The sequence below is a fragment of the Embleya sp. NPDC055664 genome, from assembly GCF_053618075.1.
The window spans coordinates 55479-113149 of the sequence record NZ_JBSHGZ010000009.1; the positions used below are offsets into that span (position 1 = coordinate 55479).

Sequence of the window (57671 nt, forward strand, 5' to 3'; positions counted from 1 at the left end):
CCGCCGTCGCGGAGCGGCTCCGGACCAGCGCGGAGTGTGGCGCCGGCAACCAGTCGGCACCCATCGGGCGGGCCATGGTGCCCAGCATCTCGAGGACCTGCGCCGGGGTGGGCCGCTCGGCCGGATCCCGACGCAGACAGGCGGCCACCACCGGCCGCAATTCCTCGGGGACGGGGTCGAGATCGGGGTCCTGGTACACGACCCGGAACATCATCTGCGCCGCGTCGCCGAACCCGAACGGGGAGCGTCCGGTCGTCGCGTGGGCGACCACGAGGCCGACCCCGAACACGTCGCTCGCCGGCCCGACCTCGTCGCCCCTGGCCTGCTCGGGCGACAGGAACCCGGGGGTGCCGACCAGGTGTCCCGTCCGGGTCGGCCCGTTCGCCTCGCGCACCATCCGGGCGATGCCGAAGTCGATCACCCGGGGGCCGTCGGAGGCCAACAGCACGTTGGAGGGCTTGAGATCGCGGTGCACCAGCCCCACGGCGTGGATCGCGGCCAGCGATTCGGCCAGTCCGGCGGCGAGCAGTCGCGCGCTCGACGCGGGCAGCGTGCCGTGCGCGGCGATCGTCTCGGTCAGCGAGGGGCCGGCGATGTACTCGGTCGCCAACCACGGCGCCTCGGCGTCGGCGTCCGCGTCGACGAACGCGGCGGTCCAGAAGCCGCCGATACGGCGCATCGCGGCGATCTCCGAGGCGAACCGGCGGCGATAGTGCGGATCCTCGGCCAGGTCGCCCAGGACCACCTTGATCGCGACGAGCCGCCCGCCGGGCGAACGGCCCAGGTACACCTGCCCCATGCCCCCGGCGCCCAGCCGGCCGAGCACCGCGAAGGACCCGATCCGGGACGGGTCCCCGACGCCGATCGATTCCACGCCGTACCCCCGTAGTCGAGCCGCCGATCCGTACGAGGGCTCACCGTACGCGATGGGTCGTCTCCCCCGGTCGGGGGAGGCGTTTCCCCCGTTCCGGGGATCCGGCGACGTGGGCGCCCGGGCTTTCCTGGGGACATGACAAACGCAAGGCTTGATCGAGACCGGGCACCACGCGACCCGGGCGGGGCGCGGCGGGCCCCGGGTGGCGGCACGACGCTGCGGGGCCGGCGCAGGCTCGCGGCGTTGGCGGTGAGCGCCGCGGTGCTGGTGCCGGCGGGGTCCGGCACGGCCGTGGCGGCCCCTGCGCCGGTCGCGGCCGGCGTCGCGGCGGCGGAGAGCAGTGGGGTCGACATCCGGGACCGGATCGCCGCGATACCGGGCATGCGGGTGGTGGCCGAGAAGCCCGCCGCGCCGGGCATCCGCTACTTCGAGCTGACCTATCGCCAGCCCGACGACCACCGACACCCCGAGCGGGGATCCTTCGAGCAACGCCTGAGTCTGCAACACCGCTCGACCGCGCGGCCGATGGTCCTGTACACCAGCGGCTACGACCTGGGCGCCGGCGCGAGCTTCCGCTCCGAGCCGGCGACCCTGCTCGACGGCAACCAGATCTACACCGAACAGCGCTACTTCGGCACCTCCCGACCCGTCGACCCCACCGACCCCACCGATATGTCCGACCTGAACATCCGCCAGGCGGCCGACGATCACCATCGGCTGATCCAGGCCCTGAAGGCGATCTATCAGGGCTCCTGGATTTCCACCGGCGGCAGCAAGGGTGGCATGGCCACCGTCTACCACCGGCGATTCCACCCCGACGACGTCGACGGCAGCGTGGTCTACTCCGCGCCGAACAACGTCGACGACCGCGACGACAGCGCGTACGACACGTTCCTGGCCCGGGTGGGCACACCCGAGTGCCGGGCCGCGCTGCAATCGGTGCAGCGCGAGGCGCTCCTGCGGCGCGACGAGATGACGACCCGCTACGCGCAGTGGGCGGCGGCGAACGCGCAGACCTTCGAGACGCTCGGCAGCGTCGACCGGGCCTTCGAACTCGCGGTGCTCCGCCTGCCGATGATGTTCTGGATGTACGCGGGCGAGCCGAAGTGCGCCGGGATACCCGCGCCGGGTGCGTCCGCCGACGAGCTTTACGCATGGGTCGACGGTGTCACCCGGCTTGCGGTCTACGCCGACGAGAGCGTCACGTTCTTCCGGCCGTACTTCCACCAACTCGGCACCCAGCTGGGCTACATGCAGCTCGCCACGCCCCATCTGGACGGCCTGCTGCGCTACCCCGGCATCCAGGAGGTGCGCAACTACCTGCCTGCGGGCACCCCGCTGCGCTTCGACTCCGGCGCGATGCCCGACATCGACCGCTGGGTCCGCCACCGCGGCGATCGCATCCTGTTCGTCTACGGCGAGAACGACCCGGTACGCGCCGAGCCGTTCCGACCGGGACCGGGCAGTCGGGACACCCGGGTCCTGATCGCGCCGCACACGGGCCACGGCGCGCGCCTGGGCACCCTCACCCCGGACGACGCCGCGCAGGCGACCACCACGCTGCGCCGATGGGCCGGAGTCTGAGCCGGACCGGGGCCCGAGTCCGGCCGCGCGTGGGGCGAGCCCGGGCGGGAGGACGGCCCGGGCCCGGCTCGGCCCCGGCGGGTGCCCGGGCGGGGGTCAGGCGCGGTCGCGGTGCGGGAGCTTCCAGCCCGGGCGCGGGAAGTGGCAGGTGTACCCGTTCGGGTAGCGCTCCAGGTAGTCCTGGTGCTCGGGCTCGGCCTGCCAGAAGTCGCCCAGCGGCTCCAGCTCGGTGACCACCTTGCCCGGCCACAGGCCGCTGGCCTCGACGTCCGCGATCGTCTCCAGCGCCGTCGCCTGCTGCTGCTCGTCGGCGTAGAAGATCGCCGAGCGGTAGCTGCGGCCGATGTCGTTGCCCTGACGATCGCGGGTCGTCGGGTCGTGGATCTGGAAGAAGAACTGCAGGATGTCGCGATAGCTCGTCACCGAGGGATCGAACAGGATCTCGATCGCCTCGGCATGGTCACCGTGGTTGCGGTAGGTGGCGTTCGGGACGTCCCCGCCCGAGTAGCCCACGCGGGTGGCCGTCACCCCGGGCTGCTTGCGGACGAGGTCCTGCATCCCCCAGAAGCAACCTCCGGCCAGAACCGCCTTCTCCACTCCAGCACTCATCTCGCAACTCCTGACCGACGCCGGTAATCACTCCTTCAATCGTATCGACCCCGACCCGAATGGCGGCGGGTGCGACGGATGCGGTGAACGTGGGCCGGGCCACACGGGGTCAGCCGCCGATGCGATCGAAGCCTTCGTCGACGCCCGGGAGGCCGGCGGGCCCCGGAAGGCCCTGCACACCGGGCATCCCCGGCAGTCCGGCCGCACCCGGGCCGCCCGCCACCGGGGGCGCCTGCGCGGTCGTCGAGACCGGATCCGGCTCGTCGGCGCAGACCGTACCGCGTGGTGGGAGGGTCAGGTCCGTCAGGTAGCGGACGGTCGCCGCCTGCGCACAGGCGCTGCGCCCGAAGGCGGTGTGCCCCTCGGCACGGAACGTGAGCAGCCACGCATTGTCCAGGCGCTCCGACAGCGCGACCGCGTCCTGATACGGGGTGTCGGGGTCGCCCGTCGTCCCGAGCACGAGGATGGGCGCGGAGCCCCACGCCCGATACGAGCCCCGGTGCCGGCTGACCCGTTCGCCGTTCCACTGCGCACACGCCGGCGCGTGGTTGTGGTCGTAGGTGGGCGGTCCGAACCCGATCGGCGGGCCGAGCAGCGGCGCGTCGCGCACATTGGCCCGCACGTTCCGCTCCAGCCGGCCCGGGTCACGCGGGTAGGCCCGGTCGATGCACTCGACCACGACGTTCGCGGTGAGGAAGTCGAAGCCGGCCGCCGACGGCGGTCGCAGCAGGAAGGCGGTGCCGTCCCGCGACTCCGCCTGCCGCAGGGCTGCGCCGAACCCGGGCCACACGGCCTTGCCTCCGTTGATGTTGAACATCAGCCGGTATGCGAGCGTGTACCCGTTCGCCGCCACGCCCGACGGGGTGGGCACCGGGTGCGCGTCCAACTCCCGCATCAGGCGCTCGAACGCGCCGCGCGCGTCCCCTTGGCCGAACCCGCAGCGCACCGGTTCGGCGCTGCACCAGTCGAGAAAGCGCCCCATCGCCGCGTCCAGCGCGAGGTATTGCGGCCGGTCGTACTCGTACGGGCGCTCCGCGTAGTGCACCGGATCGTAGGCGCCGTCCAGCGCCATGGCCCGCACCCGGCCGGGATACCGGTCGGCGTAGACGGTGCCGATGTAGGACCCGAACGAGCGTCCGTAGAAGGACAATCGCCGCTCACCCAGCGCCCGGCGCAGCAGTTCCAGATCGCGCGCCACGTAGTCGGTGCCCATGAACGGCAGTACGTCACCGGCCTTGGCCGCGCAGGCCGCGTCGAAGTCCCGCGCGGTCGACACCGCCCGGTCGAACCCCTCGGGCCCGGGCCGCCCCGGCGATTGTGTGACCTCGCGGGAGTAGGTGGCGTCGTCCCAACACTCGTACGGCGCGCTGCGCCCGATGCCGCGCGCGTCGAAGCCGAACACATCGAAACGTTCCCGCAGCTCGGCCGGCAGGGAGGCGTGGTTCCCGCGCACGAAGTCCACTCCGGAGTTGCCCGGCCCACCGGGTTGGAGGACCAACGTCCCCAGCCGCCGCGTCGGGTCCGCGGCCCGGTGGCGAATCACCGCCAAGGTGAGACGACGCCCGTTCGGTTCGCGATAGTCCAATGGGACGGAGGCGTTCGCACATTCGAAGCCGGCGTCCTCGACGCAGGGACTCCAGGCCAGGGTCGGGGCCGCCGCCTCCTCCCCCGGTTCCGGTTCCGCTTTCGCCGAGGCGTCGACCACGCCGCCCCCGACCATCGCGAGGGCGACGGCCGCGACGGCGGCGGTTCGCCGGTACAGCGCCCGCCACCTCGCGCGCGCCGAACGGCGGGTCGGCTCGTGTACCGATTCGTGGGCCGGATCGAACACACGGTGGTGGCGGCGTGTCATGTTCGTCGATTCCCTTCGCCGGACGGATTCGCACTCGTGTTCTTCCCCCGGGGCACCACCGACCGCACCACCTTCGCCGATCGGAACTCCCGCTACCTCAACGCGAGAACCCCGAAGCGGACACGCGGCGATCACCCACCCGTGCGCGGACCCACCGGGGTCAGTGTGCCCAGCCGGTCCTCGACGGCCTGGGCCGCGTCCAGGCAGAGGTCCTCCCGGAACGCGCGTCCGACGATCTGCGCCCCGGTGGGGAGGCCGTCGACCACCCCGGTGGGCATCGCCACCGCCGGCAGGCCGACGAAGCTGGTCACCGTACACAACCGCATCGCCGACGCCACCCGATCCCGACCGGCCCGGTCCCGCGATTCCAGACCGGGTTCGACCGGGGGCTCGGTGAAGGAGGGGCCGAGCAACAGGGGGTATTCGTCAAGGAATTCGGCCCACGAGCGACGGATGTTCAGCCAGGTGCCCATCAGCTTCACCAACTCGTCCGCGGTCGCCGGCGGGGTGCGCTCCATCGCCATCGCGATATAGCGGTCCCCGCCCGGGCCCAGCAGCGTGCGCACCACCGGCCAGGTCGGCGCGAACTCGGTCAGGGTGATCCGGTCGTACGCCTCCAGGGCCTCGTCCAGGCGTGGTACGTCCGGCACTTCGCGGACGTCGTAGCCGGCGTCCCGCAGCGCGTCGGCCGCCGCCTCGACCGCTCCGCGCACGGCCGGGTGTACGCCGCGTCCGCCGGGGTCCGCCACCACCGCGACCCGCACCGGCCCGGCGATGGGCGGGCCGTACGGCGCCACCGGCACGGCACGCGGATCACGGGGGTCCGCGCTGGCCAACACCTCGTACACCGCGCGCAAATCGCCCACCCCACGCGCCAACGGCCCGTCGGTGATCAGCATTTGCGTCGCCGGGCCCGGATCGTCCGGCCCCAGCACCCGATGGTCCGCCGGGAACCGTCCCGTCGACGGCTTCAGCGCGGCCACCCCGCAGAACTGGGCCGGGATCCGCAACGACCCGCCGGAGTCGTTGCCGAGCCCGATCGCGGCCATCCCGGCGGCCACCGCCACCGCGTCGCCGCCGCTGCTGCCGCCCGGGGTGCGGCCGGGGTGCCAGGGGTTGACCGTGTCGCCGAAGAGTTCGCTGCGGGTGTGCATCCCGGCCAGGATCAACGTCGGTATGTTGCCCCGCCCGATCGGGATCGCCCCGGCCGCCCGCAACCGCGCCACGGGCAGCGCGTCGGCGGCGGCCACCAGGTCCCGAAAGCGCGGCACGCCGAACGTGGTCGGCACGCCGGCCACGGCGGTGCTCTCCTTCACCGTGAAGGGCACCCCTGCGAGCGGCCCCAGCACCTCCCCGGCGGCGCGCCGACGATCCGTGCGCAGGGCCTGCTCGCGAGCGTGGTCGGCGAGCACCCGGGTGATCGCGTTCAGCTCCGGGTCGACCTCGGCGATCCGCCCCAGGTGCGCGTCGACGAGGTCGACGGCCGAGACGACCCCGTCCCGCACGGCTTGCGCCTGTGCCGTGGCGGACATGGCCCATAGCCGGCCCGACACGGGGCGCGTTTGTGCACTTTCGTTCCGGTCCATCCGGTCCGCCGCTTCTGTGGGTTTCATCGTTGGGTTCCATCGTTCCGATGCAACTGCATCGGAACGATAGCCTGGGAACCGATGCACCCGCATCGCAATAACGCGCACCACGACCGGAAGGGCGCGGCACCCATGCCCAGACAGGTGGACCACGCGAGCCGACGCCGCCTCATCGCCGAGGCCGTATGCCGGCTCGCCGACGAACGCGGCCTGGAAGGCGTGACCCTGCGCGACGTCGCCGCGCGCGCCGATGTGTCGATGGGCGCGGTCCAGCGGTGCTTCCGGACCAAGGAGGAAATGCTCGTCTTCGCCCTCGGCCACGTCGGCGAACAGGTCGCCGCCCGGGTACGGGCCCGCCTGGTCCGCAGCCCCGCCCAGTCGGCCGCCACCGCCCTCGGCCACGCGGCCTCCGAGTTCGCCCTCCTCCGCGACGAACACCGCGCCGAGGCCCGCGTCTGGCTGGCGTTCCTGGCCCAGGCCGCGATCAGCGCCCCGCTGGCCGCGATCCTCAAGACCAACTACGCCGCGCTGGAGGAATCGTTCACCCACCTGATCACCACGGCCGCCGCCACCCCGAATCCCCCCATCCCCCTGGACCCCCACCACGAGGCCCGCACCCTCCTGGCCCTCGCCGACGGCCTCACCACCCACGTCCTCCTCGGCCACCTGACCCCACCCGAAGCCGAAACCGTCCTACACACGCACCTGACGAAACTGTGGACGGCATAGGGCACGGGCGACCGCCGCCGCAGCCCTTCGGCCGGCGCCGAGGCGGGTCCGGGAGGGGCGGGGACGGCCGGCAAGGCCGCCGGGGAGCCCGACCGAGCGGGTCGGGTGCTACTTGGCGGGAGTGCGCTTCCGGTTGCGGGCCGGCTGGTGCGGGGCTGGTCGGAGTCGGTGGTGGGCCGCCGCCGGGGTGCGGGGCTCCGAGACTTCGGCTTTCGGCGAGGCGGGTGTGTTGGTCGGCGAAAAGCGGCCGGCAGCGGCGGGCAGGGGGGTCGGGTCGGGTTCTCCGGGGGCCTTCCCGGGTGGGCCGGGTGCTTCGGGGGCGTTGGGAGGGGGGTTGGGGTTCGGAACCGGATCGCGGTGGGTGGTTTTGCGCTTCGGGCTTCGGTGACCTGTGGTTTTGCAATGTGCGGGCGGGAATTGGGGTGTCGAGTGCGGGTTTCGTGGGGCTGTTGGCTTCGGATACGTCGCTGCGATACGGGCAGCCGGCTGAAAAGTCATACGCCCACCGACGACCCACGGCAGGCAGGGTGGAACGACCGGGCAAACCAACGGTAATCCCGATCGGATGGATTTCGTCTGCTTTGACGCGGACTTCGTTGTCGGTTTCCTGAAGTGTCGCCGGCGGACGGTATTTTGCGGCGACCCATGTGACACACATCAAGACATCGATAGGAGCGCTCATCGTGATGCCCGAGACGACCCTGGTGACTGACCCTGACGGGTGGGATGCCGCGCTGACCGGCGCCTTCGAGATACTGCTCGACGGCCGGCCGGCCGTTGATCCCGCTGCCCGGTACGGGGTGTACTACGTCTCGGATTCACTCGACGAGTTCCTGTTCCCGAATTCCTGGATCACCCCTGCTGCGCTGATGGGTCGGGAATCAAGGCAATTGCCGGATCCGGACGGGGAATACCCCTTCTCTCCGTGGGCATGGCGGTTCGACCTGCGCGAGTCGCTGTTCCTCTTCGACGCCGACCTTCTGGCCGGGGCGGGACCGTGGGGTGACGGTGGGCACAAGGGGCGCCGGCCGTTCGACGATGCCTTCGTCGCCGACTTGCGGACCCTTTCGGCGGTGGATGAGGCCGATGAAGCCTTGGTCTACGGCGCGCAGTTGGGGGCGCTCCTGGACCGCCATGGGGTCGACCTGACCGACAAGGCATCCGAGAAATTGAACGGCTGGCTGTCCGTGCTGCTGCGGGTCGCCACCGACGGCACTCCGACCGACGCGATGCGGGCCGCCACCTTCACCGGGCGCGGCCCCGAACATCTGGTGTCGATCCACGACATGAATGCCGTCCGCACCGCCGCCGAGCCCTGGGAGGAAAGCCTGAGTGCGGTCGCACATCCCGCCCTCCGCGACCATCTCCGCATGCTCTGCCTCAGCGAAAGCGACGCACGAAGCGAGGGCGGCTTCTACTACGGCAGCGGCCGCTGGCCGTGGGCCGATGTCCTGGAAGCGGTCGGCTGCTCCCTTGTCGCAGGCTGGGGCTTCGGCGAGTCCCAGGCCGGCGTGGCCGTTGTGCAGTTGCCCGAGAGAGCGGACACATCCGGGACAAAGTGAGTACGCCCGCTGCGACAGCGAATCGGCGTCCTCTCCGGGCGCCGATTCGCCCACCCGGCTGAAACGGCAGGTCGCACAGCTACGCCGGCGCCGCGAGTGTCCTCACTCACCGTGCAGGATCACGGACGGCGGCCGACCGCAGTCGGGTGGCGAGTTCAGTGGATTTTCGGCCCACCGAAGCTTGCCGACCTGCGGTTTTCTCTCACACCGCATCCGCAACGCCCCACGCAATCCGGATTCGTGCACTTTCACCGAACCCCCACCGCCCAACCCTCTCGGGAACGCAAGCCCGGCGAACCCGACCCGAGCACCCACCCCGCCCGCCGCTGCCGGCCGCTTTTTCGCCGACCGACACGCCCGTCTCGTCGGGACCTCGAAGTCTCGGAGCCCCGCACGCCGGCGGCGGCCCACCACCGACTCCGACCCGCCCCGCACCAGCCACCCGCAACCCAAAGCCCAACGCGCGCCGAAAACACCCGGCCCGCTCGGGAAGTCCCCGACGGACTCGACCCGACCACCCGCTCTCCCCGCCCCTGCCCAGGCCCGCCCGCCCCGAGCCGGAGCCAAATCCCGGCCCCGGCCCACGTCGCCTACCTCGGCCTCAGTGGAAGCACAAACAGAACGGGTGGCCTGCCGGGTCTGCGAGTACTCGCCAGTTGGCTCCTTGGTGGACCTGGTCCGTGCGTTCCAGGACCGTTGCGCCGAGGGCCACGGCGCGTTTTTCCTCGCCGTCGAGGTCGTCCACGTCGAAGTCCAGGTGGAGTTGTTGCGGGACCTGTTGGCCCGGCCATTCCGGCGGGCGGTAGCCCTCCACGCGTTGGCAGGCCAGTGGCGTGCCCTCGAAGCCGTGTACCTCGATCCAGTCCGGGTCGTTCGCGTCCGCGACCACCCGGCCGCCGAGCAGTTCCGCGTAGAACTGCGCGAGCCGTGCCGGATCGGCGCAGTCGAGTGCGATCGCCTGCAGCTTTCGAATCACTTCGCCCCCCTGTGTCTCCTCGACCGCTGTCCGCGGCACCTACCCGAGGGGTCGTACCCACCACCCCGGTGGCCATGCCCGACGACGCGCCGGCCTGCCGGGGGTCGCGCCCGGGCGTCGGGAAGAATGGGTGGGAACGTGCGATCGACAACCGATCGGCAGTCGAGTCCGGAAGTCCGGAAAACTCGAAAATCGAGAAGTCCGGAAATTCAGAGGTTCAGGAGGCAGGCGTGGGTGCCGAGAAGCGGTCGTCCGACGAAGAGCAGGTGCAGGCCATCAAGCAGCGCAAGAACGGCCTCTACCGCGGCGAGGTCTCGGAGGAGCTGGCCGCGAACATGCGCACCGGCTGGGCCGACACCGAGCGCGTCGACCTGGCGCCGATCGAGCAGGCGCCGAACACGGCCCGCCGCCGCGCGGCCCTGTCGGCCCGCTTCCCGGGTGAGCGTCTGGTGGTCCCGGCGGGCAATCTCAAGACCCGGTCCAACGACACCGAGTACCCCTTCCGGGCGTCGACCGAGTACGCGTACCTCACCGGCGACCTGACCCAGGACGGCGTCCTGGTCCTCGAACCGGTCGCCGACGGTCACGACGCGGTGTTGTATCTGCTGCCCCGGTCGGACCGAGGCAACGGCGAGTTCTGGCTGGACGGGCAGGGCGAGCTGTGGGTCGGTCGGCGTGCCGGGTTGGCCGAGGGCGAGCTGCTGTACGGGCTGCCGTGTCGAGACGTGCGCAAGGTCGTCGAAGAGCTGACCTCGGCCGCGGGTCCCGTGCGTGTGGTGCGCGGTCACGACGCGGCGCTGGAGAGCGCCCTGGGCGAGCGCCTCGACGCCGGGCGGGACGAGGAGCTGCGGGTCTTCCTGGCCGATGAGCGGCTCGTCAAGGACACGTTCGAGATCGGGCAGCTCCAGGCCGCGGTCGACTCGACGGTGCGCGGCTTCGAGGACGTGGTCCGGGTCCTGGATCGGGCCGAGGCCACCTCGGAGCGGTACATCGAGGGCACGTTCTTCCTGCGCGCACGGCTGGAGGGCAACGACGTCGGCTACGGCTCGATCTGCGCCGCCGGTCCGCACGCGACCACGCTGCACTGGGTCCGCAACGACGGCGCGGCGCGGGCGGGCGATCTGCTGCTCCTGGACGCGGGTGTCGAGACGCACACCCTCTACACCGCCGACGTGACCCGTACGCTGCCCGTCTCGGGCCGGTTCACCGCGCTCCAGCGCCGGATCTACGACGCCGTGTTCGCCGCGCAGGAGGCGGGCATCGCCGCGGTACGGCCCGGCGCCAAGTACCGGGAGTTCCACGACGAGGCGCAGCGCGTGCTCGCCGAGCACCTGGTCGAGTGGGGCCTGGTCGAGGGCCCGGTGGAGCGGGTGTTGGAGCTGGGTCTGCAGCGCCGGTGGACGCTGCACGGCACCGGTCACATGCTCGGTCTGGACGTGCACGACTGCGCGGTGGCGCGGACCGAGTCGTACGTCGACGGCGCGCTGGAACCGGGCATGTGCCTGACCGTCGAGCCCGGCCTGTACTTCCAGGCCGACGACCTGACCGTGCCCGAGGAGTATCGCGGCATCGGGATCCGGATCGAGGACGACATCCTGGTGACCGAGGACGGCAACCGGAACATGTCCGCCGCCCTGCCGCGCGGCGCCGACGAGATCGAGTCGTGGATGGCCCGCCTGCGCGGCTGACCCCACCCACCCGGCATCACGCCACGACACGGGCCGCCCTCCCCGGATACACCTCGGGGCGGGCGGCCCGCAGCACGCCGTGCCGCGAACCGTCAGGCGACCCGAACACACCTCGGCGACCGACCACTTGGCCGCTCGCCGGGCCCGGGCGCACGGACACGGCACCGCGACGCCGAGGCAGGCGGCCCCGGGAGCCGACCCGCCTGCCCCGTGGATCGCGCTCAGGTCGTGCCTCCGCGCGCACCACGTTCGACCTGCGGTGGACGCGGTGATGAGCGCCCAGGTTGATGCCGAACCCGTCCCGCGGGTCGTACGGTCGCCCCGTGCAACGAATCTATGCCTGGCTGCGGGCGCATCCCCTGTGGGTCGACTCGGTGTGCACCATCCCGGCGTTCGGCCTCGGTGTTCTCCAGATCCTGTCCTACGAGTACGGCATCGTCATGTCGCTCTGGGCCTACACGATCGTGGTGGTCCTGAGTCTGGGCATGGCGCTGCACCGGGTCCGCTCCCGGGTGGCGACGATGCTCGTGGTCGGGGCCGGGGTGGCCCAGTTGCTCTGCGACGGGACCATCACGTTCGCGAACTACGCGATGCTGGTGATCGTGTACACGGCCGCCAAGTCCGGCCCGCGTTGGCTCTCCCGGGCCGCGCTCGCCGCCACGGTGTCGGCGCCGGCGGTGCTGCTGGTGCGTTTCCCGCACGCCGACGGCGGGACCTTCAGGGCCAACCTGTCCGCGTCCGGTTTCATCGTCGTACTGCTTGCCATCTCCTGGGTGTTGGGCGATTCGATGCGCACCCGGCGCGCGTTCTACGCCGAGCTGATCGACCGCGCCGCACGCCTGGAGGTTGAGCGCGACCAGCAGGCGCGGCTCGCCGCGGCGGCCGAACGGGCCCGGATCGCCCGGGAGTTGCACGACGTGGTTGCGCACAACGTCTCGGTGATGGTGGTCCAGGCCGACGGCGCCGCGTACGCGATCGACGCCGCGCCCGACGCCGCCCGGGAGGCCCTGGGCACGATCGCCGCCACCGGCCGCGAGGCGCTCGCCGAGATGCGGCGCCTGCTGGGTGTACTGCGTTCCGAGAGCGACGTCGAGACGTTCGTGCCCCAGCCCGGCGTCGACCAACTCGACGAGTTGCTCACCCGGGTCCGCGGCACGGGCCTGACGGTGGACCTGCACGTCGAGGGCCGACCCGTCGAACTGTCCCAGGGCATCGGCCTGACCGTGTACCGCATCGTCCAGGAAGCCCTGACCAACACCCGCAAACACGGCGGGCCCGGCGCCGGCGCCCGGGTCGTCCTGCGCTACACGGGCGAGGACATCGAACTCGACGTGCGCGACGACGGCCGCGGCGAGGCGGCTCCCGGCGACGGCATGGGCCACGGCCTGGTCGGCATGAACGAACGGGTCGCCCTGTTCGGCGGTCGCCTCGAAACCGGCCCCTACCCGGCGGGCGGCTGGCGCGTACACGCCCTGCTCCCCACCCGCCCCCGCACACCCGCCCTCCCGGGCCGCCCGTAAACACACGCCGAAACACGCGCGCAGACCGCAGCGCCCGCTCAGCCCGCCGCCGTACCCGCCCACCGCATCGCCGTGTCCGCGTCGGCCGTCTCCACCACCCGGTTCCGCAGCCGTTCGTGCAGCGCCGCCCGCAGTTCGAGGACGCGCGGCGCCGTCGAGCCGGGCAGCAGCGGCCCCCGGTAGCGGTCCAGGAGGGTGTCGGCCGTGGTGTCCCGGTTCGACAACGCGTGGTCCAGGTCGAGGAAGTCGGCCTCGCAGTCTCCGGTCAGCCGATACGGGTCCGACGCCAGCCGATGGCCCAGGATCGCGCGCAGCCGGGCGAGTTCGGCCCGCACCGTGGCCGGGCGGCCGGTCGGGCCGTACACCGCCTCGGTGATCGCCTTCGCCGTCATCCCGCCCGGTTCGCTCAGCAGCGTGGTGACGATCTCCGCGTGACGGCGGGTGAGTTCGTGGGTGGCGCCGGCCATGTGCAGCCGCGCCCGGCGCAGCCCGAGCGCCTCGAGGCGCATCGGCGCGGCGGTCACCGGCCCGGAGGCGCCGTCCTCGGCGATGAGCAGGAACAGGCCGCCCGCGGCCAGCCGTTCGACGAGCACGAGTTGTCCGCCGGGCAGCAACATCGGGCCTTCGCCGACCGGTATCGGGAGCCGATTGGGCAGCCAGCCGGGCGGATCCGCGCGCACCACGCGCCCGCCGGCGTCGACGATCGCGCTGCGGGTGCCCAGGCGGCGGGCGATGCGCTCGACGTAGCGGGTGCGTACCCGCATCTCCTCGCGCAGCCGGACCGTCTCCAACTCCGACTGGGCCAACCGCCGGGCGGTGTCGAGCAGCGGGATCGCCAGTGGCTGCCAGTGCCGTTCGGGGCAGGTGAAGTCCAGGATTCCGAGCAGGTCGCCGCTGATCGGGTCGTGGATGGGCGTGGCGGTGCAGGTGTAGGCCGTGGCCGCGGACAGGAAGTGCTCGGCGCCGAACACCTGGAACGGCCGCCCGGTCGCCAGTGCGGAGCCCACCCCGCTCGTGCCCGCCGCGTCCTCGCTCCACAGCGCGCCCGGCAGCAGGTGTACCCGCTCCGCCGAGCGCAGCGACGTGTGGTCGCCCTGGACCCACAGCAGGTGACCCCGGGCGTCGCTGAGGAACAACAACCGGCCCGGATCCTCGGTCAGTCCGCCCAGCGAGCGGCGCAGCAGCGGCCAGATCCCGGTGAGCGCGTGTTCCTCGCGGTGGCGGGCCAGTTCGTCGTCGTCGAGGCACACCGGCGGCAGGTAGGCGTCGGGTGCCAGCCCGTGTCGTCGGGCGCGCGACCACGAGGCCCGGATCGGGCCGCGAACCCCCGACGCCGTGCCGCCGCTCAGCGCCCGTTCCCGTGCGTCCGATCGGTGTGCCATGGAGTCATCATGCCGGCACGGTCGGTCGCCGGCGGGGCGGGTGTCGTCGCGGGTTCTGCAACGTTGGTGCAACCCCCCTGCGACGTCTGGCGGAACGGCTCCCGGCTCGCGCAGACTGCCGGCAGTGCGGCGCGGCGAACGGGGTGCCGTGACCGAGACCGGAGGAGATGGCGTGCCCTATCTGGAACTGTCCGACACCGTCCCGCTCTACTACGAGGAGCACGGCGCGGGCCGGCCCGTCGTCCTGCTGCACGGTTGGACGATGAACGGCACCTTCTGGTCCGGGAACGTGGCCGCGTTGGCGGCGGAGAACCGGGTGATCGTGCCGGACTTCCGCGGCCACGGCCGGTCCGGGAAGACGCCCGAGGGCCATTCCCTGGACCAGTACGCCCGCGACATCCGCGAGTTGGTTCGGTCCCTCGATCTCGCCGAGGTGACCGTGGTCGGCTGGTCGATGGGTACCTCGGTACTGCTGTCGTATGTGCGGCAGTTCGGGTGCGAGGGGCTGCGCGGCGCGGTGTTCGTCGATCAGTCGCCGCGCTTTTTGGACGGCCCCGACTGGGAGTTCCCGCTGCTGGGCGGGTATTCCCCCACCGATCTGGCGGTGTTCGCGCAGACCGTGCGGCACGCTCGGCCGATCGCGGTGAAGCCGTTCATCGAGGCGTGTTTCGCCGAACCCCCGGCCGCCGAGGCGGTGGACGCGGTGTACGCGGAGACCACCCAGACGCACACGTCGTCCGCGCTCGACGTCTGGATGGACATGGCGCACTCGGACTGGCGGTCGGTGCTGCCGCAGGTGACAGTGCCGACGCTGCTGGTCTACGGCGAGCGCAGCCGGGTCTTCCCGGGTGACCTGGCCGGGTGGCTGGCGGGTGTGTTGCCCGATGCGCGGATCGAGCGGTTCTCCGCCAGTGGGCACGTACCCTTCGTCGAGGAACACGAGCACTTCGACGCAGTCGTCACGGATTTCCTCCGCCGCTGATCTCCCCAGGCGCACCGGAGGAATACGCGGGCCCGCCCGGCGGGTACCCCCGCCTCGCCCGATCCGGGCGGCCCGTGACCCGAGAATCGGGAAGGCCGATGATTGTGATTCCCCAGCAGGCGCCGGAAACCCGATCGTGCGCGGGCCGGCCGGTGCCGGCTCGACCGCCGGTCCAGGTGTCCGCGACGCGCCGGTCCGGGCTGCGCACCGATCTGCCGCATCCCGCTCGCATGTACGACTACTACCTGGGAGGCAAGAACAACTTCGGGGTCGATCGCGAGGCCGCCGACGCGGTGCTCGGGGCGGCTCCCGAGGTACGCGCGATGGCTCGGGCGAATCGGGCGTTCCTGCGCCGCGCGGTGTCGTTCGCGGCGGGGTGCGGGATCCGCCAGTTCCTCGACATCGGGGTCGGCATGCCCACCGCCCACGACACGTACGAGTGCGCGGTGGCGGCCACCGAGGAGGCGCGGGCGGTGTACGTGGACAACGATCCGCTGGTGCTCGCGCACGCCCGGGCGTTGTCCGGTCGGCCCGGTCGGGTGCGGGTGGTGGAGGGCGATCTCCGCGATCCGTACGCGCTGTTGGCGCGGGTGTCCGGGCGTTCGGGGGTGGATCTGGATCGGCCGGTGGCGGTGGTGCTGACCGCGGTGTTGCACTACCTGTCGGACGCGGACGATCCCCGGGCCGTGGTGGGCGCGTTGGCGGGTGCGATGGTGCCGGGCAGCATGCTGGTGCTCTCGCATGTCGCCGCCGATCTGCGGCCGGAGGCGGCGCGGGCCACGGCGGAAGCGTATCGCCGCTCGGCCGCCCCGCTGTTTCCGCGCACGGCCGCGCAGGTGCGGGCGCTGTTCCCCGGCCTGGACCCGGTCCGGCCCGGCGTGGTGCCGATCTCGTCCTGGCGCGCCGACCGACTTCCGCGTCCGCTGGTGGAGCGGGAGTGGATGTACGCGGGGGTGGCCCACAAGCCGCCTCCGGGACGCCGGGAGTGTTCGGGTACGGGTCGCGTCCCGGCCCGGGCACTGCGCCCCTGCGCCTGAGCCGGTCGCAGCCCCGCAGGGGAGGGCTGCGACCGGCTCGGAAACGAGCGGACCGGCATGCACGTCGACCGCCGGCTCGGCGTGCGTGGGCGGGCCCGCGCGTCCGGCTCCGGATCACCCGCCTCCGACGCGAGGCCACCCGGCCGCGCCGTCCCACCGTCCCGGCACGGCCGAGCCGAACCACCCGCACCGCCGCCTCGCACCGTCCCCGCACGACCGGGTCGAACGGTCCCTGCGCCGCCGCGTCGAACCGCCCCTGCAACACCGCCGCGAACCACCCCCGCACCGCCGGCCTCGGACCGCCCCCGCACCGCCGACAACGATCGTCCCCTCAGACCACCGTCACCGCGACCCCCGCCTCCGCGATCCGGGCCAGTTCGTCCTTCGGCGCGTCCGCGTCCGTGACCAGGTGGCCGATCCCGGACAGTGGGCAGATGCGGGCCAGGGTGGCCTTTCCGATCTTGGAGTGGTCCGCCACCACGATGGTGTGGTTGCTGCGGTCGGTGAAGGCCCGGTCGGTGGCGGCCTCGAGTTGGTCGTGCGTGGTGCAGCCGTGGGCGGCGCTGATTCCGTCCACGCCCAGGAAGGTCACGTCCGTGTAGTAGTCGGCGAGGGTCTTCTCGGCGATCGGGCCGACCAGTTCGTAGCTCTCCTTGCGGGCGGTGCCGCCGATCACCACGAGCGTGACGTCCTTGTGCAGGACCAGTTCGGCGGCGATGTTCACCGCGTTGGTGACGATGGTGACCGGCCCGCGCTCGGCCAGGATGCGGGCGATCTCGGTGGCGGTGGAGCCGCCGGTCAGGCCGACCACGGCCTCCGCCGGGACCAGGGCCGCCGCGGCGCGGGCGATCGCCAGCTTCTCCGGTCGGCGGCGTTCGCTGCGGTACTGCATCGGCGTCTCCAGGCCGATGTTGCCCACGGACGCCCCGCCGTGCGTACGGCGCAGCAGGTTCACCGCGTCCAGGTGCTGGAGGTCGCGGCGCACGGTGGCCCCCGAGACCGCCAGGATCGCGGACAACTCCTCGACGCTCACGCTCCCGTGTGCGGCAACGTGTTCGAGGATGCGCGCGTGGCGCTCGGTTCTCAACATCCGCGCAGCATATCCGTGCGCATTCGCGCAGTCACGAGATCCACCGGCGCAATCCACGGATGGTCGGGGGACGGCATTTCCGGCCTCCGTATGACAACTCCCGTGAGCACTGTGCGCACTGACGATCTCTTGACATGACGAATGTTGCTCGATTTACTGCTCCGACGCCGAGCAGCGCAATCGGCGTCAAAGGTACGCCCAGCCGGTAGCCGGCGTGAAGCCGCAAGCCCGGACAAAGTCGCCAGGATGCCAGTCGACATCCGAGGCGGGGACGTATCCTCCGCACCTGGAGTTCGATGATGAACACCTTCCTCCCGGGTAGATCGGCCCGCCGTCTCGCTGCCTTCGCGGCGACCACCGCGGCGATCGCGGGATCCCTGTTCCTCACCTCGTCCGCGAGCGCCGGCACCACCGGGCCCGCGAACGCCCCCAAGAGCGCCGCCGTCACCCTGCCCCCCACCCACGCGAAGTTCGACTACCAGATCGGCGGCGCCTACACGCCGCCCGCCGGGGTCGAAGTGGTCACCCGCGACCACTCCGCCACCCCGGCGCGCGGCCTGTACAACATCTGTTACGTCAACGCCTTCCAGGCCCAAAAGGGCGCGGAAGGCAACTGGAAACCGGGCGAGTTGCTCCGCCGCGACGACGACACCGTGGTCTACGACGGCAAGTGGAAGGAGGCGCTGCTCGACATCCGCACCCCCGAGAAGCGCACGTCCGTCGCCGCCAAGGTGAACGCCCTGATCGACGAGTGCGCGGGCAAGGGCTTCCAGGCCGTCGAGCCGGACAACTACGACAGCTACACCCGCTCCGAGGACCTGATCACCGCCGAGAACGCCAAGGCGTTCGTCACGCTGCTCTCCGCGCACGCGCACCAGCGCGGACTGGCCATCGCCCAGAAGAACACCTCCGAACTGGCCCCCGACCGCGCGAGCACCGGGCTCGACTTCGCCGTCGCCGAGGAATGCGGCCAGTGGAACGAATGCGGTGAGTACACCAAGTCGTTCGGCAACAACGTGATCGTGATCGAGTACACCGCCAAGGGCCTGAACACCGCCTGCTCCAAGTGGGGCGGCAAGCTCAGCGTCGTGCGCCGCGACCTGAACGTCGTCCCGGCCGGCAGCAGCGGATACCTGCGCAAGACCTGCTGACCCCCGGCCACGATCGTCGGCCCGGCGCCCCGATCCCGCACGGATCCCGCCGCCGGGCCACCCCCTCCGCCACGCGCGCCCCCTCGCCCTCGCCCGTCCGGGCCCGCCCCGGGGCGACCGCCGACGCGCGCCCACCCGCTCTCGCCCTTGCTCCGCCACGCCCCGCCCCCGCACGCGTTCCGACATCTCCCGGAGGTCCAGTGGTTCTCGACCGGTTCCATCCCACCGGCCTCTCCCGGCGCGGCCTGCTCCGCATCGGCGCCGGTGCCGCCGCCGCGACGGCGCTGTCCACGACGCTGGCCGGGTGCGCCGGCACCGACGACGGCGTGGGCGCCGACGGCCGGGTCACGATCGAGATGTGGCACGGCCAGACCGACACCGGGCGCGAGGGGCTGGAGGCCCTGGTGGAGCGGTTCCACCAGGCCCAGTCGGGCATCCGGGTCGACCTCGGCGGCGGCGTGCTCGCCGACGCGATGCTCCAGAAGATCACCGCGGCGCTCGCCGCCGGCTCCTACCCCGACATCGCCTACGTCTTCGGCTCCGACCTCGCCGGCGTCGCCCGCAGCCCCAAGGTGGTCGACCTCGGCGACACCGTGCGCTCGGCCCCCACCCCGTGGGACGACTACTGGGAACCGGCCCGCCAGGCGGTCACCATCAACGGCCGGGTACGGGCCGCGCCCGCCGTCCTGGACGCGCTCGCCGTGATGTGCAACAAGAAGCTCTTCGAGGACGCCGGCGTCGCGCTCCCGCAACCCGGCTGGACCTGGAACGACTTCCTGGCCACCGCACACCGCCTCACCGACGCGCAGCGCGGCGTCTTCGGCACCGGCTGGCCGGGCGCGGGCGACGAGGACACCGTCTGGCGGTTGTGGCCGATGATCTGGGACCTCGGCGGCGACGTGGTCGCCGAGAACGGCCGCGACATCGGCTTCCGCGACGTCGGCGCCCGCGCCCTGGAGACCGTCGAGGCGCTGGCCCGCGCCAAGAGCGTCTACATCGACCCCAAGCCCGGCGGCGAGCAGATGTACCAGGTCTTCGCCTCCGGCCGGATGGGCATGGTGGTCACCGGCCCGTGGCAGATCCCCGACGTCACCGCGGCGGGCATCGACTACCACGTGGTGCCGCTGCCCAGCTACAGCGGCCGGCCGATGACCATCTGCGGCCCCGACACCTGGACCGTCTTCGACAACGGCGGCGCCCGGGTACGCGCCGCGCGCACCTTCGTGTCCTGGCTCAACCAGCCCGACCAGGACGTCGAATGGGGCGTGCGGGCGGGCAGCCTGCCGCTGAGCCGGATCTGCGAGGCCAAACCCGAATGGCGCGCCCACGCGGCCGAGACGCCGGGCCTGGACGTGTTCACCCGCGCCCTGGAGACGGCCCGGGTACGGCCCGCGCACCCCGCCTATCCGCAGATCTCCACGGCCCTCGCCGAGGCCATCGTGTCCGTGCTGCTCGGCAAGAGCAGTCCGACCCGGGCCCTGAACCGCTGCGCCGCCGCGGCCAAGGCCGCCCTCGTCATACCGCGTTGACGAATACCGCGTTGAGGAGCCCCTCCATGTCATCCCTGCCCGCTCCACTCACGCTGTCCGACCACGATCGCCGGCACCGCACGCTGCGCCGCAGACGCCGGCGCGAGACGGCGACCGCGTGGGCGTACATCCTGCCCGCCGTCCTGGTCGTACTCGGCCTGAGCATCGTGCCGTTCGTCTGGTCCCTGCTGCTGTCCTTCCGGGCCGACGACCTGGTCACCCCCAGCCGCTGGGTCGGCGTGGACAACTACGACGCGCTCACCCAGGACCCGCACTTCAGCCAGGCGGTGCGCAACACCCTGCTGTACACCGCGCTCTACGTGCCGCTGAGCATGGCCCTGGGGCTGTTCCTGGCGCTGGTGCTCAATCGGCGGATCAAGCTGGTGGGCTTGTACCGCACGCTGATCTTCGTGCCGTTCGTGATCTCCGCGACGGCGCAGGGCGTGTTGTTCTCGTTCATCCTCGACCCGGAGTTCGGCGCGGCCAACTCGGTGCTGCACGCGCTCGGGATCAGTCGGCAGGGCTTCCTCACCGATCCCGGGCAGGCGTTGCTGGTTTTGGTGGCGATCTCGGTGTGGAGCGGCACCGGGTTCTGCGTGGTGATCTACCTCGCCGCGCTCCAGGACGTGCCGCCGTCGTTGTTGGAGGCGGCTCGGCTCGACGGCGCCGGGCGGTGGCAGTTGTTGCGGCACGTGGTGATGCCGACGCTCACTCCGGTCAGCCTGTTCCTGGTGTTGTGGCAGACGATCAACGCGTTGCAGGTGTTCGACCTGGTCTATGTGACCACCAAGGGCGGTCCGCTCGGGTCCACCACGGTGATCGTCTACTTCATCTGGGAGCAGGCGTTCAAGAACTTCACCGCCGGGTACGGCGCGGCGGCGGCCTACGTGCTGGCCCTCGCGCTCCTGGTGATCGGGGTCGCGTCGCGGCTCGTGCGGGGCCGCAGGCCCGCCGGCGCCGTGCTCGTCGAAGGCGGTGCCAAGTGAGCGCGGCGACCGTCGAGGCCGCCCCCGCGCAGGCCCGGCCGGCCCCGGTCGCGGCGCCGCGTCGCCGGCTCCCGTTCAGCCCGTGGCATCTGCTGCTGATGCCGCTGTCCCTGCTGTTCGCGCTGCCGCTGGTCTGGCTGGTGCTCAGTTCGGTGATGACCAACGCGGAGATCAACCGGTTCCCGCCCGCGCTGTGGCCCTCGGGGATCGACCTGGGCGGCTACCGCTACGTGCTGGGCAATGCGATGTTCCCCCGCTGGTTCGCCAATTCGCTGATCGTCTCGGCGGTGGCGGTGGCCTCGAACCTGGTGTTCGGGGCGCTGGGGGGCTACGCGTTCGCCCGGATGCGGTTCGCCGGGTCGCGCGTGTTGATGGTGGCGATGTTGGCGACCATGGCGATCCCGTTCCAGCTCACCATGATCCCGACGTTTTTGATCATGAAGCGGCTCGGGCTGATCGACACGCTCGGCGCGCTGATCATCCCGTCCCTTGTGACGCCGTTCGCGGTGTTCCTGCTGCGCCAGTTCTTCCTGTCGCTGCCTCGGGAGTTGGAGGAGGCCGCCTGGATCGACGGGTGTTCGCGACTGCGCGTGTTGTACCTGATCGTGTTGCCGCTGTCCCGACCGGCGCTGAGCACCGTCGCGGTGCTCACCTTCCTCACCACCTGGAACGACCTGACCTGGCCGTTGATCGCGATCAACCACGACACCAAGTACACACTCCAACTGGGCCTGACCACCTTCCAGGGGCAACACCACACCCAGTGGGCCGCGGTGATGGCGGGCAACGTGATCACCGTGCTGCCCGTGCTCCTCGCCTTCCTCTTCGCGCAGAAGGCGTTCATCCAGTCGATCACCTCCAGTGGTCTGAAGGGGTAGCGATGTCACGGGAGTTCGACCCTCTCGTGATTCGCCCCCCGTCCACCGCACACACCCGGGAAGCCCGATGCCGCACACCTTCGACCTGCTCGTCCTCGGCGACGCCAATCCCGACGTCGTGGTCGGCCCCCTCGACCGGCCGTTGGCCTTCGCTCAGCACGAACACCTCGTCCCCACCGGTCTGCTCACCCTCGGTGGATCCGGCGCGATCACCGCCTGCGGCGCGGCCCGGCTAGGGCTGTCCGTCGCGATCGCCGGCCGGATCGGCGACGACGACGCGGGCCGCTTCGTGCGCGCCGCGCTCGCGGATCGGGGCGTGGACACCTCGGCGCTGCGCGTCGACCCGAGCCTGCCGACGCCGCTGACCACGGTGCTCACCCGCACCGACGGGGACCGGGCCATCGTCACCGCGGCCGGCACGCTGGCCGCGACCGGACCCGACGACGTACCCGCGGAGTTGCTGCGGCGAAGCCGGCACGTGCACGCCTCCTCCTACTTCCTGATGCCGCGACTCGCGCGGGCGCTGCCGGAGTTGCTGCGCATCGCCCGTGCGGCCGGCGCCGCCACGTCCCTGGACACCAACGACGACCCCGCCGGGCGTTGGGACCCGGCCGGACTCGCCGCCGTATTGCCCACCGTGGGCTACCTGTTGCCCAACGCCCAGGAGGCCCGGGCACTGGCCGGCTCCCCCGCCGCGACCACCGAGCAGGCCGCTGCGCGGCTGGCCGGGCACGGCCCCGTCGTGGTGGTCAAGGACGGCGGCGCCGGCGCCTTCGCGCACGATGGTGCGAACGTGCTGCGCACCCGGGGCATCCCCGCCGAGCCGGTGGACACCGTCGGCGCCGGAGACAGCTTCGACGCCGGCTTGATCACCGCCCTGCTCGCCGGCGAACCCCTCGCCCGAGCCCTCGATTTCGCCGCCGCGTGCGGCGCCCTGTCCACCCGAGCAACCGGCGGCACCGCCGCCCAACCCACCCGGGACGAGGCGCTGGACGCGCTCGCCCGCAACGGAAAGAACCAGTGATGACCCGCACCAAGATCGTCTTCGTCGGCGCCGGCAGCGTCGTGTTCACCCAGGGCCTGTTGGCGGACCTGTTCGCCTTCCCGGAACTGAAGGACGCGCACATCGCGCTGCACGACATCGACCCCGAACGCCTGGCCACCGCGCAGGGCGCGGCCCGGCTGATCGCCGACGACCGGGGCGCGAGCCCGCGGATCACCGCGCACGCCGACCGCCGCGAGGCGCTGGCCGGCGCCCACTTCGTGATCAACATCATCCAGGTCGGCATGCGCGAGGCCACCCGGACCGACTTCGACGTGCCCGCCGGCTACGGACTGCGGCAGACCATCGGCGACACCCTCGGCATCGGCGGCATCTTCCGCGCGCTGCGCACCTTCCCGGTGTTGCGCGCGCTGGGCGCGGACATCGCCGAACTGTGCCCGGACGCCTGGCTGCTCAACTACACCAACCCGATGGCGATGAACGTCGGCTACCTCCGGCGCGCCACCGGCCTGACCCGCGTGGTCGGCCTGTGCCACTCGGTCTACTGGACCATGCAGGGCCTGGCCGAACTGGTGGGCGTGCCCTACGAGGAGGTCGACTACCTCGCGGCCGGCGTCAACCACCAGGCGTGGGTGTTGCGCTTCGAACACGCCGGCGCCGACCTGTACCCGAAACTCGACGCGCTGATCGCCCGGGACGAGCAACTGCGGCGCCGGGTACGGGTGGACATGTATCGCCGGCTCGGCTACTACCCGACCGAGACCAGCGAGCACTCCAGCGAGTACGTGCCCTGGTACCTGGGCCACGACAGCGAGATCAGCCGACTGCGGCTGCCCGTCGGGGCCTACCTCGACATCGTCGACGAGAACGTCGCGGCCTACGAGAGCACCCGCGCCGCACTCGCCGCCGGGCAGCCGGTGCCGGTCGAGTCGACCATGGAGTACGCCCCGCAGATCATCCACAGCATCACCACCGGCACCCCGCGCACGGTCTACGGCAACGTGCCCAACCAGGGTCTGATCGACAACCTCCCCGCCGAGGGCGTGGTCGAAGTCCCCTGCCTGGTGGACAGGTTGGGCGTACAACCGACCCGAGTCGGCGCGTTGCCGCCGCAGTTGGCCGCCCTCAACCGCACCTACCTGAGCGTCAACGACCTGGTGGTGCGCGCCGCGTTGGAGGACGACCCCCGGCACATCCGCCACGCCGCGATGATCGACCCGGCCACCGCCGCGGCATTGCCGGTCGAACGCATCTGGGACCTGTGCGACGACCTGGTCCGCGCCCACGGCAACCTGCTCCAGCCGGCCCTGCGCGCCACACTCGGCCACTGAGATCCGGTGATCGACGTGGCGCCGGTCGCCGCGCGGGAGGTGGTGGCCGCCGGGGTGGCGGCCACCGTGGCACTGCGGGCGGGGGCGGTCGTCAGCCGGCGCCGCGTGACCCGGCGGCCCCCGTCGCTCAGTAGTCCTCGTGCGCGTACGGCAGCAGGTCCGTGCGGAGCGCCGCGTCCAGGCGGTGCGCCGCGCCGGGCGTGGTCTCGGTGACCAGTCCGGCCGCCACCAGCCGGCGGATCGGCGTGCCGCCCAGGTAGCAGGTGGCCAACTCGCGTACGTCCAGGGCCAGATCGGGTGCGGCGTCGGTGGCGGTGTAGGTCGCCCCGGTCGGGTCGGCGGTGAGCCGGAAGCGGCCCTGGTTCGCGGGCAGTGCGGCGTCGCGCACGTCCAGGACCAGGTCCACCGGCGCCGCCCAGGACCGCGCGGTCAGCGCGGTACGCACGTCGACCAGGCGCAGCCGCAGCGCCGGATACTGCCTGATCACCCGCACCTGATGGCGATCCCCCGCGAACTGCAGCAGCGGGTCGTCGAGCGGCCGGGCCCAGGCCACCACCTTGTCGATCAGATCGATCGAGACGAGAAAGGCCCACAACGCGGCGGCCACCGGGGCGTCCTGCGCCTCCAGTTCGAACACCTGGAGCACGTTGGCCGAGCCGGCGGGCCCCTTGACCTCCTCCACCCGGTAGACGACGTAGCCGGCCGGGGTCTCGCCCCGCTCGCCGAGCGCGACGACCCGGATCGGCTCCTCGTCCTCGTCGTCGAGGAGCACCACGGTGCGCCACCACTCCTCGTCCCGGTCCAGCCGCCCGCCCCGCCTGCCCCGCACGGCCGCGTAGACCGGACCGAGCAGGCCCGGCGCCTTGGCCGGGTCCACCAGCCGCAACGGCCGGGGGTCGGGCGTGATGCGCAGGTCGAGCGGCCGGCGGGCGTCGATCTCGATGCTGCACCCGAGGGTTCCGTTGCCGTAGCCGAATCGGCCGTAGATCGTGTCCTCGGAGGCCCACAGGCAGGACAGCGGCTGGCCGAGTTCGGCGCACCTGCGCCACTGTTCCGCGATCATCCGGGTCAGCAGTCCGCGCCTGCGGTGGGTGGGCGCCACGGCGACGTAGTCGAGCCCGGCGCACGGCAGTTCGCCGCCCGGCACGGTCAGCTTGAAGCGGTGCGCGACGACGGCGCCGACGAGGGCGTCGTCCTCGTAGGCGCCGATCCGTCCGCAGACGCGCAGCCTGTCCCGGTGTTGTTTGCGTTCGTCGGCCGAGTCCGCCTCGTGGAAGGCCAGATCGGCGAGATCCACGATGCGATCCACCTGCGACTTGGGGATTTCTCGGATGTCGAGGGTCACCCTCGCGACGCTAGCCGGGTCGGGTTCGCCGCGCATCGCGTTTTTTGCGGGCCCGCGCGGCCCGGGCCCGGCCCCCGGCTCATCCCCCACTTGAGGGATGGGCCGGGGCCCTCGCACACACGATCGTCGTCGGCACAGTCACCCGCGGATCCGAGAACGGTCGGCCGCGGGTCCGAAACGGAAAAGGAGCGGTCATGCGGCTGCGTTTGATCGTCCTGGCCGTCGGCACCTTCGCCATGGGGGTCGACACGTTCGTCATCGCGCCGATCCTGGGGCCGATGGCCGACGACCTCGACGTGTCCCGAACCGCGGCGGGGTGGCTGATCACCGCGTTCGCGCTCGCCTACGCCCTGGGCGGGCCGGTACTCGCCGCCGCCGTCGGACACCGGGCGCCACGCGGCCTGTTGCTCGGCGGCCTCGCGGTCTTCGCCGTCGGCAACGCCCTGAACGCGGTCGTGGGCGACTACGGCCTCGCGATGATCGGTCGTGCCCTCGCCGGCGCCGGCGCCTCGCTCTACACCGTCAATGCCCTGGCGGTGGCCCGGGCCACCGCGCCACCGGGGCGGGAGGGGCGGGCCACCTCGGTGGTCGTCGGCGGCCTGACCACCGCCATCGTGCTCGGCCTGCCGCTCGGCGCCTGGCTCGGCTCGACCACCGGCTGGCGCGTGGCGCTGTGGCTGATCGTCGGCCTGGCCGCGGTGGCCGGCGCGGGCATCGCCGCGGTGGTCCCCGACCTGCCGGGGCTGCCACGCCGGACGCTGCGCGAACGGGTCGCGCCGCTCACGGACTTCCGGGTCGTGGTGATCCTCACCGCCACCCTGCTGTGCCTGACCACCAGCTGGACCGTCTACACCTACTTCGACAAGGTGACCCGACCGGCCACCGACGGCGATGCCGGGCGCACCTCGCTGATCCTGCTGACCTTCGGCATCGGCGCGGTCTGCGGGAACTTCCTCGTCGGCCGCCTGGCCGACCGCTTCGGCCCCGCCCGCACGATCGTGGTCGCCGCCCCGCTGCTCACCGCGGTCGCCGCCCTGGTGCCGGTGTTGTCCCGCTCGATGGCGGCGGCGTGTGTCGTGGTCCCGCTGTGGGGGCTGCTGCACTGGATGATCAACGTCCCGCAGCAGTTGCGGGTCACCGCCGCCGCCCCCGACGCGGTCCCGCTGGTTCTCGGCCTGCACCAGAGCACCATCTACCTCGGGATCAGCGCGGGCGGCGCGGCCGGCGCGGCGGGCTTCGCGCTCGGTGGCCGCGCGGGCATCGGGTGGGCCGCGCTGGCCACGGGTGTGGTCGCGCTGGCCGTGCTGGCCTGGTCGTTGCGGGTCGGGTCGGGGCCTCGGGACGAACTCCGGTCCGCCCCGGCCGGGGTGCCGGCCACGTCGGGCTGAGCCCGGGTCCGGAACAACCCGTACGGCCCCGTTCCGGCGGGGCCGTACGGGTGTCGCGCCGGCCGCCCACGAGAGCCGGACAGAGCCAGGTAAGGGTTGTAGTCTTTCTTCACCGGTTACTTCGGCGAAAGGCAACGTGTGCGCATCCCGATGGCCGACTACGTCGCCGGCGCGACCTTCGCGTCCGACCTGGTCAATACCTCGCCCACCGTGCGCGGCGACGCCGGCGACGCGCTCCCCGATCCGGCCGCGTTGGCGGGCCTCCTGGCCGGGCACGACCTGCGGCTCGACGCCCTTGCGGACAAGGGCGTGCCCACCGACGACGACCTCCACGCGGTTCGGCTGCTGCGCCGGGAGGTGCGCGGCGTCGTCGAGACCGAGACGGCGGAGCAGGCCGTCGCGGGCTCCGGCGTGCTCGTCGCCCGGGCCGGGCTCGCCCCCGTCCTGGACCGGGCGGCCGACGGCGGCTGGCAGTGGTACGTCCCGACCGCACCGGGGGCGTCCCTCGCCGACGAACTGGCCGCGTTCGTCGCGGTCGGCTTGTTCGGCGCCGTCCGCACCCTCGGTCACGACCGTTTCCGCGCCTGCGCCGGCCCCGACTGTCGCGGCGTGTTCGTCGACACCAGCCGGGCCGGCCGGCGCCGTTACTGCCTGCCGGACCTGTGCGGCAACCGGATCAACGTGGCCAACCACCGGGCCCGGCGGCAGCGGGTGGGGGTGGCCCGATGAGCGCCGCGATCGAACATCCGCCCCTGACCGGCGCGCTCCGCCTCCCCGACGGGGCCTGGATCCGTGCGCGCGGGTTGCGCCGTCCGCGGCCGGGGGGTGCGACGCCGGACTTCGGTCTCTATCTCGGCGACGAGCGGTTGCGCCGTCGCCACGACGCGGCGCTGACGTGGCCGCACGTCTGGCTCGACTGGCCCGACTTCCGGCTGCCGCGCGATCGGGAGGGGGCGATCCGGGAAATCCGCGCGCTGCACGAAAGGGCCCGTGCGGGCGGGGCGGTCGAGGTGGCCTGCGGGGGCGGCATCGGCCGTACCGGCACCGTCGTCGCGTGTCTGGCCGTACGCGCGGGCATCGCCCCCGCGGACGCCGTCGGCTGGACCCGCGAACACCACCACCGCCGGGCCGTCGAGACACCGTGGCAACGCCGCTGGGCACGCCGCTTCCCGACGGACGGCTAGGGCGTGTCTTCAATCTCCCGCCGAGCTCCACGACGCCCGGCACCGCACCTCGCCGCCCCGGAGAACCAGGCGAATGGAACCACTATGCACCTGCTTCTCCGGCACGCCGATGCACGGCACCGAACGCCGCGGAGCCCGACGGGAGATTGAAGACACGCCCTACAGGTAGTCGTCCAACCGAGCCAGGGCGAAGCCCTGCGCGGTGGCCGTGTCCACGACGCGGCGCAACATCTGGGCCATGTCGCCCTTCCACTGCCCGGGACCCCGGAAGTGGGTGAGGATGATGTCGCCCGGCTTGAGCCGGTGGTCGTAGCGATACTCGATCCGGTCCGGGAACGCCTCCTGGTTCCAGATCGGAAGCGCCACGATCCCGCACGACTGCGCCGCACGCAGGGTGTCCTCGTTGAACTCCCCGTACGGCGGCCGGAACAACCGCGACGCGACGCCGATCTCGCGCTCGGCGGCCTCCTGTTCCCCGCAGATCTCCTGCTGCTGGCGCGCGTAGCCGAGCTTTCGCATGTCCAAATGGTTCACCGTGTGGTTGTTCACCGCGACACCCTGCTCGTGCAGGCCCCGGAAGTAGTCCCAGCCGCCGCGAGCCAGATAGCCGCTGACGAACGCGCTGAACGGCACGCCCAGTTCACGGGCCATTCGGGCGAACTTCGGGTCCTTCTCCGCGCCGTCGTCGACGGTGAGGAAGACCACCCGGTCCTCGGTGGGCACCCGGTGCACCACCGGCGGGAGATCGCCGTAGCGGGTCACGCCGGGACCCGACTTCAGCACGGGCCGTGTGGCCGGCGGCGCGGGTGCCGCGATCGGCGCCCCCGCCAGGCCCCACTTCCGCGCGGCGGCGGCCCGACTCGCCGCGATCCGGGCGGCCTCCTGCTGCTCCGCACCCAGCCGGGCGGCCCGGATCTGCGCGTCGGCCTGCTCCCGGACGGCGTCCGGAATCGGCGCGGCAGGCGCGGCGGGCGCGTTCGCCGCCGCGATCGGCTGTCCCGGCTTGGACCGCGGCGCGCCGGCGTCCTCGTCCGCGCACCCCGAACCGGCCAGGCAGGCACACAGGCCGAGCGCGACACCCCATCGGGTGAGCGCGCGCCACGACGGGGACCTCATCGCATCCACACAGCTCATGGCGCCCCTTGTTGCCCGCTCCCGCCGACTTCGAACCCGGACGTTTGTTCGCCTCGAATGCCTCCATGCCTCGCACGGCCGAACGAACCGAGGCCGGAGCGATCCGCCCCGTGACGGCACGCGAGCCGGCCACCGCTAGGTTTTCGATCATGGACGCGACAGCGGACGACGCGATGGTCCCCCTCCCCGCCGGACGGGTCACCCTGTCCGATCGGCGCACGCAACACAGCTGGTCGGTCGACCTCGCGCCGTTCCGGCTCGCGGTGTTCCCGGTCACCCAGGCGCGGTACGCGCGGGTCACCGGCGAGCACCCGAGTGCCGCCGTCGGGGACCGGCTACCGGTCGAGGGCGTGTCCTGGTACGACGCGGTGCGCTTCTGCAACGCCCTGTCCGTACACGAGGGCCTCACCCCGGCGTACCACCTCGCGGCGGGCGTCGAGCCGGTCGCCTGGGACACCTCGACCGACGGCTTCCGACTGCCGACCGAGGCCGAGTGGGAGTATGCCTGCCGCGCCGGAACCACCGGCCCGCATCACGGCCCGCTCGACGACATCGCCTGGTATCGCGCCAACTCGGCGGAGCGCATCCACGACGTGGGCGGCAAGCAGCCCAATCCGTGGGGCCTGCACGACATGCTCGGCAACGTCTGGGACTGGTGTTGGGACGTGTACGACGCCGAAGTCTACGGCGAATACCGGGTGTTGCGCGGTGGCGGCTGGTTCGACGAACACTGGAGCCTGCGCGCCGGCGCCCGTCGGCGCAGCCATCCGAGCTACCGCGTCGACGATGTGGGATTCCGCGTCGCCCGCTCGATCCTGCCCTGAGTGGGCGACCGCGTCGCGACTGCCTTGCGCGGCCGGCCTCGCGGGACGAATGGGGGCGGCCCGGCGGGCGGACGGGGGGCCGGACGCCGGGCCGCGGCGGGCCCGGCCACGGGGGGAGCCGGCACCCACTCGCACCACTTTCCGCCCCGGCACCGGTAGCGCACAAGCCCGAACACGCCGACACCGGAGGATAGCCGGCCGACGCAGGCCGTGGGAGCGCGCTCATCGGCATCCGGCGTACCCCGGCGCGCGCCCGGCCCGGGTATGGCCGATTCGATGCGCTCGTCCGAACCCGCTCGCACTCGAACCCGGGCCGGGGTCGGGGGCCGGCTCGGGCATTACTTCCCAGGTCCCCTGAGCCGGCGAAACCGACCACCGCCGACAGCACCGACCCGACCGCTGCCTCGGTGGCCGGGTCCTCGTCGTGCCCGCGCCGTTCCCGCCGCCCCCGCCTGCCTGCCCGCCCGACCGAACAAGCGTGCCCCTCCGGGTGGTTGACAGTGGAACCGAGATCACCTCTATTATTCTATCCGGAATCATATACGTTCCGAGATGGCATCGCCGATCCGGCGGGCGGTACCAGGCACGAAGGGCGGTGGCGAGTGACGCAGGACGCGGTGACCGCATCGACGGGACGGCGGCCCGGCAAGGTGCTGGCCGTACACCTGAACTACCCCTCCCGCGCCCGCCAACGCGGCCGTGTCCCCGAGCACGCCTCCTACTTCCTCAAACCCGGCAGCTCGCTCACCGGATCCGGCCGCGTGGAGCGCCCGGCGGGCGTCGAACTGCTGGGCTTCGAGGGCGAGATCGCCCTGGTCGTCGGCCGCGCCGCGCATCGGGTGGCGCCGGCCGACGCCTGGGCGCACATCGGCTGGGTCACCGCCGCCAACGACCTCGGTCTGTACGACCTGCGGCACGCGGACAAGGGCGCCAACGTGCGTTCCAAGGGCGGCGACGGCTTCACCCCGCTGGGGCCCACCCTGCTGCCCGCGGCCGAGCTGCGTCCCGACGCGCTGCGGGTACGCACCTGGCTGGACGGCGAGTTGGTCCAGGAGGACACCACCGCGAACCTGCTCTTCGGCTTCGCCCACCTGATCGCGGACCTGTCCCGGCTGCTCACCCTGGAGGTGGGCGACGTGATCCTGACCGGCACCCCGGCCGGTGCCGGTGTGGCCGGGGTCGGGCAACGCATCGAGGTCGAGGTGGACAGCCTCGACGACCCGACCCGATCCACCGGCCCGCTGCGCACCGACGTGGTCGCCGGCCCCGCGCTCGCCGACTGGGGCACCCCGCCGCGCGTCGACCCGGCCACCCGCGCCGACGCCCACGGCACCGTGCCCGACCTCGCGCTCACCGACGACCTGCGCACCCGGCTCGGTCGGGTCGCGGTGGCCACGCTCAGCGTGCAGTTGCGCGCCCGCGGCTTCGACACCGTCTCCATCGACGGCGTACGACCGCTCACCCCGGGCACCCGCCTGGTCGGCACCGCCCGCACCCTGCGCTACATCCCGTTCCGCAAGGACCTGTTCGCCGCCCACGGCAACGGCCACACCGCGCAAAAACGTGCCGTCGACAACCTCGAACCCGGCCAGGTCCTGGTCATGGAGGCCCGCGGTGTGGACACCGCGGGCACCCTCGGCGACATCCTGGCCCTGCGCGCCCGCACGCTCGGCGCCGCCGGGATCGTCACCGACGGCGCGGTCCGCGACAGCGCCGCCGTCGCCGCCCTGGGCCTGCCCGTACTGGCCGCCGCCGCCCACCCCGCCGTGCTCGGCCGCCGGCACGTGCCCTGGGACGTCGACGTCACCGTCTCCTGCGGCGGCGCCACCGTACAGGTCGGCGACGTCGTGGTCGCCGACGACGACGGCGCGGTGGTGATCCCGCCCGCCCTGGTGACCGAGGTCCTGGCCGCCGCCGAGGAGCAGGAGGCGCGCGAGCGCTTCATCACCGAACAGGTCTCCCGGGGCGCCGCGTTGGCCGGCCTGTACCCCATCGGCCCCGACTGGGAGCCCGCCTACCGCGCCTGGCGGGCCGCGCTGCCGCCCACCCACGACCCGGCTTCGCCCATCACCCGCGAGGAGTATCGATGAAGTACCGCGCCGATCCGTCCCTGATCCGCGGCTCGATCGCGCCGCTGGTCACCCCCTTCACCGCCGACGGCGCCCTCGACACCGCCACACTGCGCCGCCTGGTGCGCTGGCAGCTCGCGGCCGGCTCGCACGGGATCTCGCTCGGCGGCTCGACCGGCGAGCCGTCCGCACAGACCCTGGCCGAGCGGGCCGAGGCGATCCGGGTGGTCGCCGACGAACTCGACGACCGGGCACCGTTTTTGCCGGGCACCGGGTCGGCCAAGCTGGAGGAGACGCTGGAGTTGACCGGCGTCGCCCGGGACGCGGGCGCCGACGCGGTGCTGGTGATCACCCCCTACTACGCGCGCCCCACCCAGGACGCGCTGTTCTCCTGGTACGCCACCGTCGCCCGCGAATACCCCGACCTGCCGGTGGTGATCTACAACGTGCCGAGCCGCACGGCGGTGGACATCGATCCGCAGACCGTGGCCCGGCTCTTCCGCGCGCACGAGAACATCGTCGGCATCAAGGAGACCACCAGGGACTTCGAACACTTCTCCCGGGTGATGGAGGCCGCCGGCCCCGAACTCCTGGTCTGGTCCGGCATCGAACTCCTGTGCCTGCCCGTGCTGACCCTCGGCGGCGCGGGCTTCGTCTCCGCGCTCGCCAACATCGCGCCCGCCGCGGTGGCCGAGATGTACGAGGCGTATCAGCAGGGCGACCTCGGTCGGGCCCGCGAACTGCACTACGCCGTACAGCCGTTGGTGGACCTGCTGTTCGTGGAGACCAACCCGGCGCCGGCGAAGTGGCTGATGCACCGGCGCGGCCTGCTCGGCTCCGACCTGGTCCGCCCCCCGCTGCTGCCGCTGTCCGAATCCGGCCGAACCGCCGTATCCGCCCTCGCGCAGAGCCGGTTCGACCTGCTGACCGACCCCGTCCTTGGAGAATCCGCATGAGCACCACCACGACGACGCCCGTCGAGCCCGCCGAGGTGCCCGCCGGGCTGCCCACCCGGCTGCGTCACTTCATCGACGGCCGGCACGTCGACTCCCTGGACGGCGCCACGTTCGAGGTCTGCGCCCCGGCGTCGAACCTGCCCTACGCCACCGCCGCTGCGGGCAAGGCCGCCGACGTGGCCGCCGCGGTGGCCGCCGCCCGCCGCGCGTTCACCACCGGGCCGTGGCCGCGACTGCCCGCCAGGGAACGGGCCGTGGTGCTCAACCGCATCGCCGACGAGGTCGAGCGGCGCGATGCGCGGCTGGCCGAACTGGAGACCTTCGACACCGGCCTGCCGATCACCCAGGCACTCGGCCAGGCGCAGCGCGCCGCCGAGAACTTCCGCTTCTTCGCGGATCTGATCGTCGGTCAAACCGACGAGGCATATCAGGTGCCGGGCCGCCAACTCAACTATGTGCACCGCCGACCGGTCGGCGTCGCCGGACTGATCACGCCGTGGAACACGCCGTTCATGCTGGAGTCGTGGAAGCTGGCGCCGGCTCTGGCGGCCGGCTGCACCGTGGTGCTCAAGCCCGCCGAATTCACCCCGCTGTCCGCGTCGTTGTGGGCCGACATCCTCACCGAGGCGGGCCTGCCCCGAGGTGTGTTCAACCTGGTCGGCGGAATCGGCGAGGAGGCGGGCGCGGCGCTGGTGGAGCACCCCGACGTGCCGCTGATCTCGTTCACCGGGGAGACCACCACCGGGCGCACCATCTTCGCCGCCGCCGCCCGACACCTGAAGGGGTTGTCGATGGAACTGGGCGGCAAGTCACCGGTGATCGTCTTCGCCGACGCCGACCTGGACGACGCGATCGACGCCGCGCTGTTCGGCGTGTTCTCGCTCAACGGCGAACGCTGCACGGCCGGTTCGCGGATTCTGGTCGAGCGCGGGGTGTACGAGGAGTTCGTCGAGCGCTTCGCCGCACGGGCCGAGCGGATCGTGGTCGGTCCCCCGGCGGATCCGGCCACCGAGGTCGGCGCGCTGGTGCATCCGGAGCACTACGAGCGGGTGTTGGCGTATGTCGAGGCGGGTCGCACCGAGGCGCGCCTGGTCGCCGGCGGCGGTCGCCCCGCACATCTGCCGACGGGCAACTACCTCGCGCCCACGGTGTTTCGCGACGTGCCGGCCGATGCCCGGATCTTCCGGGAGGAGATCTTCGGCCCCGTCGTGGCGCTGACCCCGTTCGACGACGAGGCGCACGCGGTGGAGCTGGCCAACGCGGTCGACTACGGCCTGGCCGGCTACGTGTGGACCAACGACATCCGCCGCGCCCACCGGGTGGCACACCGGGTCGAGTCCGGGATGGTGTGGATCAACTCGCACAACGTGCGGGATCTGCGCACCCCCTTCGGCGGGATCAAGGCATCCGGCCTGGGGCACGAGGGCGGCCACCGCTCGATCGACTTCTACACGACGCAGCAGGCGGTACACGTGGCCATGGCGCCGCTGCACACCGCCCGGTTCGGCGCCGCGTGACGATCGGGGGACCTCACGCGATCCGGCCGTCGGTTCGTCCCCGGCCGTATCCGCGCAGGTCGCTCGCTTGCTAGGTTCCGCACAGCTCTCGAAACCGGTTCCGCACGATTTGCGGACACCGGTTGCCGCACGACCTCTCGAACCGAACAGCGCGTCGAACAGGAGGAGAGCCTCATGCCCACTCCCGCCGTTCCGCCCCCGCCGCCCGTGCCCACCGTCCGCCCCGGCACCCCCGTGCCCGTGCCCGTGCCGGGGGCGATACCCCCGCCCGACATCGTCCGGGCCGCCTACGCCGAGCTGATCGTCACCGATCCCGCCGCGTCCCGGGAGTTCTACGTCGACCTGCTCGGCCTGGTGGTCACCCACGAGGACGAGGAGGCGGTGTACCTGCGCGCCTTCGAGGAGTACCTGCACCACTCGCTGGTGCTGCGCCGCGGCGAGAATCCGGCGCTGGCCGCGCTCGCGTACCGGGTACGCTCGCCCGGCGAGGTCGACGCGGCCGAGCGCTACTACCGGGCCCTGGGCGTGCCGGTGGAGCGCCGCGCGGCGGGCGCCACCCGGGGGATCGGCCGGGCGGTACGGGTACTGGACCCGCTGGGGTTCCCGCTGGAGTTCTTCTACGCGGCCGAGCACGTGCCGCGCCTGCATCAGAGCTACGACCTGCACGGCGCGGGCGCGATCGCCCGGCTCGACCACTTCAACATCGTGGTGCCGGACGTGGCGCGGGCCGAGCGCTACTACCGGGACCTGGGTTTTCGGGTGACCGAGGACATCCGGGGCGCGGACGACACGCTGTACGCGTCCTGGCTGCACCGCAAGGACACGGTGCACGACATCGCGCTGACCGGCGGCGACGGACCCCGGCTGCACCACATCGCGTTCAGCACCCACGAGCGCGGCCAGGTGCTGCATGTATGCGATCTGCTGGGCGCCCGGCGCCGATCGGCGCACATCGAGCGTGGTCCGGGGCGGCACGGGGTGTCCAACGCGTTCTACGTGTACGTGCGTGATCCGGATCTGCACCGCGTGGAGATCTACACCACCGACTACTACACCGGGGATCCAGACCACCCGGTGCTGTCCTGGGACGTGCGGGACAACCAGCGGCGCGACTGGTGGGGCAATCCGGTGGTGCCGTCCTGGTACGCGGAGGCGTCCACCGTGCTGGACCTGGCCGGGAAGCCGCAGCCGGTGTTCGCCCGGGAGGAGAACCACGAGGCGGAGGTGACGGTCGGTGCCGACGGCTTCTCGTTCGCGCGCGACACATCGCCGCAGGTGGGGTCCCCACCGTGAGCATCCACCCCTGGTGTAAGATCCGAAATCGTATCCGAAATAGTCGAGTGGAGAAGTAGGATGCGCACACGGCAGCCTCTCGCCGTCACCACCTATCCAAGCGTCGGGCCCTGCGAAGACGTCGGGGAGTCCGAGCAACCCCCGGTGCTGCTCGTGCACGGATTCTGTTCCGACGCTCGCCGCTCCTGGTTGGAGACGGGCATGGTGACGGCGCTGATCGACGCCGGCCGCACCGTGATCGCGCCGGACCTGCGCGGACACGGCGCCAGTCCGGCCCCGACGAGCGGCGACGAGGCGGACGCGAACACCACCGTCGACGATCTGCTCGCCGTGCTCGACGCGTACGGCGCGGAGCGGGTCGACATCATCGCCTACTCCCTCGGCGCCCGGCTGATCTGGGCATTGGCCGAACGCGCGCCGGAGCGGGTGGGTCGCGTGGCGTTCGGCGGCATGAGCCCGGTCGAGCCGTTCGCCGCCGTGGACGTCGCGGAACTGCGCCGGGTCGTACGCGGCGAGGCGACCACGGCCGATCCGCTCACCGGGATGATCGCGGGCCTGATCCGCGCCGAGGGCGACCGCGCCGACGGGCTGGTCACGTGTGTCGAGGGCCTGCGGAGCACACCCTTCGAGCCCACGCCGTGGGCCGGCCACACCCCGCCGTGGTTCGTGGTGGGTACCGACGACCCGATGACCCGGGACATCGACGCGTTGGTCGCGGCGGCGGCCGGATCACGCATGGTCGTGGTGACCGGCGACCACCACGGCGTCCTGGTCAGCCCCAACTTCCAGGGTTTGGCCGTGTCGGCCGTCGGCCGCTGACCCACCCGCCGCATACCGCGCCGCACCGGATGACACCGGGCCGGGACACCGTGTCCCGGCCCGCGACCGTGTCCGGTCGAGACTGAGGAGACCGTAGTTGAGCCCCGCAAAGGCAACCGCCGCGAGCAAAGCGTCGAAGTCGTCCAAGTCGGAGATGTGTTACGAGCTGCTGCGCGGCCGGATCCTGGACGGCACCTACGGCCCCGGGTACCGGCTGGTGTTCGACCAGCTCGCCCGCGAGGCGGGAGTCAGCACCATCCCGCTGCGCGAGGCGGTACGCAGGCTCCAGTCCGACGGCCTGGTGGAGATCGTCCGCAACGTCGGCGCCCGGGTCGCCGTGTTCGACCGCTCGCAGGTCGAGCACTCGCTCAACGTGCTGGCCCGCCTGGAGGGCTACGCGACGGCGATCTCGGCGCCGCTGATGAGCCCCGAGAACATCGCCGAGGCGAGGGCGATCAACGACCGGATGATCGAGGCGCTGGCCGACTTCGACCCGACCGCGTTCACCGCGCTCAACCGGAGGTTCCATTTCTCGCTCTACGCGCATTGCCCCGATCGGCACCTGAACGCGCTGCTCGAATCCGAGTGGGCCCGCCTGGACCACATGCGCCGCTCGACCTTCACCTACGTCCCCGGCCGGGCTCGCACCTCGGTGCGCGAACACGAGCACCTGCTCGACCTGATCGGCGCCGGCGCCGACCCCGGGGAGATCGAACGCGCGGCCTGCGCCCACAAGATCGCCACCGCGGCGGCCCTGCACCAGGCCAAGACCGGGACGCCGTAGCGGCCGAAGCCCCGTTCGGACCGGCCGCGGGGCGCCGAAAGCCCCGGCCGGTTCGGCCGGGGCCCGGGTACGCCGGCCGCGGCCGGAGCGAGGTCGCGCCGTCAGCCGACCTTGCGCCCGAAGCGCAACTTCCATGGCGTCAGGGCGGATTCGATCTGCACGGCCAGGCTCATCTTCGACGCGCCCTCGGCCCGTTCCTCGAAGCGGATCGGCACCTCGACGATCCGCAGCCCGCGCTTGACCGTGCGGTGGTTCATCTCGACCTGGAACGAGTATCCGTTGCTGTGGATCGACGGCAGGTCGATCGCCCGCAGCGCCGACGCCCGCCACGCCTTGAACCCGGCGGTGGCGTCCTTCACGCCCAGCCGCAGGATGGCGTTGACATAGTGGTTCGCCCACGTCGACAGGACCTTGCGGTACCAGGCCCACTCCGCGGCGGTCGAGCCGCCGCGCACGTACCGCGAGCCGATCACCACGGCGGCGTCGCCGGTGCGCAGCGTGTCGAGCATGGTCGGGATCACCGCGACGGGGTGCGACAGGTCGGCGTCCATCTGGATCACCACGTCGGCGCCCTCGTCCAGCGCGCGGGTGATCCCCGCGACGTAGGCGCGGCCCAGCCCGTCCTTCTCCTTGCGGTGCAACACCCCGACGAACCCCGAGGACTCCGTGGCGAGCTTGTCCGCCACCTCGCCGGTCCCGTCGGGCGAGTTGTCGTCCACCACGAGCACGTGCAGGTTCGGCAGGCCCGACTCCGCGAGCAGGCCGACCAGAACGGGCAGGTTCTCCCGCTCGTTGTAGGTGGGAACGACGACGACGATCCTCGCGAAGGTCTCTACCACGATCCGGTTCCCGCGCGATCTCCCGGAACATCGCGCGGCGGCGTCCAGGCGCCGGCGGACGACAGGTCTGTGTGCATGAGGCGCGAGTCTATCGGCGCACGGGCGCCGGCCGTCCGCACCCGGGCGGCGTGTCCGCCCGCGCGCGGCCGGCGGCACGGCGACCGGGAGTGGCTCCCGGTCGCCGTGGCCGGGCTCAGACCAGCAGTTGGCCGCCGTCGACCTGGACGATCGTGCCGGTGATGTGCGCGGCGGCGGGTGAGGCCAGGAACACCGCGAGCGGGGCGACGTCCTCGGGGACCGCGATGCGGCCGAGCGGGATCCGGGACTCCCACGCCTGCCGGGCCTGCGGGTCGTCCATCAGGCCGGCCGTCATCGGGGTGTGCACCGGGCCGGGCGCCACGCCGTTGACCCGGATGCGGTGCGGGGCCAGCTCGATCGCGCCGGTGCGGGTGAGCGCGTCCACCGCGGCCTTGGTGGCCTCGTAGTGGCCGAGGCCGGCGGTGGGTTGCCGGGCGCCGATCGAGCTGATGTTGACGATCGCCCCGCCCGCGTCCTCGGCGATCATCCGGCGGGCCGCCGCCGCGGTGACGGTGAACGTACCGCGCAGGTTGACCGCCACCACGGTGTCGAACACCTCGATCGGCAGGTCGACCAGGAGTCCGCCGCCCGCGACCAGGCCGGCGTTGTTGACCAGGACCGCGAGCGGGCCCACCTCGACGAGCACCCGATCCAGGGCCGCGGCCACCGACGCGGGGTCGGTGATGTCCATCGCGACCGCGGTGCCGCCGATCTCCCCGGCCACCTTGTCGGCCGCGGCGGCGTCGATGTCGGCGATCACGACCCGGTCGCCGCCCTCGGCGAAGGCCCGGGCGACGGCCGCGCCGATCCCGCTCGCGCCGCCGGTGACCACGACCACCCGCCCCGGCCGCGCGTCCGGGGCGGTCATCGGGCCTCCGCCACGATCACCCGGGGGCTGCCGGGCAGTTCGAGCACGTCCACCGGGTGCCAACCGGCCTCGACGAGCCATTCCTCGACCTCGGCCCGCGGATACACCGTGGTGCCGTCGATGACCAGGTACTCCCCGGCGTGCAGCGTGTCGATCAGGCGCGGCGTCCCGGTCGGCTCCAGGAAGAAGTCGAGCAGTAGCAGCCGGGCCCCAGGCTCGGCGGCCTTGCGCGCCGCCGCCACGATCCGCCGATTGTGCTCGGTGTCGAAGCGGTGCACCACGTGTTCGAGCAGCACCAGGTCGAACCCGGTGGGCACCTCGCCGGACAGCGGATCGCCGCCGATCACCTCGACCCGGTCCTCGACGCCGGCGGCGGCCAGGGTGTTCTCCGCGTGCCCGACGAGGTCGCCGTCGGACATGAACGTCGCGGACAGCTCGGGGTGCGCGCGCAACGCCTCGGCCAGGAACGACCCGGACAGCCCGGCCAGGTCCAGGACCCGCCGGTGGCCGCCGAAGTCGTAGCACCGGACCAGCATCGCCGCGTGCAGCGCGTTGTAGGTCATCACACCGCCGAGGAAGGTGCCGAGCCGGTCGCCGCCGAGGTCCAGCGGGGCGGGGCGGGCGGTGCGCGAGGTCTCGCCGAAGCCGAGCCAGTGCGGGTAGCTGACGCCGTCGAGGAAGGTCAGGAACGGGCGCAGGTCCACCCCCTCCCCCGACCCGGCGAGATGGTGCGCGGTGGCGGGCGAGTTGGCGTAGCCGGCGTCGCCGCGCTCCAACAGGCCCAGGCCCACCATGGTGTCGGCCAGGATCAGTGCGGTCCGCGCGGGCAGTCCGGTACGGGCGACGATCTCGTCGAGCGGCGCGGGGCCGTCGGCCAGGGCCGCGAACAGTCCGGCCTCGCCGGCCGCGAACAGCTGCTTGGCGGCCATGTATCCGATCGCGACGTCGACGATGGGAGCCGGATCGACCGCGGCCCGGGCGTCCGAGGGAACTGGCATGCGGATCTCCTCGAGGGGCAGGAAGTTGGTATCTGGAATGCTATATGATTACCGATGCCATCAACAATGCCGATCTTCGTGGAGGACCCGTGACGCGCTCCCCCGGCAGCAGCCCCGTGCCCCGTCGCCGCCTCGGCGCGCACGGCCCCGACGTACCGGTCCTGGGCCTCGGCTCGTGGAACACGTGGGACCGGATGCGGCCCGCCGACGCCGTCGCGCTGATCCTGGACGCGCTGGCGCACGGCGTGGAATTGTTCGACGTCGCGCACTACGACATGGGCCCGCACGCGGAGAACGCCCGCACGGACCTGATCTTCGGGGAGGCGATCCGCGAGGCGGGCGTGGCCCGCGAGGACTGGCTGCTGTGCGGCAAGCTCTGGCTCTGGGAATACCCGAAAAAGGGCTTCGCCGAGCAACTTGACGTCGCGCTGGACCGGATCGGCACACATCGCGCCGACCTGGTCGTGGTCGGCGACTTCTTCGGCGAATTGCCCATCCCGGCCGTGGTCGCCGACGTCGCCGAACAGATCGCGGTGGGCCGGTTCACCGCGTGGGGCGTCAACAACTGGTCCGCGCGCGACGTGTGGACCGCCCGCCGGTTCGCCGCCGCCGAGGGGCTGACCCCGCCGACGTTCGCCCAACTCAAGTACAGCCCGGCCCGCCGGGCGGTGGCCGAGGGCGCGCCGTTCGCCGAACTCTTCGCCGACGGGATGGCATTGCAGGCGTCCGACGTCCTGGAGGGCGGCATCCTGGCCGGCAACCTGCACCCACGGCGCAAGATCGGCGCCGACCCCGGCAACCTCCGCGACCGCATCCGCGAGGTCTACCCGAAACTCGCCCAAGCGGCAGCCGAGCTGGACGCGACACCCGCCCAACTGGCCATCGCCTTCTGCCTCACCCACCCGGCGGTCGCCACGGTCCTCTTCGGTGCCAGCCGCATGTCCCAATGGCAGGACAACCTCAAGGCATTGGACCTCATCACCAAACACGGCACCACCCTCCGCGACTCCCTGGCGGACATCTGGGTGGACGCCGACATCATCGACCCGGCAGCCTCCGGCACCTGACCCTGCCCCCCGACCGGCACCCAAAACCGCCCGGGCTCCCCTGTTCACCCCAGCCCGGCACTCGAAGCCACCCCACCCCAACCAACCCCCAAACGCGGGCCGGACTCCCCCCTTCAGCCCAGCCGGCACTTGAGGCCAACCCAACCCAACCGACACCCAACGCCGGCCGAACCCCCCACAGCCCGGCCGGCGTTTGAGGCCAACCCAACCCAACCGACACCCAACGCCGGCCAGACTCCCCCCTTCAGCCCGGCCGGCGCTTGAGGCCAACCCAAGTCAACCGACACCCAACGCCGGCCGGACTCCCCCTTCAGCCCGGCCGGCGTTTGAGGCCAACCCAAGTCAACCGACACCAAACGTCAACCGAACCCCCCACAGCCCGGCCGGCGTTTGAGGCCAACCCAGGTCAACCGACACCCGGCGTCGGCCGAACGCTCACGGCCCCTCCGCGGACACCACCTCGCGGTCCGCGTAAAACGGCACAAGGCGCGCCCGCAACGCCGTCGCCCCGACCCGCTCCAGCAGCCGCAACCCCCCGATGTTGTCGGCCAGTTGCGACACCTTCGTCGCGCCGAACAGCACACTCACCGTCGCCGGATGCGACAGCGCGAACGCCACGCACACCTGCGCCGCCGTCGCGCCCAGATCCGCCGCCACCTCGGCGATCCCGGGCGCGGAGGCGATGATCCGCTCCCGCACCCCACCCGGATCCCGCCCGATCTCCCGCGCCGGCGCCACCTTGCCCGCCAGAATCCCACCCTCCAGGACATCGGACGCCTGCAACGACAGCCCCGCCGCGAACAGTTCCGCGAACGGTGCACCGTCCGCGATCGAGCGCCGGCACGGGCTGTACTTGAGCTGCGCCACCTGGGGCCCCGGCGACCCGGCGGCGAGCGCATGCCCCCCGATGGTCCGAATCGCGGTCGCCGACCAGTTGTTCACCCCCCAGTGCCCGATCAGCCCGCTCTTCTCCAACTCGGCCAGATCCCCCGCCAGTCGGGCCAGATCCAGATCCGGATCCCGGATGTCCCCCAGGATCGCCAGGTCGGCATGGTCCGTCCCGGCCCGGAACATCGCCCGCTCCACCTGCTCGCGCAACGACTGCGCGGGATACCCCTCCAACCAGATCTTGGTCGACAACTGGTAGTCCGTACGGGCCAGTCCCGCCGCCCGCACGATCGCCGAGAACAACACGTCGGTGAACACCGGCCGCTGCCCGGGAATCCCGTACACCGCGACGTCGAAGAGGTTGACCCCCCACTCCACCGCCTGCGTGACCAGGTCCACCGCGTCGTGGAAGTCCATCCGGTCGTAGGTGTGCCACGACCCCAACGACAACAGCGGCACCTGCGGCCCGTCCGCACCCAACCGACGCCGCGGCACGATCGCGTCGGAGCCCGCACTCCGCCCGCCGGCCTCCGACGCCGCAGCCACCGACGCCGAGTCCTTCGAAGTCTCACCCATTGCAATGGTCCTTTCGGCACCGCGAACATCCTCGCGGGCCATCGATCTCGGGGACATACGGGACGTCACGGCAGCCAGGGGTGCACGACCGCCTTGACCTGCTCCTGCCGATGCATCGCCGCGAGCGCGTCGGTCGCGCCCGACAGCCCGACCGGAGCGGCGAACAGCCGATCCCACGCGAACCGGTCACTGAAGTCGCGCAGGAACTCGACGGCCCGGTGGTAGTCGCCGACATCGCCGTTGAGCGAGCCGACGACGTTCAGTTCCTTGCCCATCACGGTCCCGAGCGGCAACCGCTCCGGGGTTGGACCGGTACTGCCGACGATCACGAACGTGCCGCCGAACGCGGCGAGATCGACCGCCTCCGCGCCCACCCCCGGCGCCCCGGCCAGGTCCAACACCAGGTCCGCGCCGCGCCCCCCGGTGGCCTCACGTACCGCCTCGCGCCGCTCGGCCGCGTCGACCGCCAGGCCCAGCGTCAGGTCCGCGCCGAACTCCCGGGCCAGGTCGAGCCGGGCCTCGGGCGCGCCGATCGTGATCACCGTCCGGGCCCCGCCGGCCCGCGCCATCGCCCCGGCCACGATGCCGAGCGCCCCGGCGCCCTGTACCACCACCGACGCCCCGGGCCGCACCCCGCCGGCCCGGTCGAACGCGTGCAGCACGGTCTTGACCGCGCATCCCGCGCACGCGGCCCAGGTGTCCGGCACATCGTCCGGGATCACCACCTTCTCCGCGCGCGGCCCGACATAGGCGAACTCGGCCAACCCGGCCGTGGCGTAGGGCCATTGGTCCGCGCGCTGGCGGAACCCGTAGCCCCGGTCCACGCACCCCACCGGCCGGCGCAGCACCGTACAGGCGTAGCAGGTCCCGCACGTGGACTCGGACCAGCCGATCCGATCGCCCACCCGCAACACCCGGCCGAGCGCATCGGTGGCGCCCACCCCCACCGCCTCGACGGTGCCGGTCATCTCGTGGCCCAGCACCATCGGCAACATGCCCGGGAAGCTCATCGCGCCGCGCCACAGGTGCACGTCGGTGGCACACAGCGTGGCGCAGCCGATCCGGACCAACACCGCGCCGGGCTCGCAGCGTTCGGGCAGCCCGATCTCCTCCAGGGTCAGCGGTTCCTCGTGCACGCGCAACACCGCGGCGCGGGTGGAGCCGTCCGGGACGGCCCGGGTTCCCATGATCATCAACACTCTCCGGTTCTTTGTGTCGTCGACCGTGCGCGCATCGGGTCCGGGTCATCGGCTGTGCGCGGTGTCCCACACCTCGTGCCGGCTGCGCCACCACAGCAGCACCAGGATCACCAGGAAGGGAATGACGCCGCGGTATTCGCGCACCTCGCTCAACGAGGCGGAGACGCCTTCCAGGCAGCCGAGCAGCAGCCCGCCGCCCAGGGTCAGCGGCAGATTGCGGAACCCGCCGACCATGGCGACGGCGAGCGCGGTGACGATCAGCTTGCCCAGGGTGGAGAAGTCGCCGCCCAGACGCGGCGCGACCAGGATGATCACCAGCGCGGTCAGCGCGCCGATCGCCACCCACACCGCGGTGGCCAGGCGCGGCGCGGAGATGCCGACCACCTGGGCGGTGCCGGGCCGCTCGGACAACGCCTGCAGGCGCAGCCCGACCAGCGTCCGGCGCAACATCACCTCGACGCCGACGGTGATGGCCACCGCGAAGGCGAGCGAAACCACCACCGCCCAGGACACGACCACGTCGCCGATCCGGAACACCGCCCCGTCGAAGGGCGCGGGGAAGCGGCGCGCGCCGGTGGAGGTGGCGCCGAACAGCCGCAGGCCCACCGCCATCACCGCGACGTACACGGCCACCGTCACCGCGGCCTTGGTGCGCTCGTTGTGCTCGCCGAACCAGCGGATCAGCACCGCACCCAGCACGCCGGACAGCGCCGCGCTGACCGCGACGCCCAGGAGCAGCGCCGGCCACACGTTCAGGCCGTCGTCGGTCAGCGACACCATGGTGAAGGCGCCCATCGCGCCGACCGCGGCCATCGCGAAGTTCACCACGGCCACGAGTCGGTAGGTCAACACCACGCACAGTCCCAGCAGGGCGTAGCCGCCGCCGCTGCTCAGGCCCGCGATCACAGAGTTCAGCATGTCGACACCTCGTTCTCGGGCGATCCGCGCGGCTACTTCTTGCCCGGCACGATGAAGCCTTCGGGCAGTACCTGCCACTTGCCGTCGACGGCCTTGACGAACCGGCTGCCCTGGACCGGGTTGTGCTTGTCGTCGGGGCCGAACACCCAGGGGGAGCCGACCATCGGGTAGTCGATCGGGCTCATCTTCTTGAACGCCTCGGTGACCGTCTTGCGGGTGATGTCGCCCTTCATGCCCTTGAGCACCTGGACGAAGACGTCGGCGGCCATTACCGCGCCCTGGCTGAACGCGGTGCGCTGGATGCCGCGCTTGTCCATCAGTTCGGCCCAGCGCGCGTTGCCCGGCAGGGTGGTGTCGGTGTACGGCTGCCATTCGGTGCCGACGTAGGCCCGCATGCCCGAGGGCACCAGCTTGGCGTTGGCGTCGGTGTAGCTGTTCGCGCCCATGATGAAGTCGACGTTTTGCATGCCCTGGGTCTGCGCCTGGGCGAACCAGGGGCCGACCTGCGCGTTGTAGAGCACGGCCTGGCAGCCGGCCTGCTTGGCGGCGATCAGGTGCGGGGTGGGGTCGCCTTCGCCGACGGCGGTGTCCTTGGCGGCGAGTTGTTTGCCGGTGAGGGTCTCCCACTCCTTGATCGCGTCGCTGATGCCGCCGCCGCTGCCGGGCAGGGTCGTGTAGTAGAGACAGACCTTGTCGTGGTGCAGCGTCTCGGAGGCGTAGTAGAGCATCGCGGTGAGCAGTTTGAACGGGCCGGGGTTGACCGGGGCGATGTCGGGGCTGTTGAAGCACGCGGGGTCGACGCCGACGGCCGGGATGGAGACGATCTTCGCGGTCTTGTACGCGGCGCGGTTGACCCCGCAGTCGACCGCGCTGGAGGAGCCGACCAGGGCGACCACGCCCTTGGACTGCACGAGTTCGACCTCGTTCTCCGTGGAGCGCTGCGGATTCATCGCGTCGTCTTTGCTGATCAGTTCGAGTTTGCGGCCGTTGATCCCGCCGGCCGCGTTGACCTCGTCGAAGACGGCCTTGACCGCCTGCGGGACCTCGGGGGTCTGGAACAGCCCCGTGATTCCGTTGATCGAACCGACCTTGATGGCGCCTTTGGTGGAGCCGCCGTCGTTGCCGTCGTCGGCGGCGCAGGCCGTCGCGGCGAGGGTGAACGCGAGCGCGAGCACGGCCGCGGCCGGTCGGCGTACGAGGGAACGCTTCATGGGAACGTCCTTGTCTTCGTGGGGGGATGGATCGGCACGGAGGTCGATCCGGTCGAAGGCATGCCGGGGGGATCCGGGTCGGCGGCGCGAGCGGGCGCCGGCCCCGGGGACGGTCGGGCGGTCGGGCGGTCGGGGTTCAGCCGGTCGGGGTGATGATCGCGGTCGCGGGGACCGCGCCGTCGGGGGTGTCGGAGCTGCCGAGGTAGGCGGCGGTGACCGCCGGGTCGCGCAGGACCTGTTCGGTGGGTCCGGCGGCGATCACGTGGCCGAAGTCCAGGACGGTGACTTCGCGGCACGCGACCCGCACCAGTTCCATGTCGTGTTCGACCAACAGGACGGACACGCCGTAGCGTTCGGGCACCCGGGCCAATCGTTCGGCCAGGCGCCGGGATTCGGCGGCGGACTGTCCGGCGGCGGGCTCGTCGAGCAGGGCCACCGCCGGTCGGGCGGCGATCGCGGCGGCGACGTCGAGCAGGCGCCGGGTGCCGGCGTCGACGATCCAGACGGGCAGGTCGCCGACGGGACAGCCGAAGAATTCGAGCAGCTCGTCGGCCTCGGCCCGCTCCAGGCGGCGGCCGGCGCCGATGTCGAGGTATTCGTACTGGGTGAGTTCGGGTGCGATCAGTGTGGTCTGGAACGTGCGGCGCAGGCCACGTGCGGCGCGCACCTGCGGGGCGAGTCGGTCGATCGGCACGCCGTCGAGGCGGACCGTGCCGGGGAGGGTGCCGAGGAAGCCGCCGACGGCGGAGATGAAGGTGGACTTGCCCGCGCCGTTGGGGCCGATCAGGCCGACCACGGCGCCGGCGGGCACGGTGAGGTCGACCGCGTCGAGGGCGGTGACCGGGCCGTAGCGCACGGTCAGGCCGGTGACCTCGAGGGCGGGGCCGGTGCCGATGGGCCGGGCCGGGGCGCCGACCGTGCGCTCCGCCGGCGGGCCCGCGTCGGCCCGTTCCCGGTCGGCCGCGGGGGCGGCGTCGCGTTGTTTGCGGGCCTTGGCCAGGCGTTTGCGGTTGCGGGTGAAGTCGGTCTGGCTCATCCCGCTGCGCAGCGCGAAGATCGGCACGATGCCGAAGACGATGCCGCCGAGGTCCTGGGGCAGTCGGACCTTCTCCAGGATGGTGGCCATGGCGGCCCCGAACACCCCGCTCATCAGGGCGCCTTCGGGGTGGTGGGGGCCGATGAGGATGGCGATGGCGAACAGGGTGACGGATTGGCCCATGGCGAAGTTTCCGGCCACCACCAGGCCGAGTTGCCCGGCCATCAGGCCGCCGCCGACCCCGGCGACGAAGGCGCTGATCGCGAACGCGGCGAGTTTGCTGCGGGCCACCGAGATGCCGTGCGAGGCGGCCATGCGTTCGGAGTGGCGCAACTCCAGCCAGGATCGGCCGAGTCGGGTCTTGTCGAGAGCGGCGAGGGCGAGCGCGATCACGGTGAAGACGATCACCACGAGCACGAAGTAGTTCGCGTTGGTGCTGAAGGCGGCGGGCCGGGCCACGGTTTTCAGTTCCTCGGTGCCGGGGAACTGCTTGGCGCCCAGCACGATATCGGTGGACACCGCGGCGCCGAAGGTGATCACCGCGAGGTTGACGCCGCGTACCCGCAGCGCGGGCAGGCCGATCAGCATGCCGACCGGGGCGGCGGCGAGGCCGCCGAGGACCACCCACACGATCAGCCCGCCGGGGGCGTCGGCGAGGTTGAGCCGCATCACCACCCATGCGCCGATCGCGGCGAAGGAGAGTTGGCACAGGGACATCACGCCGGCACGGCCGACGATCACGCCGTAGCTCTGCATGACGACGGCGCCGATCACGCTGGTGATGGCGAGGTAGAGCCAGTAGGGCGACAGGATCGCGGGGACGGCGACGCAGGCCAGGGCGGCGAGCGCGATGCCGATCGCCGCGCGGCGCGGGTCGACCAGGTCCGAAAGGGTCTTCGCGGCCCGGGACTTCATCGGGTGCCACCGCCGATCGGGGTGTCGAGCGGGTGTGGGTCGAGGGCGCGGTCGGGGTCGGTGGGCGCCGGCCCGCCCGGGTCGGGTGTGGTCGAGCCGAAGTAGTACTCGTGCAGTAGCTCGTGCCGGCCGCGCAGGTCGGCGCAGGGTCCGTCGTGCACGATGCGGCCCTTGCGCAGCACGTAGGCGTGGGTGCCGACGTCGAGGGCGAGGTTGGCGAATTGCTCGATGAGCAGTACGGCCAGGCCGGCGGCGGCGAGTTCGCCGACCACGCGCATCAGCCGGCGCACGATCAGCGGGGCCAGGCCGAGCGACATCTCGTCGACCAGGACCACCTTGGGGTCGGTGACCAGGGCGCGGCCGAGTACGAGCATCTGCTGTTCGCCGCCGGAGAGGTGGCCGGCCTGGAGGGTGCGCCGGCGGGCCAGTTCGGGGAAGAGTCGGTAGACCTGTTCCGGATCGCCCGCGCCGGCCCGGGCGACCAGGAGGTTCTGTTCGACCGTGAGGGTGCGGAACGTGGTGCGGGCCTGTTCGACGTAGCCGACGCCGGCCCGGGCGCGTTTGTACACGGGCAGCTTCTGTACCGGGCGGCCGGCGAGTTCGATGGTGCCGGCGGTGGTGCGCACCAGGCCGGCGATGCCGTCCATGAGGGTGGTCTTGCCTGCGCCGTTGGCGCCCAGGAGCACGGTGACCGCGCCGGGGGCCACGTCCAGCGAGACCCCGCGCACCACGGGGATCTCGTCCCGGTCGATGTCCACCTCGCGCAGCCGCAACACGGGTTCGGCGCCGGCCGGGCTCTCGGTGCTCACCGCGCTCTCCCGTCGAACGTGTCCCGCAGCGCGCGGATCACCAGGTCGTGCGCGCGCCGTGCGTCGGTGAGGTCGGTGGCGAGCAGGCCGAAGAAGCCGTGGATGAGCCCGTCGAAGCGCACCACCTCGACCGGGGTGCCGGCCGCGGCCAGCGCCCGCGCGTACTCCTCGCCCTCGTCGCGGAGCACGTCGTATTCGGCGCCGAGCACCAGCGCCGGCGGCAGGCCGGAGAAGTCGTCGGCGCGCAGCGGCAGCAGGTACGGGTCGGTCAGGTCGGCGGCGTCGCGCGGGTACTGGGTGAAGAACCAGTCCATGCTCGCCTTGGACAGGAAGTAGCCGTCGGCGAAGTCCCGGTAGGAGGGCCGCCCGTCGTCGGGATGGCCGACCACGGGCGAGACCAGCACCTGGAGCGCGATCGGCGGGCCGGCCAGGTCCCGGCTCATCAGCGCGACCACCGCGGCCAGGTTGCCGCCGGCGCTCTCCCCGCCGACGGCGATCCGGTCGCCGTCCACGCATCGGCGCGCGCCGTCCTCGTGCAGCGCGCGGACCACGGCGTAGCAGTCCTCGGCGGCGGCCGGGTAGGGGTTCTCCGGGGCCAGCCGGTAGTCGACCGAGACCACGACCGTCGCGGCGCCGGCGCACACGGTGCGGCAGGCGTACTCGTTCTCGTCCAGACAGCCGATGGTCCAGCCGCCGCCGTGAAACCAGACGAGCGCGGGGAAGGGACCGGCCCCCTCGGGGGTGTAGATCCGGACCGGGATGTCGCCGCCGGGCCCGGGAATCGTGGTGTCCTCGACGGCGCCGACCGCCGGCAGGTCGGCCGGCATGGTCCAGGTCTGCGCGAAGCCCTCGCGCATGGCCTGTGCGTCGAGGGCGAGGGGGGCGGGGCCGGATTCGCCGATCCGAGTGCGCTCGATGATCTGCTGGGCTTCCGGATGCAAGGGCACCGTATGCCTCCCAATCGACTCGCAAATCGTATCTGATTGCGTGTACGGTATGGGCTCTCGCAGGGCCTGTCCAGATCCCAGGAGGAATTAAGGTGCGCAACCGCGAATCGTGGAACGCCCGCCGCCCGGCCGCCCCCGCCGACGACGCGCCCGCCGACCTGGTCCTGACCGGCGGACGGGTACACGTCTTCGACGAGGGCGACCACCTCGCGCAGGCGATCGCGGTGCGGGCCGGGCGGATCGTCCGGGTCGGCCACGACCACGAGGTCGCCCCGCTGATCGGACCGGGCACCCGGGAGATCCCGCTGCGCGGGCGCGCGGTGCTGCCCGGCATCAACGACTCGCACCTGCACGGGGTCTGGCTCGGCGCGATGTGGCCGCACCTGCTGATGGACGCGCTCACCGCCGGCGCTTCCGACGCCGCGCCGCCGGCCGCGCCCGTGCTGCGCACCTCGGCCGACCGCCGCGCCGCCATCCTGCGCACCCGCGACCTGCTGGCCGCGCTCGGCGTCACCAGCTACACCGAACCCGGCCTGGGCCCGGGCGAGGACGACGGCGACACGGGCTGCTTCGGCTCCGCCGCGCTTGCCGACTACGCGCAACTGGCCGCCGAGGGCGAACTTGCGGCCCGGGTCACCGCGTTGCTCCTGTTCGGCGAGTTGGACGGCCCCGGCTCGGCCGATGCCTTCACCGCCGGGCTGCGCGAATTCGCCGCCCCCGCCGAGGTGCCGGGCTGGTTCCGGGTGGCCGGCGTGAAGATCTTCGCGGACGGCATCCCGCCGATGCGCAGCGCCTGGGTGTGCGAGCCCTACCCCGACGGTACGCACGGCGCGCTGCTGATCGACGGCGACTCGGCCGCGCAGCGGCTGCGCCGGCTGACCGGGATGATCCGCGCCGCGCATGCGGCCGGGCACCAGATCGGCGTGCACTCCACGGGCGACCGCACCTCCGCCGCCGTGGTCTCCGCCCTCGGCGCGGCGCAGGCCGACGATCCCCGGCCTGCCCGGCACTACCTCATCCACGGCGACCTGCTGCCGCCGGCGACGCTCGCCGAGATGGCCGCGGCCGGCATCGGCCTGAACACCCAGCCCGGCATCGCGGTGGCGACGCGCCCCCTGCTGCACGACACGCTCGGCGCGCACACCCTGGCCCGGATGTGTCCCACCCGCGACGCGCTCGACGCGGGCGTCGACGTCTGCCTCAGCTCCGACTCCCCCGTGCTGACCCCGGACTGGCGCCGCGGGGTGGTCGCGGCGGTGACCCGCGCCGGCGTCGACGGCTCGGTCTGCGGCGTCGACCAACGCCTTGCCGTGCGCGAGGCGTTGCGGGCGTACACGGTCGCCCCCGCCCGCCAGGACGGCGCCGAGTCGTGGAAGGGCTCGTTGGAACCGGGCAAGGTCGCCGACCTGTGCGTACTGGCCGCCGACCCGCTGCGGGTCGAGGTCGAGGCGCTGCCGCAGGTCCCGGTCGAACTGACGGTGGTGGACGGGCGGGTGGTGTACGAGGCGGCGGGTCGGGGGTGAGCGGCCGGCCGCGGCCCCTCGTGCGAAGATCACGGTGATCGAGAACGGCCACCGTGGAGGACGACAATGTTCGCGATATCGCTGGGCGACGGTGCCGAGCTGCGCCCGCTGGAGCCGTGGCGGGCCGAGGAGTTCCTGGCCCACATGGATCGCGGCCGGGAGTTCGTCGGCCGGCACATCGGCTTGGCCGACGCCACCGCCGACCTCGCCGGCGCGCGGGCCTGGCTCCAGTCGTACGCCGACAAGGCCGTCACGGACACCGGTCGGCTGTACGGCATCTGGCTGGACGGCCTTCTCGTCGGCGGCGTGCTCTTCCGGACCTTCGACGCGATCGCCCGCACCTGCGAGGCCGGTTGCTGGCTGGAGCCGGCCGCCGCCGGGCACGGTCTGGCCACGCGCGGATCGCGGGTGATCATCGACTGGGCGATCCGCGAGCGCGGCATCCACCGCGTCGAGTGGCAGGTGTCCGACCGGAACGCGCCGAGCATCAACGTGGCCAAACGACTCGGCATGACCCGCGAGGGTCTGCTCCGGCAGAACCACCTCTACCGCGGCGCATGGCAGAACACCGAGGTCTGGTCCGTACTCGCGCACGAATGGCTCGCCGCGAACGCCCTCGCCTGACCGGAACACCCGAGCCCGCACCGGGGTGCCCCGCGTCGCCGCGACCGACCGGGGCACCCGAACCGGCGGGCGTACCCGGCTCGTTCGGGCTCAGCCGCCGGCCTCCGCCTCCACCGGGCCGTAGTACCCGTCGCCCGCGAACAGCACCCGCACCGGCTGCCCGGCCACCGAATCCGGAACCCGCAGCACCGCCTCGCCCCGTACCCCCGTCATGACCCGCGCGACCTCCCCGCCGGCGCCGAGCAGGACCACGTCCACCTCGAACAGCGGCGCCCCGCACGCGTCCCGGAGCACCACCGCCACGGCGCCCGCATCCCGGGCGGTCACCGCCAGGTCGGGCTCGCGGTTCGCACACAGGTCCCGGGTGAAGTCGCCGACCTCGAACAACTCCGCGCCGCCGAACCCGCCGCCGAACCAACCGATCCCGCCGTTCCCGCGCACCACCGGCCGATAGTGCCCGCGGTCGCCGAGCACCGCGAGCAGCAGGTCCCGGTCCCCGTTGGCGACACCGAGCAGCAGGTACTGCGCGCCGGACGCCCGCAACCGGCGGGTGAAGTCCGCGACGTCGCGGGGCTCGCCCAGGTTGGTGATCCGCCGCTGTCCGCGCTCGCCCATGATCAGGTGCAGGAAGTCCGCCCGGGTGAAGTCGGTGAAGGCGATCGTGCGGCCGTCGGGCACCCGGTCGAGCCCGGCGTAGGCGGCCGTGGGCAGGATCCGCCGGTCCCGGTCCGGGTCCCGCATCAGCTCCACCGCCTCCCGCACGTTCGCCCGATGCGCCCCGAAGCGGTCCCCCGTCCAGGTGTTGGTCGGCTGCGTCGCCCACCACATGGACACCGCCGTGGTCCCCACGAACACCGCCGCGAGCAGCCCCGCGACCACCCGCCGCGCCGACATCGGCACCGCCACCCGTCCCCCGCGCGCCCGGTCGGAGCGTTCCGCCAGCGCCGTCAGCACCACCGCAAGGCCCACACAGCCCAGGGCCGGCACGATCAACTGGTAGCGCGCCCACCACGGCGCCGGCGACGCGATCCCCCACACGATGACCGGAAGCACCAGCCCCCACAGCAGATCGAAGCGCCGCCGAACCCCGAACAACACCAGGCCCACCACCAGGACCGGCAGCAGCAGGTAGATCCACTGCAACCCGAACCCGCCCGGCTGCTGGTCGTACGTATAGGCGAACCGCTCCCGATCCAGCAACCACGAGTGCCACGTGGCCCGCGCCTTCCCCTCCCCGATCACCAGCGGCGAGATGGTGGTCCGGATGATCAACTCGTCGACGGTGCCCCTGCCCGGGAAGCCGAACATGCTGAACGGGTAGAACGGATTGCCGTAGCGAATCCAGGTACGCAGATACCAATAGCCGCCCAGTGCCGTCATCGCCAGGCCGAGCAGCGCCACATTGGGCAGGGCCACCCGGACCAGCGCGGCGGCATCCCCGCGCAGCCCGGCGACCCGACCGCGCGGCGGCCCCGACGGCGCGCCCCGGCGCACGTCGGCAAGCACGTACCCGGTCTGCACCACGACCAGCACGCCGACCATCGCGGCGGTCAACAGGTTCGACGACTTGACCCCGACGGCCACCCCGAGCGCGATCCCGATCCACCACACCTGGCGGCGCAGCGCGCGCGGCAGGTCCACGCCGCGCGTGATCGCCGCCGTCACCGTCGAGCGCAAACCGAGCGTCAGGTGCAGGGCGGCGAGGGCGGTGGCCGTCGTCGCGAAGTCGACGTAGGTGGTCGACGCCTCCAGGAATACCGCCGGAACGGCGAGGATCCCGAGTCCGGCGAGCGTCGCGTGTGCGCGCCGGGCGCCGGCGGTGCGGGCGATCCCGGCGGTGGCGACCGCACCCAGGGCCAGGAAGGGCAGCCCGGACGCCCAGCCCAGGCGGGTGTCGCCGAGGAACGCGCCGGTGAACCCGGTGAGCAGTTCCTGGCCCTGCGGATACACGTCGGCCCACAACACCTGTGGGGTGTGGCCGACATACCCCTGCTGGAGCCAGATCGCCGGCCCGGGCAGGTGGTACCACAGCCCGTCGTAGTCGAGCGGACCAAGGAACACGGCCAGCGCGCCCCGCCAGCAGTACTGCGCGACCACGAGCACCGCCACCACCACGACCGCCGGATGCCGCCACGACCGCCGCACCCGGGGGGCGAGCGCGCGGACCAGGTCCCGGCCCCGCCGGCGCTCCCCGTCGACGCGGGCCCGCCGGGTCGCCGCGATCTCCACCACCGCGACCACGAGGGCGGCGACGAACAGGGGGACCGCGTGCAGTCTGCGCAGCAGGGCGCCGACCAGCAGGGTCAGTACGGACAGTTGGGCCGTGGTCAGCAACAGCCACAGCAGCACGACGTCCACCGCGCGGCGCATCCCGCTCGCGCACGCCAGGTGCCCGCACCCGGCGAGCGTGGCGGCGAGGGCGATCACCAAGACCGCGGCGTTCACCGCAGGCCCGGGGTCGCGTCACGACGGACGTCGGCCGGGAGGGGAGCGGTCACGGTCGCCGGAGCGGAAGCGGTGACGGTCACCGGAGCCGGAGCGGTATCGGTCGCCGCGCGGAAGACCCACGTGCGGTAGCCCCAGAAGCGGAACCCCGTGGCCAGGCCCATCCCGATCACATTGCCGGAAAGGTTGTCCGCGAGCAGGCTGTCGAAGCCCAGGACGTGCCGCGACACCCACAGGCAGCCGACCTGGATAACCAGACCGCCCAGGCTCCAGCCGATGAACAACAACAGTTGCCGACCCGAGTCGTGCGCGGCGCCCGACGCGGTGCGCTCGCGGTAGGTCCACCGCCTGTTGCCCAGGTAGGCGACCATCGTGGCGACACTCAGCGAGAGCAGCTTCGCGGGCAGAGCGGAAACGTCCAGGAGCGCGCGCAGGACGTTGAACAGGACGACGTCGACGCTGTAGCCGACCCCGCCCACCACCGCGAACCGCGATATCTCGGGGACGAATCTGCGCAGGTGCTTCGGCGGTGCGGGAAGGATCATGAGCGGTCTCGTCAACCTCGGGAAGTCGGATGCGGGAGCGCCGGCCGCGGACCGCGGCGTCTTCGGGTGTCGCCGGCCGGTTCGGCGGTACGGACGGCCGGGGCCGGCACCGATCGCCGGGCGGCACGCCGTTTCGGGCAGCGCGGAACCCACCCCCGGCGCCGGGTCGGCGTCGGGGGCAACGCGGAATGTCGTATGGGCGGTTCGGTGGTCAGCGCGCGGGTCGGGGACCGGCGTACGTGCTCAGCGGGCGTCCCAGCGCGGCGAGGCCGCGATCACCTTCAGCACTTCCGAGCCCAACTCCGGTGCGTCCACGGCGAGTTCGCCGTAGGACGTGGTGGACTTGGCGGGCGGCGCGTCCACCTCGAACCGGATGCGCAGGCCGTGCGGCCGGTACGCGGTCAGACTCAGCGGCACGACCCGCCCGTCCACGTTCCGCTTGAGATCGACCACGGCCGGGTTCCCGTCGGACAGGGTCACCTCCCCGCAGGTCCACTGCAGCGGGCCGGTCGGGCAACCCTGCCCCTCGCCGGGGGGAGTCGGGTCGACACGGGCGGTCAACAGGTGCCGGCCGCCGCCGGCCTGCACGACGAACTCGCCGCTGCGCGAGTCCCCGTCGCGGGACAGCAGCTGAACCTGCCCCGGCAAGAGTGCCGGAACCAGGCCCAGCACCTGCTCCGCGGCCGTCGGCTCCACAGCGATCACGGGTGCCCAGACCGGGCTGCGGGCGATCTCGGTGATCTGTTGGATACTCATGGTCGGCACGCCCGCCGCCTCTCCGGCGTCGTCGTACGCGCCGGAGAGGCGGACCCCGACCATCGCCCCGTCGGCTCGGGTGTGTACGACGCTCCACTCCGCGTCCGGACTCCCGGGCTCCTTCGTGGACTTGCGTACGGTCAGTGCGCCGCCCTCGGGCTGCAGCACCCGGACGCATTCGTTGTCCGGGCGAACTCCCGTGCAGTAGGCATAACTTCCCAGCTCGGTACGGCTGCCGGGCACCGGTCGGGAGATCGACACGATCAGCGACGACTTGCCCGCGGCCGTGGCATACGTCCCGGAAACCTGTGCCTCGGTCCGGAGCACCTTGGGCGCGTCGGCCTCGAAACGGCTTTCCGCATCGGTCAGCACCCCTTCCGGGGGCAGCGCCTTCATCAGGTACGGCACCAGGTCCCGGCGCACGTCGGCCGCCGAGGGCAACCGGGTCCGGTCGGCCGCATCCGACGGCGAAAGCCCGAACCCGCCGTCCGTCACGGCCCATCCCCCGATGCTCGCCGCCACCAGCACGAACGCCAGTGCGGACCGACGCAGGGTCCGGGCCCGCCGGCGCTGCCGACCCCGGGCGAGCGACCGCGCCACCAGGTCGGAACTGGGCGCGGGGAAGTCCTCGACGGCGGAGCCGAGCGCCGCGGGCAGGTCACGCTCGTACCGCTCGAAGTCCTCGTCGGTGAGCACGGCCATCATGTCCTTTCGATCGCGATCGCCGGGGTTGGGGGAAGCGGTCGGGTCGGTCAGCATGTCGCCGCCAGGTCCCGCAGTTCGTTTCCGAGCAGCGCCCGCAGGCGAGTCAGCGCCCGCTTGGCGCGGACCGGGACGTTGCCGGGCGCGATGCGCAGGATGTCGGCGGTGTCCTTGATCGAGTAGTCCTCCCAGTAGCGCAGCACCAGCACCGCCCGATCGTTCGGGGACAGCCGGTCCAGGCCCTCCAGGAGGGTCAGCCGCAGTTCGATGTCGCTCCCGTCGGGCGACTGCCGGTCCGGCACGTCGCCGGCGGGCCGCTCCGACCAGCGCCGGAGGCGGCGGGCGGACAGGTACGTCCGTACCAGCGTGGTGTGCGCGTAGGCCATGGGCGCATCCATGGCCCGCACCCGACGCCACACCGGGAACAACTTTCCGAAGGTCTCCTGGACCAGATCCTCGGCGAGATGCCAGTCTCCCGTGAGCAGGCAGGCGGTACGCAGCAGCTGTCCGCTGCGTGCGTGCGCGAACTCCTCGAAATCCGCGGCCATGCTTCTCGACATGGAGCCTCCGTACTTTGGCGTCGCACGAGTAACGCCACGACCCGCGGGTTACATGACACCCTCGCCGAAGATTTTTTCGACGGGTGTCGGCCGCGGCTCCCGGGGGCTCCGATCCGCCCCGCGCCGGGACGCCGAGGGGAGGCAACGCCCCGGATCAACCCGGAGGTACGGTGATCATCCGGGCTCCGCCCGATGCAGGGCGTACCGCAGTGCGTGGACCAGCGCACCCGCGTCGACGGACGGGTCCAGGTACCCGAGCGGCGCGAGGTGGTCGGCGGCGAACGGATGGGGAGCGGACACGGGGGCGACGGGTTCCGGGGCCGGCACGGCCTGCGGATCCAGGCGGGCCAGGGTGTCCTCGATGGCGTCGATGAGGCTGCTGAGCGCCTCGTCCAGCGGTGCCGGTGCGGTCATGGACGGTTAACGAGTGCCGGGTTCACCCGAAACGGCGTACCGCCCGGAGCCATCCGATCGACTGCTTTCCCGTCACTCCCACGGTGCCGCT

General features: G+C 72.3%; 50 protein-coding genes (1 of these 50 only partly in view). 26 read left to right on the top strand and 24 right to left on the bottom strand.

Annotated features, from left to right (window positions below; genetic code table 11):
- On the bottom strand, window positions 1-874 hold the 5' end (the start) of the coding sequence (locus ACWGR4_RS17835) for a bifunctional serine/threonine-protein kinase/transporter substrate-binding domain-containing protein (RefSeq protein ID WP_452133202.1). The gene continues 1298 nt to the left of window position 1, outside the view; 874 of the gene's 2172 nt are visible here — the first part of the coding sequence; it begins with the start codon at window positions 872-874; its stop codon lies off the left edge, out of view.
- Between the two features lie 135 nt (window positions 875-1009).
- Between ACWGR4_RS17835 and ACWGR4_RS17840 the strand changes: the two genes are divergently transcribed.
- Window positions 1010-2458, top strand: coding sequence for a S28 family serine protease (locus ACWGR4_RS17840; RefSeq protein WP_452133201.1), 1449 nt, complete (start codon window positions 1010-1012; stop codon window positions 2456-2458).
- A gap of 96 nt (window positions 2459-2554) precedes the next feature.
- Here ACWGR4_RS17840 and msrA read toward each other — a convergent pair whose 3' ends face one another.
- From msrA to ACWGR4_RS17855, 3 genes are all read right to left on the bottom strand, one after another.
- Window positions 2555-3067 carry a peptide-methionine (S)-S-oxide reductase MsrA gene (gene msrA / locus ACWGR4_RS17845; protein ID WP_452133200.1) on the bottom strand — a complete coding sequence of 171 codons (513 nt, stop codon included), beginning with the start codon at window positions 3065-3067 and terminating at the stop codon, window positions 2555-2557.
- Window positions 3068-3176: 109 nt separating this feature from the next.
- Window positions 3177-4919 carry an alpha/beta fold hydrolase gene (locus tag ACWGR4_RS17850; protein ID WP_452133199.1) on the bottom strand — a complete coding sequence of 581 codons (1743 nt, stop codon included), beginning with the start codon at window positions 4917-4919 and terminating at the stop codon, window positions 3177-3179.
- Between the two features lie 131 nt (window positions 4920-5050).
- Entirely contained in the window at window positions 5051-6451 is a 1401-nt protein-coding gene (locus tag ACWGR4_RS17855) for an amidase family protein (protein ID WP_452133198.1), read from the bottom strand.
- Window positions 6452-6637: 186 nt separating this feature from the next.
- On the opposite strand from ACWGR4_RS17855, the gene ACWGR4_RS17860 reads away from it, so the two are divergent.
- Window positions 6638-7234 (top strand): TetR/AcrR family transcriptional regulator, encoded by a 597-nt coding sequence (locus ACWGR4_RS17860; RefSeq protein ID WP_380002529.1) that lies wholly within the window; start codon window positions 6638-6640, stop codon window positions 7232-7234.
- Between the two features lie 686 nt (window positions 7235-7920).
- Window positions 7921-8796: a hypothetical protein gene (locus ACWGR4_RS17865; protein ID WP_452133197.1), complete on the top strand. Its 876-nt coding sequence runs from the start codon at window positions 7921-7923 to the stop codon at window positions 8794-8796.
- A 601-nt stretch (window positions 8797-9397) separates the two neighbouring features.
- Here the strand turns inward: ACWGR4_RS17865 and ACWGR4_RS17870 are convergent.
- A complete protein-coding gene (locus tag ACWGR4_RS17870) occupies window positions 9398-9772 on the bottom strand; it encodes a VOC family protein (RefSeq protein ID WP_380002531.1) in 375 nt (124 codons plus the stop codon).
- Between the two features lie 230 nt (window positions 9773-10002).
- Between ACWGR4_RS17870 and ACWGR4_RS17875 the strand changes: the two genes are divergently transcribed.
- Together ACWGR4_RS17875 and ACWGR4_RS17880 are read left to right on the top strand one after the other, a co-directional pair.
- Window positions 10003-11460 carry an aminopeptidase P family protein gene (locus tag ACWGR4_RS17875; protein WP_380002532.1) on the top strand — a complete coding sequence of 486 codons (1458 nt, stop codon included), beginning with the start codon at window positions 10003-10005 and terminating at the stop codon, window positions 11458-11460.
- Between the two features lie 323 nt (window positions 11461-11783).
- Window positions 11784-12980 carry a sensor histidine kinase gene (locus tag ACWGR4_RS17880; RefSeq protein WP_452133196.1) on the top strand — a complete coding sequence of 399 codons (1197 nt, stop codon included), beginning with the start codon at window positions 11784-11786 and terminating at the stop codon, window positions 12978-12980.
- 38 nt (window positions 12981-13018) lie between these two features.
- Here ACWGR4_RS17880 and ACWGR4_RS17885 read toward each other — a convergent pair whose 3' ends face one another.
- Window positions 13019-14362, bottom strand: coding sequence for a GAF domain-containing protein (locus tag ACWGR4_RS17885; RefSeq protein WP_452133195.1), 1344 nt, complete (start codon window positions 14360-14362; stop codon window positions 13019-13021).
- 172 nt (window positions 14363-14534) lie between these two features.
- On the opposite strand from ACWGR4_RS17885, the gene ACWGR4_RS17890 reads away from it, so the two are divergent.
- Together ACWGR4_RS17890 and ACWGR4_RS17895 are read left to right on the top strand one after the other, a co-directional pair.
- A complete protein-coding gene (locus ACWGR4_RS17890) occupies window positions 14535-15344 on the top strand; it encodes an alpha/beta fold hydrolase (RefSeq protein ID WP_452133194.1) in 810 nt (269 codons plus the stop codon).
- A 98-nt stretch (window positions 15345-15442) separates the two neighbouring features.
- On the top strand, window positions 15443-16381 hold the full coding sequence (locus ACWGR4_RS17895; protein ID WP_380002537.1) for an SAM-dependent methyltransferase: 939 nt from the start codon (window positions 15443-15445) through the stop codon (window positions 16379-16381).
- Between the two features lie 331 nt (window positions 16382-16712).
- On the opposite strand, the gene ACWGR4_RS17900 is transcribed toward ACWGR4_RS17895, so the two are convergent.
- Window positions 16713-17471 carry a DeoR/GlpR family DNA-binding transcription regulator gene (locus ACWGR4_RS17900; RefSeq protein WP_126638788.1) on the bottom strand — a complete coding sequence of 253 codons (759 nt, stop codon included), beginning with the start codon at window positions 17469-17471 and terminating at the stop codon, window positions 16713-16715.
- A gap of 299 nt (window positions 17472-17770) precedes the next feature.
- Here ACWGR4_RS17900 and ACWGR4_RS17905 point away from each other — a divergent pair, with 299 nt between their 5' ends.
- From ACWGR4_RS17905 to melA, 6 genes are all read left to right on the top strand, one after another.
- Window positions 17771-18622, top strand: a complete 852-nt coding sequence (locus ACWGR4_RS17905; RefSeq protein ID WP_452132971.1) for an endo alpha-1,4 polygalactosaminidase — start codon at window positions 17771-17773, stop codon at window positions 18620-18622.
- Window positions 18623-18822: 200 nt separating this feature from the next.
- Complete coding sequence (locus ACWGR4_RS17910; protein ID WP_380002538.1) at window positions 18823-20151, top strand: extracellular solute-binding protein; 1329 nt, start codon at window positions 18823-18825, stop codon at window positions 20149-20151.
- 26 nt (window positions 20152-20177) lie between these two features.
- On the top strand, window positions 20178-21137 hold the full coding sequence (locus ACWGR4_RS17915; RefSeq protein ID WP_380002539.1) for a carbohydrate ABC transporter permease: 960 nt from the start codon (window positions 20178-20180) through the stop codon (window positions 21135-21137).
- Window positions 21134-22015 (top strand): carbohydrate ABC transporter permease, encoded by an 882-nt coding sequence (locus tag ACWGR4_RS17920; protein ID WP_380002540.1) that lies wholly within the window; start codon window positions 21134-21136, stop codon window positions 22013-22015. The genes ACWGR4_RS17915 and ACWGR4_RS17920 overlap by 4 nt, the downstream gene beginning before the upstream one ends.
- A gap of 67 nt (window positions 22016-22082) precedes the next feature.
- Entirely contained in the window at window positions 22083-23039 is a 957-nt protein-coding gene (locus ACWGR4_RS17925) for a carbohydrate kinase family protein (protein ID WP_452132970.1), read from the top strand.
- Entirely contained in the window at window positions 23039-24349 is a 1311-nt protein-coding gene (gene melA, locus ACWGR4_RS17930) for an alpha-galactosidase (RefSeq protein WP_452132969.1), read from the top strand. The genes ACWGR4_RS17925 and melA overlap by 1 nt, the downstream gene beginning before the upstream one ends.
- A gap of 127 nt (window positions 24350-24476) precedes the next feature.
- Here melA and ACWGR4_RS17935 read toward each other — a convergent pair whose 3' ends face one another.
- Complete coding sequence (locus ACWGR4_RS17935) at window positions 24477-25730, bottom strand: GNAT family N-acetyltransferase (RefSeq protein WP_452132968.1); 1254 nt, start codon at window positions 25728-25730, stop codon at window positions 24477-24479.
- A 158-nt stretch (window positions 25731-25888) separates the two neighbouring features.
- Between ACWGR4_RS17935 and ACWGR4_RS17940 the strand changes: the two genes are divergently transcribed.
- The 3 genes from ACWGR4_RS17940 (at window position 25889) to ACWGR4_RS17950 (ending at window position 28266) form a co-directional block, all read left to right on the top strand.
- Window positions 25889-27082, top strand: coding sequence for an MFS transporter (locus ACWGR4_RS17940; RefSeq protein WP_452132967.1), 1194 nt, complete (start codon window positions 25889-25891; stop codon window positions 27080-27082).
- A gap of 138 nt (window positions 27083-27220) precedes the next feature.
- Window positions 27221-27811 (top strand): CGNR zinc finger domain-containing protein, encoded by a 591-nt coding sequence (locus tag ACWGR4_RS17945; protein WP_452132966.1) that lies wholly within the window; start codon window positions 27221-27223, stop codon window positions 27809-27811.
- Entirely contained in the window at window positions 27808-28266 is a 459-nt protein-coding gene (locus ACWGR4_RS17950) for a protein-tyrosine phosphatase family protein (protein ID WP_452132965.1), read from the top strand. The genes ACWGR4_RS17945 and ACWGR4_RS17950 overlap by 4 nt, the downstream gene beginning before the upstream one ends.
- 159 nt (window positions 28267-28425) lie before the next feature.
- Here ACWGR4_RS17950 and ACWGR4_RS17955 read toward each other — a convergent pair whose 3' ends face one another.
- Window positions 28426-29382, bottom strand: coding sequence for a polysaccharide deacetylase family protein (locus tag ACWGR4_RS17955; RefSeq protein WP_452132964.1), 957 nt, complete (start codon window positions 29380-29382; stop codon window positions 28426-28428).
- A gap of 167 nt (window positions 29383-29549) precedes the next feature.
- Between ACWGR4_RS17955 and ACWGR4_RS17960 the strand changes: the two genes are divergently transcribed.
- The 7 genes from ACWGR4_RS17960 (at window position 29550) to ACWGR4_RS17990 (ending at window position 37662) form a co-directional block, all read left to right on the top strand.
- Entirely contained in the window at window positions 29550-30224 is a 675-nt protein-coding gene (locus ACWGR4_RS17960; protein WP_380002548.1) for a formylglycine-generating enzyme family protein, read from the top strand.
- Between the two features lie 617 nt (window positions 30225-30841).
- Entirely contained in the window at window positions 30842-32314 is a 1473-nt protein-coding gene (locus ACWGR4_RS17965; RefSeq protein ID WP_380002549.1) for a fumarylacetoacetate hydrolase family protein, read from the top strand.
- Window positions 32311-33249 carry a 4-hydroxy-tetrahydrodipicolinate synthase gene (gene dapA / locus ACWGR4_RS17970; protein WP_452132963.1) on the top strand — a complete coding sequence of 313 codons (939 nt, stop codon included), beginning with the start codon at window positions 32311-32313 and terminating at the stop codon, window positions 33247-33249. The genes ACWGR4_RS17965 and dapA overlap by 4 nt, the downstream gene beginning before the upstream one ends.
- Entirely contained in the window at window positions 33246-34766 is a 1521-nt protein-coding gene (hpaE, locus tag ACWGR4_RS17975; protein ID WP_452132962.1) for a 5-carboxymethyl-2-hydroxymuconate semialdehyde dehydrogenase, read from the top strand. The genes dapA and hpaE overlap by 4 nt, the downstream gene beginning before the upstream one ends.
- A 174-nt stretch (window positions 34767-34940) precedes the next feature.
- The gene (gene hpaD, locus ACWGR4_RS17980; RefSeq protein WP_452132961.1) at window positions 34941-36059 is read left to right on the top strand and encodes a 3,4-dihydroxyphenylacetate 2,3-dioxygenase; all 1119 of its coding nucleotides are present in this window, start codon (window positions 34941-34943) and stop codon (window positions 36057-36059) included.
- Window positions 36060-36119: 60 nt separating this feature from the next.
- Complete coding sequence (locus ACWGR4_RS17985; protein WP_452132960.1) at window positions 36120-36878, top strand: alpha/beta fold hydrolase; 759 nt, start codon at window positions 36120-36122, stop codon at window positions 36876-36878.
- A 97-nt stretch (window positions 36879-36975) separates the two neighbouring features.
- A complete protein-coding gene (locus ACWGR4_RS17990) occupies window positions 36976-37662 on the top strand; it encodes a GntR family transcriptional regulator (protein ID WP_235619224.1) in 687 nt (228 codons plus the stop codon).
- A 101-nt stretch (window positions 37663-37763) separates the two neighbouring features.
- On the opposite strand, the gene ACWGR4_RS17995 is transcribed toward ACWGR4_RS17990, so the two are convergent.
- The 3 genes from ACWGR4_RS17995 to ACWGR4_RS18005 all read right to left on the bottom strand — a co-directional run bounded on the left by ACWGR4_RS17995 (window position 37764) and on the right by ACWGR4_RS18005 (window position 40445).
- The gene (locus ACWGR4_RS17995) at window positions 37764-38501 is read right to left on the bottom strand and encodes a polyprenol monophosphomannose synthase (RefSeq protein WP_380002555.1); all 738 of its coding nucleotides are present in this window, start codon (window positions 38499-38501) and stop codon (window positions 37764-37766) included.
- 193 nt (window positions 38502-38694) lie between these two features.
- A complete protein-coding gene (locus ACWGR4_RS18000; protein WP_452134112.1) occupies window positions 38695-39447 on the bottom strand; it encodes an SDR family NAD(P)-dependent oxidoreductase in 753 nt (250 codons plus the stop codon).
- Window positions 39444-40445 (bottom strand): methyltransferase, encoded by a 1002-nt coding sequence (locus ACWGR4_RS18005; RefSeq protein WP_380002557.1) that lies wholly within the window; start codon window positions 40443-40445, stop codon window positions 39444-39446. Before ACWGR4_RS18005 ends, ACWGR4_RS18000 begins: the two co-directional genes overlap by 4 nt.
- Before the next feature lie 89 nt (window positions 40446-40534).
- Here ACWGR4_RS18005 and ACWGR4_RS18010 point away from each other — a divergent pair, with 89 nt between their 5' ends.
- Window positions 40535-41512, top strand: coding sequence for an aldo/keto reductase (locus ACWGR4_RS18010; protein ID WP_380002558.1), 978 nt, complete (start codon window positions 40535-40537; stop codon window positions 41510-41512).
- 435 nt (window positions 41513-41947) lie between these two features.
- On the opposite strand, the gene ACWGR4_RS18015 is transcribed toward ACWGR4_RS18010, so the two are convergent.
- From ACWGR4_RS18015 to ACWGR4_RS18045, 7 genes are all read right to left on the bottom strand, one after another.
- Complete coding sequence (locus ACWGR4_RS18015) at window positions 41948-42976, bottom strand: aldo/keto reductase (protein ID WP_452132944.1); 1029 nt, start codon at window positions 42974-42976, stop codon at window positions 41948-41950.
- Window positions 42977-43041: 65 nt separating this feature from the next.
- On the bottom strand, window positions 43042-44169 hold the full coding sequence (locus ACWGR4_RS18020) for a zinc-binding dehydrogenase (protein WP_452132943.1): 1128 nt from the start codon (window positions 44167-44169) through the stop codon (window positions 43042-43044).
- A gap of 51 nt (window positions 44170-44220) precedes the next feature.
- Complete coding sequence (locus ACWGR4_RS18025; RefSeq protein WP_380002561.1) at window positions 44221-45093, bottom strand: ABC transporter permease subunit; 873 nt, start codon at window positions 45091-45093, stop codon at window positions 44221-44223.
- A gap of 32 nt (window positions 45094-45125) precedes the next feature.
- The gene (locus tag ACWGR4_RS18030) at window positions 45126-46304 is read right to left on the bottom strand and encodes an ABC transporter substrate-binding protein (protein ID WP_380002563.1); all 1179 of its coding nucleotides are present in this window, start codon (window positions 46302-46304) and stop codon (window positions 45126-45128) included.
- A 136-nt stretch (window positions 46305-46440) separates the two neighbouring features.
- Window positions 46441-48255 (bottom strand): branched-chain amino acid ABC transporter ATP-binding protein/permease, encoded by a 1815-nt coding sequence (locus ACWGR4_RS18035; protein ID WP_452132942.1) that lies wholly within the window; start codon window positions 48253-48255, stop codon window positions 46441-46443.
- Window positions 48252-49064, bottom strand: coding sequence for an ABC transporter ATP-binding protein (locus ACWGR4_RS18040; protein WP_452132941.1), 813 nt, complete (start codon window positions 49062-49064; stop codon window positions 48252-48254). The genes ACWGR4_RS18035 and ACWGR4_RS18040 overlap by 4 nt, the downstream gene beginning before the upstream one ends.
- Entirely contained in the window at window positions 49061-50011 is a 951-nt protein-coding gene (locus ACWGR4_RS18045; RefSeq protein ID WP_380002566.1) for an alpha/beta hydrolase, read from the bottom strand. Before ACWGR4_RS18045 ends, ACWGR4_RS18040 begins: the two co-directional genes overlap by 4 nt.
- A 92-nt stretch (window positions 50012-50103) precedes the next feature.
- On the opposite strand from ACWGR4_RS18045, the gene ACWGR4_RS18050 reads away from it, so the two are divergent.
- On the top strand, window positions 50104-51534 hold the full coding sequence (locus ACWGR4_RS18050; RefSeq protein ID WP_452132940.1) for an amidohydrolase: 1431 nt from the start codon (window positions 50104-50106) through the stop codon (window positions 51532-51534).
- A 66-nt stretch (window positions 51535-51600) separates the two neighbouring features.
- Window positions 51601-52158 carry a GNAT family N-acetyltransferase gene (locus ACWGR4_RS18055; protein ID WP_452132939.1) on the top strand — a complete coding sequence of 186 codons (558 nt, stop codon included), beginning with the start codon at window positions 51601-51603 and terminating at the stop codon, window positions 52156-52158.
- Window positions 52159-52248: 90 nt separating this feature from the next.
- Here the strand turns inward: ACWGR4_RS18055 and ACWGR4_RS18060 are convergent, their stop codons facing one another.
- The 5 genes from ACWGR4_RS18060 to ACWGR4_RS18080 form a co-directional block, all read right to left on the bottom strand.
- Complete coding sequence (locus ACWGR4_RS18060; RefSeq protein ID WP_452132938.1) at window positions 52249-54603, bottom strand: hypothetical protein; 2355 nt, start codon at window positions 54601-54603, stop codon at window positions 52249-52251.
- Window positions 54600-55148 (bottom strand): GtrA family protein, encoded by a 549-nt coding sequence (locus ACWGR4_RS18065; protein ID WP_452132937.1) that lies wholly within the window; start codon window positions 55146-55148, stop codon window positions 54600-54602. The genes ACWGR4_RS18060 and ACWGR4_RS18065 overlap by 4 nt, the downstream gene beginning before the upstream one ends.
- A 243-nt stretch (window positions 55149-55391) precedes the next feature.
- Window positions 55392-56663 (bottom strand): hypothetical protein, encoded by a 1272-nt coding sequence (locus tag ACWGR4_RS18070; RefSeq protein ID WP_452132936.1) that lies wholly within the window; start codon window positions 56661-56663, stop codon window positions 55392-55394.
- Window positions 56657-57166, bottom strand: coding sequence for a SigE family RNA polymerase sigma factor (locus ACWGR4_RS18075; RefSeq protein WP_380002572.1), 510 nt, complete (start codon window positions 57164-57166; stop codon window positions 56657-56659). The genes ACWGR4_RS18070 and ACWGR4_RS18075 overlap by 7 nt, the downstream gene beginning before the upstream one ends.
- Before the next feature lie 174 nt (window positions 57167-57340).
- A complete protein-coding gene (locus ACWGR4_RS18080) occupies window positions 57341-57580 on the bottom strand; it encodes a hypothetical protein (protein ID WP_380002573.1) in 240 nt (79 codons plus the stop codon).
- Between the last annotated feature and the right edge of the window lie 91 nt (window positions 57581-57671).

Bases quoted from the DNA above. Each gene is read 5' to 3' on its own strand.
- ACWGR4_RS18005 (WP_380002557.1), bottom strand. From the start codon at position 40,445: ATGCCAGTTCCCTCGGACGCCCGGGCCGCGGTCGATCCGGCTCCCATC.
- hpaD (WP_452132961.1), top strand. From the start codon at position 34,941: ATGCCCACTCCCGCCGTTCCGCCCCCGCCGCCCGTGCCCACCGTCCGC.
- ACWGR4_RS17885 (WP_452133195.1), bottom strand. From the start codon at position 14,362: ATGGCACACCGATCGGACGCACGGGAACGGGCGCTGAGCGGCGGCACG.
- ACWGR4_RS17860 (WP_380002529.1), top strand. From the start codon at position 6,638: ATGCCCAGACAGGTGGACCACGCGAGCCGACGCCGCCTCATCGCCGAG.
- ACWGR4_RS17955 (WP_452132964.1), bottom strand. From the start codon at position 29,382: ATGAGGTCCCCGTCGTGGCGCGCGCTCACCCGATGGGGTGTCGCGCTC.
- ACWGR4_RS17865 (WP_452133197.1), top strand. From the start codon at position 7,921: ATGCCCGAGACGACCCTGGTGACTGACCCTGACGGGTGGGATGCCGCG.
- ACWGR4_RS18075 (WP_380002572.1), bottom strand. From the start codon at position 57,166: ATGTCGAGAAGCATGGCCGCGGATTTCGAGGAGTTCGCGCACGCACGC.
- ACWGR4_RS18065 (WP_452132937.1), bottom strand. From the start codon at position 55,148: ATGATCCTTCCCGCACCGCCGAAGCACCTGCGCAGATTCGTCCCCGAG.
- ACWGR4_RS18025 (WP_380002561.1), bottom strand. From the start codon at position 45,093: ATGCTGAACTCTGTGATCGCGGGCCTGAGCAGCGGCGGCGGCTACGCC.
- melA (WP_452132969.1), top strand. From the start codon at position 23,039: ATGACCCGCACCAAGATCGTCTTCGTCGGCGCCGGCAGCGTCGTGTTC.
- ACWGR4_RS17900 (WP_126638788.1), bottom strand. From the start codon at position 17,471: ATGTTGAGAACCGAGCGCCACGCGCGCATCCTCGAACACGTTGCCGCA.
- ACWGR4_RS18020 (WP_452132943.1), bottom strand. From the start codon at position 44,169: ATGATCATGGGAACCCGGGCCGTCCCGGACGGCTCCACCCGCGCCGCG.
- ACWGR4_RS17960 (WP_380002548.1), top strand. From the start codon at position 29,550: ATGGACGCGACAGCGGACGACGCGATGGTCCCCCTCCCCGCCGGACGG.
- ACWGR4_RS18000 (WP_452134112.1), bottom strand. From the start codon at position 39,447: ATGACCGCCCCGGACGCGCGGCCGGGGCGGGTGGTCGTGGTCACCGGC.
- ACWGR4_RS18035 (WP_452132942.1), bottom strand. From the start codon at position 48,255: ATGAAGTCCCGGGCCGCGAAGACCCTTTCGGACCTGGTCGACCCGCGC.
- ACWGR4_RS17985 (WP_452132960.1), top strand. From the start codon at position 36,120: ATGCGCACACGGCAGCCTCTCGCCGTCACCACCTATCCAAGCGTCGGG.
- ACWGR4_RS17915 (WP_380002539.1), top strand. From the start codon at position 20,178: ATGTCATCCCTGCCCGCTCCACTCACGCTGTCCGACCACGATCGCCGG.
- ACWGR4_RS18030 (WP_380002563.1), bottom strand. From the start codon at position 46,304: ATGAAGCGTTCCCTCGTACGCCGACCGGCCGCGGCCGTGCTCGCGCTC.
- ACWGR4_RS17925 (WP_452132970.1), top strand. From the start codon at position 22,083: ATGCCGCACACCTTCGACCTGCTCGTCCTCGGCGACGCCAATCCCGAC.
- ACWGR4_RS17950 (WP_452132965.1), top strand. From the start codon at position 27,808: ATGAGCGCCGCGATCGAACATCCGCCCCTGACCGGCGCGCTCCGCCTC.
- ACWGR4_RS17905 (WP_452132971.1), top strand. From the start codon at position 17,771: ATGAACACCTTCCTCCCGGGTAGATCGGCCCGCCGTCTCGCTGCCTTC.
- ACWGR4_RS17940 (WP_452132967.1), top strand. From the start codon at position 25,889: ATGCGGCTGCGTTTGATCGTCCTGGCCGTCGGCACCTTCGCCATGGGG.
- ACWGR4_RS18055 (WP_452132939.1), top strand. From the start codon at position 51,601: ATGTTCGCGATATCGCTGGGCGACGGTGCCGAGCTGCGCCCGCTGGAG.
- ACWGR4_RS17935 (WP_452132968.1), bottom strand. From the start codon at position 25,730: ATGCGCGGCGAACCCGACCCGGCTAGCGTCGCGAGGGTGACCCTCGAC.
- ACWGR4_RS17850 (WP_452133199.1), bottom strand. From the start codon at position 4,919: ATGACACGCCGCCACCACCGTGTGTTCGATCCGGCCCACGAATCGGTA.
- dapA (WP_452132963.1), top strand. From the start codon at position 32,311: ATGAAGTACCGCGCCGATCCGTCCCTGATCCGCGGCTCGATCGCGCCG.
- ACWGR4_RS17895 (WP_380002537.1), top strand. From the start codon at position 15,443: ATGATTGTGATTCCCCAGCAGGCGCCGGAAACCCGATCGTGCGCGGGC.
- ACWGR4_RS18015 (WP_452132944.1), bottom strand. From the start codon at position 42,976: ATGGGTGAGACTTCGAAGGACTCGGCGTCGGTGGCTGCGGCGTCGGAG.
- ACWGR4_RS18070 (WP_452132936.1), bottom strand. From the start codon at position 56,663: ATGCTGACCGACCCGACCGCTTCCCCCAACCCCGGCGATCGCGATCGA.
- ACWGR4_RS17855 (WP_452133198.1), bottom strand. From the start codon at position 6,451: ATGTCCGCCACGGCACAGGCGCAAGCCGTGCGGGACGGGGTCGTCTCG.
- hpaE (WP_452132962.1), top strand. From the start codon at position 33,246: ATGAGCACCACCACGACGACGCCCGTCGAGCCCGCCGAGGTGCCCGCC.
- msrA (WP_452133200.1), bottom strand. From the start codon at position 3,067: ATGAGTGCTGGAGTGGAGAAGGCGGTTCTGGCCGGAGGTTGCTTCTGG.
- ACWGR4_RS18080 (WP_380002573.1), bottom strand. From the start codon at position 57,580: ATGACCGCACCGGCACCGCTGGACGAGGCGCTCAGCAGCCTCATCGAC.
- ACWGR4_RS17840 (WP_452133201.1), top strand. From the start codon at position 1,010: ATGACAAACGCAAGGCTTGATCGAGACCGGGCACCACGCGACCCGGGC.